We start from the raw sequence: 57671 nt of genomic DNA on the forward strand, positions 1-57671 counted from the left end.
GTGAATATGTCCGCATAAAACATAATCGTAGTGGTTTTCGATGGCTAATTCGGTAGCAGTTTCTTCAAAATCCGAAATGTGTTTGACTGCTTTTTTAACACTGGCTTTAATTTTTTTAGAAAAAGAATACGGTTCTTTGCCCATTTTATTTAAACACCAATTAAAGAATCGATTAATCAGAATCAAATAATCATAACCCAAACCGCCTAGTTTAGCAATCCATTTGGCATGATTGACCGAAGCATCAAAAACATCTCCGTGGAAAATCCAGGCTTTCTTGTCGTCTAATTCTAAAACTACTTTATCAACCAGAATAAAATTGCCCATATTCATTTCGGTAAATTTTCGAAGCATTTCGTCGTGATTTCCGGTAATGTAATAGACTTTAGTGCCTTTAGAAGCAAAACTGATAATTTTTTGGATTACTTTTAAATGAGACTTCGGGAAGTAAGATTTTCTGAATTGCCAAATGTCAATAATATCGCCGTTTAATACTAAAATTTCAGGTTTTATTGACGATAGATAGTTGTATAATTCTTTGGCATGACTTCCGTAAGTTCCCAGGTGAACATCGGAGATTACAACTACTTCAACTTTTCTTTTTTTCAATTGTTCTTTTCATTTGTTCTCATGCAAATTAACGCCCTAAGTGTGAATTTATCTTAAAGTTAAGGTTAATAAATATGTCGTCATTTGCAAATTAAAGAGGCAATTTTAGGTCTGAGATTAAAATCTTTAATTCTTTAATTTTTAAAGCTAAAACTAAAATAGTATTTTTGTTCAAAATTATTTATAATGGCAGGAAATAGCTACGGAACACTATTTAGAATAACAACTTTTGGAGAATCACACGGAGAAGCTTTAGGAGGAATCATTGATGGTTGCCCATCGGGAATTGCATTAGATTTTGATGCTATTCAACTGGAAATGTCAAGAAGAAAACCGGGACAATCAGCTATTGTTACCCAGAGAAAAGAACCGGATGATGTGCAGTTTTTATCCGGAATTTTTGAAGGAAAAACAACTGGAACTCCTATTGGTTTTATTATTCCAAATACCAACCAGAAATCAGACGATTATTCACATATAAAAGATAATTATCGACCAAGTCATGCCGATTATGTGTATGATCAAAAATACGGTTTCAGGGATTATCGTGGAGGCGGAAGAAGTTCGGCCCGTGAAACAGCCAGCAGAGTAGTGGCGGGAGCTATTGCTAAGCAAATGTTATCTGATATTAAGATTAACGCTTATGTTTCGGCTGTAGGACCTCTTGCTTTAGAGACACCTTATCAGGAATTGGATTTTTCTAAAATAGAAAGTAATCCGGTGCGTTGTCCTGATGAAGCTATGGCAGCTACTATGGAAGATTATATCAAGCAAATTCGTAAAGAAGGAGATACTGTAGGAGGTGTTGTAACTTGTGTAATTCAAAATGTGCCTATCGGACTTGGCGAACCAGTTTTTGATAAATTACATGCCGAATTAGGAAAAGCCATGCTTTCGATAAATGCAGTAAAAGGTTTTGAATTTGGAAGCGGATTTGAAGGTTCAAAAATGAAAGGTAGCCAGCACAATGATTTGTATAATGCTGATGGAACGACTAAAACCAATCTTTCAGGAGGAATTCAGGGAGGAATAAGCAACGGAATGGATATTTATTTCAAAGTAGCTTTTAAACCTGTGGCTACTATTATGCAAAAACAGGATTCGTTAGATAATAAAGGTAATATTACTGAGATGACCGGTAAAGGACGTCATGATCCTTGTGTAGTTCCGCGTGCAGTGCCTATTGTTGAAGCTATGGCAGCAATTGTTTTGGCTGATTTTTATTTGATAAATAAAACTTATTAAAAAACGATATTGTCGAAATAATTATATCGTTTTTTAATAATATAATAATTATAAAAAGGTGAAGTATTAATTTTTATTATACTCACCTTTTTTTTGTACATTTTGTCCAGATTTTAACTTTAAAGCCAGATAAAATGACGCAAAATGAAACCCCAAAACAATCACTTTTAGGAAATCTTACTTTCCAGATTCTTATTGCGATGCTATTTGGAGCTACTGTAGGAATTGTTATCCATACTAATTGTGATGTAGTTTTTGCAAAAGAATTTAGTGATACCATTAAAATTTTAGCAACCGTTTTCATTCGTTTGGTACAAATGATTATTTCGCCCTTGGTATTTACAACCTTGGTGGTAGGAATTGCAAAATTGGGTGATATTAAGACTGTGGGAAGAATAGGAGGTAAGGCTTTAGCATGGTTTTTTAGTGCTTCTTTTATTTCACTGTTGATAGGAATGTTTTGGATTAACGTTTTAAAGCCGGGAGTTGGATTGAATTTGTCCCATGTAGATGTAACTTCTGCTTCTGAAGTAACCGAAAAAACACAGCATTTCTCTGCTCAAAATTTTATTGAACATATTGTTCCCAAAAGTATTTTTGAAGCTATGGGAAGTAATGAAATCTTGCAAATTGTTGTTTTTTCAATCTTTTTTGGATTGGCAGCTGCTTCCATAGGCAATTATGCTAAACCGGTTATTAGTTCATTGGATAAAACTTCACATATCATTTTGAAAATGGTAAACTACGTGATGAAATTTGCTCCGCTTGGTGTTTTTGGAGCCATTGCAGGAGTTTTTGCTATAAAGGATCTGAATGATTTGATTATTACTTATGTAAAATACTTCAGTTCATTCTTGGTGGGTATTGCATCATTATGGACTTTTCTATTATTAATAGGTTTTATTTTTCTTCAAAAAAGGATGAAAGTACTGTTGAAACATATTATTAGTCCTTTGATTATTGCATTTGGTACCACCAGTAGTGAAGCCGTATTTCCTAAATTAACGGAAGAACTGGAACGATTTGGGGTAAAAAATAAAATAGTTGCTTTTATGTTGCCGTTGGGATATTCTTTTAATCTCGACGGAAGTATGATGTATATGACTTTTGCCAGTTTGTTTATAGCCCAAGCTTATGGAATCCATTTGGATTTAGGAACACAAATGCTAATGCTTTTGGTTTTGATGCTTACCAGTAAAGGAATTGCCGGTGTTCCCAGAGCGAGTTTGGTTATTGTGGCAGCAACCTGCGGAATGTTTGATATTCCTGTTGAAGGAATAGCATTGATTCTTCCAATCGATCATTTTTGTGATATGTTTAGAACGGCAACCAATGTTTTAGGTAATGCTTTGGCCACCTCTGTAGTAGGAAAATGGGAAGCTGAAGAAGCTGTTTAGAAAATTGAGCTCTAAAATCTGTTTTCTTCTCGCTTGTTCATGCTAATGACTAGTTATTCAGTGGTTTCACTTTTTAGGATGAGATGAATATTGTTGCTTTTTTATGAAATTATTCATTTGGATTGTATTTTAAGTGATTGGTTTTTTCTATATTTGGTAAGAATATTATGAATATGCTTTATCTGCGGATTATTTTTGTATTAATATCCTTATCGCTTTTTAGTCAGGTTACTGTTGAAGATAGTAATGAGACTAAAAACGAAACTTTGTTATTATCTCAACAAACAGCCAAGAATATAATTTCGAAACATAAAATTAGTGTCGAAAAGCAGAATACTGTTCCATTATCTACCGCTGATATTACTAATGTAAGTTCAGAAATAGACGCTTACAAAAGGAAAATAAGCGAAATTGAGTTTGAAAATAATCTTCAGGCTCAGGTTTTGGAAAAAACAAAAATGATTTCTTTTTTATTGATTATCAGTTTAGTAATACTATTGCTTTTAATCTATTCCTTGTATCGAAATTACAATCTTAAGAAAGAAAAAAATATTGAATTAGTCAATAAAAATAAAGAATTACAACTGGCTAAAGAGAAAGCAGAAGAAGGGTCTAAATTAAAATCTCAGTTTGTATCGACTATCACACATGAATTACGTACTCCTTTGTATGGCGTAATCGGAATAACAAACATGCTTGAAGATGAGCATAGAGAATTATCTGAAAGTCCTCATTTAAAATCGCTGAAGTTTTCGGCAAAATATTTATTAGCTTTAGTAAATGATGTTTTGCAAATAAATAAAATTGAAGAAAACAGAATTGTACTTGAAAAAAGAACTTTTAATATAGGCGACGAAATAGAATTTATCAAAAACTCCTTATCGTTTTTAGCTAAAAAACACAATAATTCTATTGATGTTGTAATAGACTCTGAAATTCCCGAATATTTAATAGGAGATAAATTGCGATTTTCTCAAATTATTATCAATTTAATGAGTAATGCTTTGAAGTTTACTCAGGATGGAGAAGTTAAAATCTCGGCACATTTAGCAGATGTTAAAGATAAAATCCATTTTATAGAATTTAAAATTGAGGACAATGGAGTAGGGATTGCTCAGGAAAATCAGGATCGAATATTTGATAAATTTGTACAGCTAGGAAGAAAAGAGATTGATTATCAAGGGACGGGCTTAGGGTTGTCTATAGTCAAACAACTTTTGCAACTGTTTGACAGTACTATTTATTTAAAAAGTGAATTAGGAAAAGGAACCACTTTTAATTTTACAATAGGTTTTGAAAGCGATATGGCTAAAACAAATGCCATAATCAATAACATTAATGTGGATTTGTCTTTGAGTCCCATTTTCAAAATTTTAATTGTTGACGATAATGTAATTAATCTTATTGTTACCAGAAAAACAATTGAAAAATTTAATTATAAATGTACCACCACAGTTTCAGGAAAAGAAGCTTTAGAATTGCTGGATAATGAGTTTTTTGATGCCGTTTTAATGGATATTAATATGCCGGAAATGAATGGTTTTGAAACCACTAAACTCATCCGAGAAAAGGGAATAAAAACGCCTATTATTGCTCTGACTGCCTTTGATAAGGAAGAAGTAACAGAAGAAGCTATTTCGGCAGGATTTGATGATATTATCAGTAAGCCTTTTGATTCTAAGCAACTCTACAAAATTATCAATGCGGTGGTTTTAAAAGAATCAGCAGAGGTATAAAAAAACCGTAAAATAGTATAAACTAGTTTACGGTTCTTTGAAAGTCGTGGAATTTAATACCAGCGTTTTTTATTTTGTTTAGAAGCACTTGATTTTCTCGATTTATGAGCTGCGCCACTTCTGTTTGAATTTTTAGGTTTTTCTTCTTTTGTATCAGGACTTCCGGCATGCCATGGATAAGGATGGTCAGAAATAGTTTTTACATCTACTTTAATTAGTTTTTGGATATCTTTCCAGTAACCGTGCTCGTCTTTGCTGCAAAAAGAAATCGCAATACCGCCATTACCGGCACGTCCGGTTCTTCCTATACGGTGTACGTAAGTTTCAGGAATATTTGGTAAATCAAAATTGATAACATAAGGCAATTGGTCAATATCAATGCCACGTGCAGCAATATCAGTAGCAACCAGAACCCCAACTTCCTTGTTTTTAAAAGCATCCAACACTCTTTGTCTGGCATTTTGTGATTTGTCTCCGTGAATGGCTTCGGCAGCAATATTTTTTTTACGCAACGCTTTTACCACGTTATCGGCACCGTGTTTGGTTCTTGAAAAAACCAATACATCGCTGAGATTTTCGTTTTGAAGTAAAGTGTATAAAAGATTTCTTTTTTCGCCCTTTTCTACAAAATAAATACGTTGTTCTACTTTTTCAGCTGTAGAAGAAACCGGGGAAACAGTTACTGTTTCAGGATCGGTCAAAAACATTTCGGCTAATTCTCGGATGGCAATTGGCATCGTAGCCGAGAAGAATAAAGTCTGTCTGTTTTTAGGAGTCAGTTTTACAATTTTCTTGACATCATTCACAAATCCCATGTCCAGCATTTGATCGGCTTCGTCAAGGACTAAGGTGTGTAAATGATCTAAGTTAACAAATCCTTGTTTGTGTAAATCCAATAATCTTCCAGGAGTGGCAATCAAAATATCAACACCATGTTTAAGCGTGTCAACTTGAGGATTTTGCGAAACGCCGCCAAAGATGGTCAATTGGGTAAGATTAGTATATTTAGCATAGGTGTCAAAACTTTGACCTATTTGTACCGCCAATTCTCTTGTAGGAGTAACAACTAAAGCACGAATTTGTTTTGGTTTTTTTGACGAACCAACAATGCGATGCAATTGATGGATAATTGGAATAGCAAAAGCGGCCGTTTTTCCGGTTCCGGTTTGTGCACAACCTATTAAATCATTTCCTGCTAATATTAGCGGAATGGCTTGTTCCTGAATAGGAGTGGGATTAGTATAGCCTTGTTCAAATACGGCTTTTTGGATACTTTTTGAAAGTGATAAATCTTCGAATAACATAAGTTTGGTATTAATTACCCTGTAATCGTTACAGCGATAAGTGCTGCAAAGATAGTATTATTATTCTTGATGCTGATTTATTGCATGTATTCGGTGAATATAAATGAGGAACTTAATGTTTTAAAGATTTTTGTTAGCGTTTGATTTTATAAAATCGGTAACGAGATAACCAATTAATTTTCCGATCAGGTGGTTGTTTTTATCGACGTCCAAATCAGGTGCGCCTTCGCAAATGTGTAAATAACTCGCATTTTTATTTTTTGCAAAAAAGGAAACAAACTGACGTAATTCTTCTACCGAAAAACCGCTTAAAGTCATGGCACTGCTGGCAATATTAGGAATGGCATCTAAATCCACTTCAATCCCAAAAGACTCTGATTTGATAAATTCTAAGGCATACATCATTTCCTGACTGAAATTTTTTTCTTTCCGAATATTGATGCTGTCGTAGGTATTAAAACGAACCCGGTCGTCAATTTTTTTGATAATATCGAGTACGTTTTTTGAAGTGTAGTTTTCGTGTAGTCCAAAAACGAAATATTTTTTCAAAAAACCTTCTTCATAAGCATACGAAAAGCCATTACCGCTGTGGCGTCCTTCAAGAATTCGAAAATCAGAATGGGCGTCAAAATTAATAGCGTTGATGGGTTTTCCTTTGGCAAGTGCCGTACCTTTTATATTTCCGTAGGCATTGTTGTGTCCGCCACCAATGATAATGGGGATTTTACCTAATTTAACAATGCTGAAAATAATATGTGAAACGTCTTTGTCTATTTTTTGTACTAATTGACTTAACTTAACCCGGTCGTCAATATTGTGAAAGTCCAGGTTTTCAACTTCTTTCATTTCTTCCGTAACATTGATTTGCCCTAAAACAATGATTTGGTTTCCTTTACAAAAACGATTATGCTGAATGTTAGCGATACTTTTAATAGCTTCGTTCCATGCCGAAGCTGCTCCGGGCCGTCCAAAATTAGCTCTGATTCCAATATCTTCTGGAATTCCCAGCAATACATATTTGGCATCAGTATTTTTTATAAAGGATATAGGGTTGGCTCCATGAGGAACCGTAAGCATTTTTTCTCCAAATTTTATTTCTCCACTTCTATGGTTAGTAACCTTAGCCAGATCATTTATTGTAAATGGTAGAAATTTATCCATACAAAAGAAATTTTTTCCCAAAAATAATATAATTTCCTTAGCAACGTTATATGTTAAATATATATTGTTAAATTTGATATTATTAAAATCGAAAAAACGTTAAAAAAATGGAAAACAAACAAAGTAGCACAAGTCTAAAAGCAGTAATTGCTGTGTTGGCAGTTTTATTAGTGGGAAGTTTAGTTTATATTTTCAAATTATCTTCGGATACAGATAAGGTTCAAACTGTTTTAAAAACAACTGAAACAGAAAAAGAATCTGTATTGAAAGACTTGGAACAATTAAAAACTACTTATGACGCCGCCATTGCCGAAAACACTTCAATGTCTGACGAGTTGATTCAGGAAAGAGATAAGGTGGTAAGTTTAATGGCTGAAGTAAAAAAATCAAAAGGTGATGTTTCGGCTTTTAAAACACAGCTTAATTTTTTACAGAATAAAATGAAAGCCATGATGGCTGAAAATGAAGGTCTGAAAAAGCAAAATACAGTCCTTACAAGTCAGCGTGATAGTACGGCAGTAGTTTTGACCGAATCTAAAAAATTCAATGAAGCTTTAGTAGGACAAAACAGTGAATTAGCTAAAGTGGTTGAAAAAGGATCTAAATTAACGGTTTTAAATATTCAAAGTTCAGCTTATAAAGTAAGAAGTTCAGGTAAAGAAATTGAAACTGAGAAAGCTAGAAGAACTAATATGCTTAAAATTAGTTTTACTATTGCCGGTAACGAAATTGCACAATCTGGAGATAAGACTTATTATGTACAGGTTATTGATAGTAAAAACAATGTTTTAGGAGAAAAGAAAAGCACAAGTTTTGATGGTAAAGATTTGACTTACAGCTTTACCAGTACAGTAAAATATGAAAACAAAACGGTTCAGGTTTCAGAAAATCTACCGGGTAAAGATTTTGTTGCAGGAACTTATTTTATCAATGTTTTTGATAAAGGGGAATTGGTTTCTAAATCAAGTTTTACTTTAAAATAAAATTCCAAGATTTTATATTATAAAAAAGGAGCAAATTGCTCCTTTTTTTTTATGTTTTATAAGATGTGATTTATTCAGAAACTGTAATCTCAAACATTTTATCCCAGTTTTTTCCGGTAACAAAAATAGTTTTGGTTTTTGGGTTGTAAGCAATTCCGTTTAAAACTTCAGCGGTTGCACTTTTAAGTTGTTTGCGTAATTTAGATAAATCCAAAATTCCTTCCACGGCACCGTTTGCAGGATTTACAATTGCAATAGCGTCTTTTTGCCAAATATTAGCGTAGAATTTTCCATCAATCAATTCTAATTCGTTCACCGCTTTAATTTTAGAACTTCCTGAATAAACATTAATGTAATCGATCATTTTTTGCGTTTCAGGATCCATTTTCCAAATTTTCTCCGTACCGTCTGACTGATAGATGTATTTGCCATCATTAGTCATTCCCCAGCCTTCAATATCTTTGTCATAAGTGAATGTTTTTTCTAGTTTCCAAGTGTCAGCGTTATAGATAAACCCTGTTTTTTCTTGATAAGTTATTTGGTAAATTTTGTTGTTTAAAACAGTCATTCCTTCGCCAAAATATTTAGTATCTAAGTCAACTTGTTTAAATACTTTTCCTGTTTTGTAATCGTATTTTCTTAAAAAAGATTTGTATTTCTCTCCAGATGCTTTGGTTCCTGAACCAGTACTTTCATGCAAAGTATCTTTATAAAATTCAAAACCTTCAGTAAAAGCATTTGCATCGTGAGGATAGGTGTTTACAATTTTGTATTTTAATAATTTAGGAGTCACATTGGAAACTACTTCAATTCTTGTGGTAGTTTCAGCATTTTCACTTTCAAAATAGACTAAAGCTTTGATGTTTTGGTAACCTAATTTTTGGTTTTTTAATTCAAAAGAAAGTTTTTCAAGACCTTTCACGGTTTTAATTTTAGTATCGTTAATGTAGTAAACAATACTGTCAACTGTTTTTGATTTTGGATTCAAAATAGTTAAATCGAGTGTCTCCTGAGGCTGATATTGTGCCGAAATTTTGGAAGAATCAAAATTAAATATACTATTTTCTCTATTTTTTGTATCTCCACAGTTAGAAAGTAGTGTTCCTAATAAAATGAAAGATAGTAAGTTATGTTTTTTCATGTTCTAAATTTTAAAAGTCCTAATATACAATGTTATTTTAAGCATGCAAAAGGGCTTGCAAAAATATAAAAAGATTGTATATTTGCACCGGCAAGTCCTACACGACCAGCTCCTGCAGACTCCCCCAGGATGGGAACATAGCAAGGGTAAGCGGTTGAGCGGTGCGATGTAGGTCGCTTGCCATTTTTTATTTAATCTGTTCTGTTCGCTAAGGCATACCAGATTCTTTTCTAAATTTTACCAAAAGTAGTCTTCCTTCGGGAGGATTTTTTTATTTTTGGCCCTTTGGAAAGTTATAGGTTAAGAGTTAAGTGTTTTAGGGGATAACTCAAATTTAAAATAAACTCGCACCTCATAACCCATAACCCATAACTTAAAAATATGAGTAAAGTAGTATTGATTACCGGAGGTTCTTCGGGAATAGGGAAATCTATCGGAGAATTTTTACACCACAAAGGCTTTATTGTTTATGGAACCAGCAGGAATCCTGAGCGGGTTGAAAATTCTGTTTTTCCATTAGTAGCTTTAGATGTTAGGGATACGGCAACTATTCATGATGCTGTTGCAAAAGTTATTGCCAATACAGGAAGATTGGATGTGGTGATTAATAATGCAGGAGTTGGTATCACAGGACCTTTAGAAGAAATTCCAACAGCTGAAATCAAGAATAATTTTGAGACTAATTTTTTTGGTCCTATCGAAGTGATGAAAGCAGTGTTGCCACAAATGCGCCAACAAAAATCCGGATTAATTATCAATGTGACTTCCATAGCCGCTTATATGGGATTGCCATACAGAAGTGTGTATTCGGCATCTAAAGGGGCTTTGGAGTTAATCACAGAAGCTTTGCGTATGGAAGTGAAAGATTTTGGGATTCATATTACTAATGTAGCTCCGGGTGATTTTGCAACTAATATTGCTTCAGGGCGTTTTCATGCGCCTTTAATAGAAGGTTCTGCTTATGAAATTCCGTATGGTAATACGTTGAAAATGATGGACGAACATGTGGATAGCGGAAGTAATCCTAATGATATGGCTGTTGCTGTTTATAATATCATACAGACGAAGGATCCGAAAATCCATTATAAGGTTGGGGTTTTCATGCAGAAATTCTCCATTGTATTAAAACGTTTGTTACCAGATAAAATTTATGAAAAAATGCTGATGAATCATTATAAATTGTAAATTTGCAGACGTTGAATATTTTTAAGTGTATAAAAAACACTTTTGTATAAAAGAATCTAAAAACAATTAAATATAATAAATTATGAAATTTTTTATTGACACGGCTAATTTAGCTCAAATTAAAGAAGCACAATCTTTAGGTGTATTAGATGGTGTAACTACAAACCCGTCTTTGATGGCTAAAGAAGGAATTACTGGAAAAGACAACATCTTGAAGCACTATGTTGATATTTGCAACTTGGTTGACGGTGATGTAAGTGCAGAGGTAAATGCTTTGGATTTTGAAGGAATGGTAAGAGAAGGTGAAGAATTAGCTGAATTACACGAACAAATCGTAGTGAAATTGCCTATGACTAAAGAAGGAGTTCAGGCTGCTAAATATTTTTCTGACAAAGGAATTAAAACAAATGTAACTTTAGTATTCTCTGCAGGACAAGCTTTGTTAGCTGCTAAAGCAGGAGCTACTTATGTTTCTCCATTCTTAGGAAGATTAGATGATGTTTCAACTGACGGATTGAATTTGATTCAGGAAATTAGAGATATTTATGATAACTATGGTTATGAGACTCAAATTTTAGCGGCTTCTGTACGTCACACAATGCACGTTGTTAACTGTGCTAAAATTGGTGCTGATGTAATGACAGGACCTCTTTCTTCAATTTATGGTTTGTTGAAACACCCATTGACTGATATTGGATTGGCTCAGTTTGTTGCTGATTTCGAAAAAGGAAACAAGTAATATGTTGCTTTAAATTAATAAAAAAGTCCCATTTGAATTTCAGATGGGACTTTTTGTTTGTTGTATTGTTGAGTTTTATTTTCTCACAAACGGAGGAAGTAATTTGCTTGAAACTTCTCCAAAACCAATGCGTACCTGGCTGTTTTCGCAAAAACCTTTGATAATAACGGTATCGTTGTCATTGATAAATTTACGTTCGCTGCCATCGTTAAGTTGAAGTGGTTTTTCGCCACCCCAGGTTAGTTCTAGCATAGAACCGTAACTATCTTTTGTTGGTCCCGAAATAGCTCCTGATCCCATCATATCACCTGAATTAATACGGCAACCATTAGAAGTATGGTGTGTTAATTGTTGATTCATGGTCCAATACATGTATTTGAAATTGGATTTTGAAACTATGGTAGCTTCTGCTTTTTCAGGTTGGATAGCTACTTCCAGATTAATATCAAAAGAATGTCTTCCTTTTTGTTGTAAATAGGGTAATGGACTCGGATTTTGTTTAGGACTGGCTACTCTAAAGGGTTCTAAAGCGTCCATGGTTACAATCCATGGCGAAATAGATGTAGCAAAGTTTTTGGACAACAAAGGCCCTAAAGGCATGTATTCCCATTTTTGAATGTCACGCGCTGTCCAGTCATTTAATAAAACCATTCCGAAAATATAATCTTCCGCTTCGCTGATAGGAATCATTTCACCCATAATGTTAGCATCGGTAGTGATGAATGCTGTTTCTAATTCGAAATCAACAGAACGGGAAGCTCCAAAAACCGGAGTGGTTGCATCAGGTGGCAAGGTTTGTCCCAAAGGACGGTGTACCGGAATTCCCGATGGAATTATTGTGGAACTTCTGCCATGATAAGCAATAGGCATCTGTGGCCAGTTAGGTAACAAAGCATTTTCTTCGTTGCGAATCATTTTACCTACATTGGAAGCATGGATTTTACTGGAATAAAAATCAGTGTAATCGCCTATAAGGACAGGTAATTGCATTTCAACTTCATGGATATTGAATATGATAATACCTCTGTGTTCAGTATTGTCACGTAAACGAGGATTGTTTTCGTCAAAAATATCAGCAATACGATTGCGAACCAGTCGCCAGGTTTTTTTTCCGTCAGAAATAAAATCGTTTAAGGTATCCTGAATAAACATATCATCGGTTAATTCAATACCTGAAAAGTACCCCAGTTGTTGTAAAGCACCTAAGTCAATAGCCGAATCACCAATACGGGTTCCTACTGTCACCACATTTTCTTTGGTTAAGAATACACCAAAAGGAATGTTTTGGATTGGGAAATCACTATTTTCAGGGACTTCAATCCATGATTTTCTTTTAGTATCGTTGGCTGATAATGGCATGTTTTGTTAATTTTTTGTTGAAAATTATATATCAAATATATTATAATCTAACTGTTTAACAAACGTTTTTTTGTATTTTTGCGCTAAATTATTTAAAATCTAAAAAATGCAACGCGACAAACAAATTTTTGAACTTATTCTTGAAGAACAAGACAGACAAATACACGGCTTAGAACTTATTGCATCTGAGAACTTTGTGAGTGACGAAGTAATTGAGGCTGCTGGTTCAGTTTTAACCAATAAATATGCAGAAGGATATCCTGGTAAAAGATATTATGGAGGTTGTGAAGTAGTAGATGTTATTGAGCAAATTGCAATTGACAGAGCTAAAGAATTGTTTGGAGCAGAGTATGCTAACGTTCAGCCGCATTCTGGTTCTCAGGCTAACGCATCGGTATTTCACGCTTGTTTGAAACCAGGTGATACAATTTTAGGTTTTGATTTATCTCACGGTGGTCACTTGACTCACGGTTCTCCGGTAAACTTCTCAGGACGTGTTTACAACCCTGTTTTTTATGGTGTTGATAAAGAAACAGGTCGTTTAGATTATGATAAAATTCAGGAAATTGCAACTAAAGAGCAGCCAAAATTAATCATCGCAGGAGCTTCGGCTTATTCTCGTGATATGGATTTTGCCCGTTTCAGAGAAATCGCTGACAGCGTAGGTGCAATTTTAATGGCCGATATCTCTCACCCGGCAGGTTTAATTGCTAAAGGTTTATTGAATGACCCAATTCCTCACTGTCATATCGTAACTACAACTACTCACAAGACTTTACGTGGACCTAGAGGTGGTTTAATCTTAATGGGTAAAGATTTCCCAAATCCATGGGGATTAACTACTCCAAAAGGAGAAATCAGAATGATGTCAGCTTTATTAGACTTAGCTGTTTTCCCTGGAAACCAAGGTGGGCCTTTAATGCACATTATCGCTGCTAAAGCGGTTGCTTTTGGTGAGGCTTTACAAGATGAGTTCTTTACTTATGCACGTCAGTTACAAAAGAATGCTAATGCAATGGCTGATGCTTTCGTAAAAAGAGGATACAATATTATCTCTGGAGGTACTGATAACCACATGATGTTAATTGACTTAAGAAACAAAGGGATTTCTGGTAAAGAGGCTGAAAATGCTTTGGTAAAAGCCGAAATCACTGTAAATAAAAACATGGTTCCATTTGATGACAAATCTCCGTTTGTTACTTCTGGTATTCGTGTAGGAACTGCTGCAATCACAACTCGCGGTTTGGTAGAAGAAGATATGGAAACTATCGTTGCTATGATTGACAAAGTATTGACTAATCATACTAACGAAGATGTTATCGAAGAAGTTGCTGAAGAAGTAAACGAAATGATGAGCGAAAGAGCTATTTTCGTTTTCTAAGAATAACTGATTCTAAATTTTTAAAGTCGAAAGTCGAAAATCTAATTTTGACTTTCGATTTTTGCTTTTATAACTCATAACTTTTAACTCATAACTTTTTAGACATGGGCGTATTACGATTACAATTGCCAACCGACCCAAGATGGGTAAATATTGTAGAGAAAAATATAGAAGAAATCCTGACCGATCATGCCTGGTGCGAGCAAAAAGCGGCTACCAATGCAATTACTATTATCACAAATAATTCGGAGCATCAGGATTTGGTAAAAGATTTATTGGCTTTAGCCAAAGAAGAAATTGATCATTTTGAACAGGTACACAATCTAATCATCAAACGCGGATTGAAATTAGGTCGTGAGCGTAAAGATGATTATGTGAATGAATTGTACCAATACATGAAAAGAAGTGCCGATGGAAGTCGTGTTTCGGGTTTAGTTGAAAGATTGCTTTTTTCTGCAATGATTGAAGCCAGAAGCTGCGAACGTTTCAAAGTACTTTCCGAAAATATTCAGGATGAAGAACTGGCTGTTTTTTACAGAGAATTGATGGAAAGCGAAGCAGGACATTACACGACTTTTATCACTTATGCCCGAAAATACGGTGAAGGAATAGATGTAGAAAAACGTTGGAGAGAATGGTTGGAATTTGAAGAATCTATCATCTCTAATTACGGAAAGAACGAAACCATTCACGGTTAGTATTTTAGATTTCAGAACATAGACAGTTTGTAATCCTAGGTAAAGTTAAATATGACTATCCGATTTATAGTCCAAGCTCCATTTTTAGCCACGAATTCACGAATTGCTCTTTTATAAATTATTTTTAGATTACACTAATATTGACAAATTCAATTAGAATTTGTGAAATTTCATAAGATTTAATACATCCACAATTAGTGAATTCGTGGCTAAAAAGAGATTAATACAAATAGCGGACAGTCATAAAGTTTAAAATTGTCAAATTAAAAATCTTGGCGTATCTCTGTGGAGTCTTAGTGAACCTTTGCGTAATTCTTGGTTAATATGTAGTTGATAAAACTAATTTTTGTTTGAATAATTCTCGCATAAAATTCATTACTTTTAGGAATAACAAAAGTTATTTTCCAATAACCAACTAAAAAGTGATAATTATGCGAATAGAAACCGATTTGAAATTAGGCTTTAAAGATGTAATGATTCGACCTAAACGTTCTACGTTAAAAAGTAGATCAGAGGTTTCTTTAGACAGGGAATTTAAGTTTTTGCATAGTACAGCCAAGTGGAACGGGATTCCAATTATGGCTGCTAATATGGATACTGTGGGGACTTTTGAAATGGCAAAAGAATTAGCCAGACATAAGTTGTTTACAGCTATTCATAAGCATTATTCGGTTGCAGAATGGAATGATTTTTTAAAAGAGATTCCTATAGAATATTATGATTATATCGCTGTCAGTACAGGAACAGGAAAAGAAGATTTCAAAAAAGTAATCGAAATTATTTCCGCTAATCCTTTATTGAAATTCATTTGTATTGATGTGGCTAATGGTTATTCGGAGCAATTTGTGAACTTTTTAAAACAAACCCGAAAACAATTTCCCGATAAGGTAATTATTGCCGGAAACGTTGTAACAGGCGAAATGGTCGAAGAATTACTTCTGGCCGGAGCCGATATTATAAAAGTAGGAATTGGACCCGGTTCGGTTTGCACCACCCGAATAAAAACAGGCGTGGGTTATCCACAACTTTCGGCAATTATTGAATGTGCCGATGCTGCTCACGGTTTGGGCGGACATATCATCAGTGATGGCGGCTGTACGACTCCGGGCGATATAGCCAAAGCATTTGGTGCTGGTTCCGATTTTGTTATGTTAGGCGGAATGCTTGCCGGACATAGTGAAAGTGGAGGAGAACTACTGGAAATGAACGGCAAAAAATACAAGCAGTTTTACGGGATGAGTTCTGCCACGGCTATGAATAAACACGTTGGCGGAGTTGCCGAATACAGAGCCAGCGAAGGAAAAACAGTCAAAATTCCTTTTAAAGGAGATGTGGTGGATACGGTTTTGGATATTTTAGGCGGTTTGCGCAGCAGTTGTACTTATGTGGGTGCTTCGCGATTGAAAGAACTGACAAAAAGAACCACTTTTATCCGCGTGAGCGAACAGGAAAACAGAATTTTTACCGAATAATTTAATAATGATACATATAGTTAAAGCTATCAAAGCCGATTTAAAAACAATTACCGAAATAGCCCATAAAACCTGGCCGATTACCTATGGCGAAATTTTATCTCCGGCTCAATTGGATTATATGCTCGATGCTTTCTGTTCGGAATCTGCCTTGCTGAAGAATATAGAAAGTGGACATGAATTTATTTTAGCTAAAGAAGCCAATACCGTTTTAGGTTTTGCTTCTTTCGAGTATCATTACCAAAATAATCATACTACCAAAATCCATAAAATTTACATTCTTCCTGAAACACAAGGTAAAGGAATAGGCAAATTGTTGATTGACTCCATTGCTGAATTTGCGAAAGAAAATAATTCTGACAGGCTTTTACTAAATGTCAACCGTTTCAATAAAGCCCTGACTTTCTATCAAAAACTAGGCTTTGAAATAGTTGAAGAAATTAATATTGAATTAGATCATGGTTATTTAATGGAAGATTATATAATGGAGAAAGGGATTTGATGTTTTAAAAATCTATCTTTAAACAAAGTGAAGGTGGTGCTTTAAAAGTGACATTATAGTTTTGAGAGAGAAGGCTGTTTTGATTTTCAATGGTTATGGCTACAGCTAATTTTTTGTTTTTTGCGGCACTCACAAAGCAAGGAATACTTGCCAGTGACACAACACCTCCTCCAATAGCAATATAGGCTCCGGTAAAATCAAAATCAAAGCCGGAACCATAAGACGTTTGGTTCGAATGGGTTAATTGAACAAGGCCACCAATAGCAGCTAATCCTAAACCGGTTCCTAGTATTATCCATGCTGTCTTTTTTTGTTTTTTACTTTTTTCTAAATAATAATCTTTTGTAAGTGGAGTAGTTGGTATTTGACCAAATGAATTTAGAATGAAAAACACCATCGATAGCGAAAGTAGCATTTTTTTCATGACCTAAATAATTAATGCCTACTCTTTCAATATGCAGTTTTCGGCTACTCTGATGTATTCGTTTTCGATTTTCAAAAAAAAATAAGGACTTGAATACAAGTATTAAATTAATGAAAAAAACGATACGGAACTGTTTTTGAGTTGATTAAGTTTTTGATTAATAGCTGTTTTTGTTTGTCGGTTTTTATGGATTTATACACAGCGCCACAAACTTGTCATCCTGATGGAGGGAGGATTTTCGCAAGTTGTTTGCTCATCTTTGTGGGTACGGATTTAAGGTGAAAACGAGCGCAAGTGTAGTGTTATAACGCCAAACTGTTTAATAATTCAATAAGTTTGGGATCAGATGGTTTGGGAGCTTGTGCAGTTACAATATTGCCATTTGAATCAATTAAGATAAATCTGGGGATTGCTTTGATGTTATATTCTTTTATAAATTTCGAATCAAATTCTTTGTCTGCTAATAACTGAATTCCACTCATTTTTTTCTCGGTTATAAGCTTACTCCATCTTTCACGGTCTTTACTATTGTCAACAGAAATACTTACAAAAACAATGTTTTTACCTTTAAATTGTTCTTCCACTTTTTCAAGAGAAGGGATTTCCTGGCGGCAAGGACCACACCAAGTTGCCCAAATATCAATATAAACATATTTTCCTTTCATACTTTCTAAAGAAGTTTCTCCTCCTTTGTGGTTTTCATAATTAAAAGAGGGAGACGGTTTGCCTGGTTCTACCGCTATGGTTTTATTATAGTTAGTCGTTAGGATTTCCTTAGTTTTTGGGTCATTTGTAATAGAAATGAACTCATTATATGTTTTTTTATAGTATGAATTTTCAATGTTAATATCATTGATGCCATTTAGAATTAATCGATTCTTAATACTTTGACTTTTTAGAGCCTTAATTTCAGGGATGGCATTTTTTGCCGAAACAAAAAAACTTCCTTCATCGCCTTTAATATTTTCGAAAAATTTTGTCATTACAATGTCTTGATAATCTATAGAAAACAAAAAATCAGCTTCATTGTCTAAATCAATTTTTTTGTCATACTTCGGAAAATTTTCAGAAACCACATAATCATTTGTGGCGTTATTATGTAATCTATTATAATACAATACATTTTTTTGCTCTAAATAATGAAGATTTAAAGATTCTTTTTGTTTAAAGTAGTCATCCGAAAATTGAGTTGTTTCAAATAATCTTTTAACAGAGTTTATTGTTTTTTCAAGTTTTTTTAAAAAATCGGTTTCATTTAATTTATAATCTTCAAATGAAATTTCAGAAGTAATTATTGTTTTCTCAGCAATATACTGATTTTCGATACTTCCTTTACCGGTATATTTTAAAGTAGCACTAAAGTTCGAATCATCGGCAGTTATGCTCATTTTAGAATCTTTAGAAAAATAGATGGGCATCCTATTCTTAGAGGTTTCAAGCGCATAAATTCCCTCGTAATTAATTGATAAGTTTTCAGAAAATGTTCCGTCGGGTTTTAAGTTGATTTCTTTTTCGAAGGATTCTCCTTTTATCCAGATTTTTTCATCTTCCGTATTTGTGATTTTACCTGAAATAGTGATTGTTGCTTGTGGAGTTGTGTAAGAACAAAGTATTACAATTAATAATAGAAGACTATATTTTTTCATAGTATTTTTTATCAAATATATTAATTTGTAAGTAATTGTGGTGTTTTTTTAAAATTATAGTGAACTTTGGAACTGTAGATTTTCGACTAAGATAAAACTTCTTGTGAACCGTAAACGTGAATTTACCACAAAATTCGCAATTGCATGCTCTCTCTGGTGCTTGCCTGAGGCGAGTACCTAATTTAAATTATGAAGACAAAAATAGCGTTTGCAACGCGGGTATTTTGTAACAATAATGTTTTTAACCGCGTTGCAAACGCTTCTATTTGTTTATTGAAGTAGGTAGGCACTCGTTGCAAACGAGCGCCAGCGGGAGTTTGGGTTTATATTGCTCTGAACCTTTCCATTAAGACTTAAGCCAAATATACAAAAAGATCATTCCATTAAACACTCTCGCCCAAATTTCGCAAAACCGCTGTTATGAGCAATTATTGATTTTTTAATCTATCGTACAGACAAACTAGTTTCATGTAATACGATTTATTATTCTGGTCAGTGGTTAAATTCCAGTTTTCACGTAAAAATTTCTCTAATTCTTCCAGATTTAATTTTGCAGGTTCTATTAGAAGCATAATTTTTATTGCTTTATCTGGAGTATTTTGCTCAATAATTTCAGCAATTGAATTATATGTTTCTTGAATAGTTTTTGCTTTATATGAATATGGATTTGCGTCTTTCCATAATGTAACATCTTTTGTTGCTGCAGCAACAATTTTCGCATCAATCTTAGATTTATTTTCAATTTGCTTGTAATATTTACAAACAGGCATCCAACCATTAGCTTTTACTAATTTAGGAAGTGATTTGTCTATAAGTTCTTGTGCATCAAATCCTTTGTTGTCAAATACTACATCTTCAGCAACGTCAAATCTCGAAAATGTTTCGTAGGATTTTTCAGTAGATTTACCAGAAACTCCAACTCCAATAACAACATCAACTTTATCTAAATCGGTGTCTGTATTAAAGTCGACAACTGCAATTTTTCCTGAAGGGTCGTTAGTACTAACTAGTTCATAAATATGTTCTTTAATTTTCCTCAATAATGAAGCAGGAAACTTTTGATTTAATGATGCAAGAACTTGTAATATCTCTAAATATTCCTTTGTTCTTATTCTAGTTAATGGTAAAATAGAACCACCAATTTCAAATTCATATTTGTCAATTAACGGCTCACCTTTATGGTCATGAACGTATTCTATAAAAAACAAACGACTTGAAAGTTCGTTGACTTGTCCTTGGTCTAAGCATCTAATTATTGATGCTAAAATACCTCTAACGTTAGTGTCAGAAATCGAATATCCCATGAAAATAGTTGGATGTTCTAGAAAAACGGTTAGTAACTTTGCGGCTAAATATGCGTTTTTTTCTTCAAACTCATGATAATCTTCAGCAGTGATTATTAGAGAATTTGGCTCACTACAGCAACCATGGATTTTATAAATTTCTCCAATTTCTTGAAGAGATGAAAAAATTAATTCTTGTTGAGATTTATAAACTTTAAAATCTGGATAAATTGATTCACATAGCAAATCATAATTTGTAGTAATGATACCATTTATTTTTGCAGCCTTTAGTAGTTCAATGTCGGTTTTATGTCGGAGATCAATTTCTTTTTTTGAAACCTCTTTCAAATATTCAGAAATAGATACTTTTAGTGGACTCGAAAAATCGACCATTTCGTGAAGATTTTTTTCTCGCTCAGTTTTAATAGCATCTGCATCAAACCAATAACCGTGATAATCATTTGCAATTAAAGTACCAACTTTTGGCCAGTTTCCACTTGCAAGAGAACGATATTTTTCGAATGGTATATTCATCATACCAGAGTATTTTCTTAGAAGGCCTTCCCATGTTTCAGTATTAATATATTTGAATGAAAATCCAGAACCTATAAATAAGAAAGGTGATGAGGAAAATCCATCTAGTCTTTCGAAAAAATCTTCTTTAAAACTCATGTTATACGGTTTGTTGTTTATAATTACTCATAACTAGTATATATGCTCATAAATTGAACTAGTTATATCCTTTATCGGCATGTTATGCGCATTATTTTTTTAATGTGCTTTACAAAAATAAAATTATTTCTTACATATCAAAAGAATAGATAAATAAAAAAACGGCTAAGGATTCCTTAGCCGTTTTTTTATTATTTTTTGAAAGTTTATCCTAAAAACGCTTTCAATTCATCATACGTTTTAATTTTAGTGCTTACTTTTTCTTTGTTTAATACGCTTTCTATTTGTGCAGGAATTGGTAAAGTAACTCCTAAAGCAGGTTCTACCACGTCTAAGAACTTGATAGGGTGAGCGGTTTCTAAGAAAACCCCAATAGCATTTGGATAATTTTCCAGTTCTTTTTTCAATCCTAAATAACCTACTGCTCCGTGTGGTTCGGCAATGTAACCATCGGTGTTGTAAATGGTTTTCATAGCTGCCAGCGTTTCTGCGTCAGTATAGGTATAAGAAGAAAAGTCTTTTTTGAACTGCGCCAAATCATTTCCATACATTTCCTGAATACGGATAAAGTTACTTGGATTTCCTACGTCCATAGCATTCGAAATCGTAGCAATAGACGGTTTTGGATCGTAGATTCCGTTAACTAAGAATCTTGGTACCGTATCATTAACATTGGTAGCCGCTACAAAATGTTCGATAGGCAAGCCCATTTTCTTAGCGATAATACCCGCACAAATATTTCCAAAATTCCCACTTGGACAAGAAAACACTAATGGTTTGTTTTGTCCTTTCAATGCTTTGTAAGCAAAAAGGAAGTAAAACATTTGTGGCAACCAACGCGCAATATTAATTGAGTTAGCCGAAGTCAGGTTTTTATGAGCCAAAGTTTCATCTAAGAACGCTTTTTTAACCATGTCCTGGCAATCGTCAAAAACACCGTCCACTTCCAAAGCTTTGATGTTTTGTCCCAACGTAGTCAATTGTCTTTCCTGAATGTCACTTACTTTTCCGGAAGGATATAAAATTACGACTTCAACTCCTTGAACTCCAAGAAAACCGCTAGCCACAGCTCCTCCTGTATCTCCGGAAGTAGCCACTAAAACGGTATTGGTATTGTCTTTTTTGTCTTTATTGAAATAACCCAGACAACGCGACATAAAACGTGCTCCAACGTCCTTAAACGCCATCGTAGGGCCGTGGAATAATTCCAGAGAATAGATTCCGTTTTCAACAGGAACCACAGGAAAGTCAAAACACAAGGTTTCGGCAATGATTTGTTTTAGGGTTTCTGCTGGGATTTCGTCTCCTACAAATTGTTGAATGGCTGTAAAAGCAATTTCCTCGTTGCTTAAGTTCTCAATAGTATCAAAAAAAGATTGCGGAAGCGCAGTGATGCTTTCCGGAAAATACAATCCTTTATCGGCTGCTAATCCTTGTATTACGGCTTCCTGAAAAGAAACTTTTGGTGCGTTATGATTTAAACTGTAATATTTCATTTGATTGATGATTGCTTTTTTATTTAAACACAAAGTTCACAAAGGTTTTACTCTATTAATACATTAATAAAACACAAAGTTCACAAAGTTTTTTCTGCTTTCTGTATCTGCCTTCTAATTTCTAAATCACTTTCATTCCTGTATCGTTCACTTTACACACATGGATTTCATAAGGTAAATTCATCTTATCGTAAACGGCACTCATGCCTTTGGCAATTTTTTCGGCGGTTTCTTTTCCTCTGCTTAAAGCAAAAATAGAAGGGCCTGAACCTGAAATTCCTGAGCCTAAAGCACCGTTTTCGTAAGCCGATTGTTTGATTAAATCAAAGCCCGGAATCAATACGCTGCGTAACGGTTCTACGATTTCGTCATGCAAAGAACGCCCGATTAAATCGTAATCCTGAGTGTACAATCCCGCTACTAATCCGCCCACATTTCCCCATTGCGTAATAGCGCTTTTTAGGGAAACGGTTTGTTTTAGTACCGAACGTGCATCGGATGTTTTTAGTTCAATTTGTGGGTGAATTACCGTAGCAAATAATTCGTTCGGACTATCAATTTTGATGATATCCAAAGGATTCGAACTTCTTACCAATGTAAATCCCCCTAAAAGGGCAGGGGCAACGTTATCGGCATGGGCATTTCCCGAAGCCAGTTTTTCACCCTGCATGGCAAATTTTACCAATTCTTTTCGGCTAAACGGATTGCCTAATAATTCGTTTGCACCAAAAACCGCTCCAGCAGAACTTGCCGCCGAACTACCAATTCCACTTCCGGCCTTGATGTGTTTGTATATTTCGATTTCGAATCCGATAGCTATCGGATCAAAATCGGCATTTGATTCTAGTTCTTCGAGCATTGCCAGTAAAGCAACACCTGCTACGTTTTTTTCGGCTTCCAAAGGTAAATTAGCACCCTCGATTTTAGTAATGCGAACTCCTTTTTCGGCTGATTTTCGAACAATCATTTCGTCACCTACATTGTCTAAACACAATCCCAAGACGTCAAATCCGCAGGAAAGGTTCGCAATGGTTGCAGGACAAAATACTTTTACTTCATTCATAAATTTATGTTGTTGGTTGTCAGTTGTTGGTTGTCGGTTGATTTTAGCTATCAACCATCAACTAATAACTTTCAACTAAATTATACATTTCCAATTCTAATTACATCGGCAAAAATTCCCGAAGCGGTAACCGCCGCACCGGCACCGGCACCTTTAATCAATAAAGGCTGGTCCACATAACGATCGGTATAGAATAAAACAATATTGTCTTTTCCTTCTAAGTTGTAGAAAGGATGGTCTTTCGGGATGAATTGCAAACCTACGCTCGCTTTTCCGTTTTCAAATTGAGCGACAAATTTCAATCGGCTGTCTTTTTGTTTGGCTTCCGCTAAAATACCTTCGAAATGGCTGTTGTATTCAATCAAAGATTTGAAGAAATCTTCGTTGTTAGTCGTTGCCATACATGCAGAAGGCAGGAACGAATTGTTTTCAATATCTTCAATTTCCATTTTGTAACCGCTTTCGCGAATTAAAATCAGAATTTTTCTGGCAACGTCAATTCCGCTTAAGTCAATTTTTGGATCCGGCTCCGTAAATCCTTGCACTCCCGCTTCTTTAACCACATCGTGGAACGAATTGTTTTCGTCAAAATTGTTAAAGATAAAGTTCAAACTTCCCGATAAAACCGCCTGAATTTTGTGTACTTTATCACCTGAAGCGATTAAGTTTTTTACCGTATCGATAATTGGCAATCCCGCACCTACATTGGTTTCAAATAAGAAAGGAGCGTTGTATTGTCTTGATAATTTTTTCAGGTTTTTGTAATTGTCATAAGCCGAAGCACAGGCAATTTTGTTACAGGTTACCACGCCCACACTTTGTTTTAAGAAACGCTCGTAAATAGCTGCAACATCGGCATTGGCAGTGATGTCAACAAAAATGGAGTTACGTAGGTTTAAAGCTGCTACTTTTTCGATAAATAATTCTTTGTTAGCTGTTTCTCCATTTTCAAGAGCCGCTTGCCATGAATTTAAATCGATAGCATCTTCGTCAAAAAGCATTTTTCTTGAATTTGATAATGCAATGACACGAACATTAATTTTTAGATTTTCTTTTAAGAATTTCTTTTGTTGGTGGATTTGCTCGATGAATTTTTCACCTACATTACCCACACCCATTACAAATAAATTCAATTGTTTTGTGTTTTCTTCAAAGAAGTTTTCGTGCAAAGTGTTCAAGGCTTTTTTAACGTCTCTTTCGTTAATTACAGCCGAGATATTTCTTTCGGAAGCACCTTGAGCAATCGCTCGGATGTTTACGTTATTTTTACCTAGAGTGCTAAACATTCTTCCGCTTAGACCCTGGTGATTTTTCATGTTTTCACCAACCAATGCAATGATACAAAGGTTTTGCTCCACAATGCAAGGATCGATTTTGTTTTGAGCAATTTCGATTTCGAATGCTTTGTTGATGGCGTTTTCAGCAACTTCAGCATCTGAATTTAAAATTCCGATACAGATAGAATGCTCAGAAGAAGCCTGAGTAATAAAGATTACATTGATTCCTTCATTCGACAATACTTCGAAAAGTCTTTTTGAAGAACCTGAAACTCCAATCATTCCCGGACCTTCCAGTGTAATCAAAGTAATATTGTCAATATGGCTGATTCCTCTGGCCGGATTTCCATTGGATGTAGAAACATTAGAAATGTAAGTTCCTTCGGCTTCCGGTTCGAAAGTGTTTTTGATATGAATTGGAATATTTTTTCTTAAAACAGGCTGGATTGTTGGTGGGTATAAAACTTTGGCACCAAAATGTGACAATTCCATCGCTTCCTGATAAGAGATTGAGGCAATTGGTTGGGCTTGTTTTACAATTTTAGGATTAGCAGTAAACATTCCGTTTACGTCAGTCCAGATTTCTAATTCGCTGGCATTTAAAGCTCCGGCTATAATTGCTGCAGTATAATCAGATCCACCGCGACCTAAAGTAGTATTGATTTCGTCTAAAGATGAAGCAATAAAGCCCGGCATAACTACTACCTGAGAATCATTTGCACTGAAAAAGGCAGTAGTCAATAAGTTAGTAACTTCAAAGTTTACAGCTGCTTTTCCGTAATTATTGTTAGTTTTAATCAACTCACGGCTGTCTTTGTAACTGCTGTTTTTAAGGTTTTGTTTTAAAGCTTCGGCAATGATGTATGATGAAAGTAATTCGCCAAAACTTAAAATAGTGTCAGATGTTCTTGCAGATAATTCGCCTAAAAGGAAACAACCGTCTAAAATAGTTTCCAGGTGGTTGATGATTCTTTTAATATGGCTCAATAAGCTGCTTTGTTCGCTTACAGGAATTAATTCTTTTAAAGCATCCAAGTGTTTTTTCTCGATTTCAGCAACGATTTCTTTGTAACTTTCGTCGTTAGCTGCCGCTTTTGAAGCCGCTAATTGCAATAAATCGGTTACTTTGCTAAGAGCAGAAACCACTACAATTAGTTTGTCTTTTTTAGCTTTGTTGAGAACGATATCTAAAACCAGTTTTATATTTTTTGCATTGGCTACCGAAGTTCCGCCAAATTTTAATACTTTCATTTTGTTTGTTTTATTTTAAAAATGCAATATTTTATATACACCCAACACCTTTCTTCTAATAAAAAAGTATGTATCAATCAGGATTATATGTAATGATGAATACCCCTAAGGGGTAGTAGTAGTTGTAACAGAAATTGAACCCCAAATTGGAGTTTTTATCGAAGAATGATATGTAGTTCTGTTGTTTGTCATAATAGTTCCCAAAAATACAGTTTTTTATAAAAAGCAAAAACCTTTATGGGGTTTTTGTGAATAATTTTAAAAAAAGAGCAAATATATGTTTTTACCGTCTTTAATTATAGTGATTCTTCTTTAAATTTTTTAAAACAGGCTGTTTTTTGTGAAAAATAATTGATGCCGAATGTGTTTTAGAACTTTGGATTTAATTCCTTGAATGATTGAAATGAAGTCACGGGTTTGATTTAATGCTGTTGAGTTAAGCTGTTAATGAAAATTTTAAAAGGGTTCTCGATACAAATTTTCAGAATAAGCTGTTCGCATTTTCTGAAAATTCACTCGAACTGACGTTTTGGATAATTTCAGTTTAAGCATTTTACCGTCACTTCGAGTGATTTTAAATGATAATGCGATAGCTTTATCATTTAAAATTGTATCGAGAAGCTTTCCTGAAAAAAGTTATTGTTATCAACTGATTAAAATTGTCAGATTCGAACTATCAGAGAATAAAAAATACAATTTAGCAGGATTAATTTTTGAAATAACTTTAACATGAAATAAAAAAAAGTATTTTTGCTATCTAAAAAATAAAGTAAAAAATGTCAATAAACAGTATTTTCCAATTTTTAGTACCAAAGGATAAAAAATTCTTTCCACTTTTTGAAGAAGCTTCAAGTAATTTGATTGAGTTGGCTTCTAATTTGCACGAAGCAGTAAACCTTCCTTTAAAAGAAAGAGAAGTTCTTTTTCATAAAATTGATGAATTAGAGCAAAGAGGAGAGGATATTACACGTCAGACAAATTTAGAATTGAGTAAAAACTTTATTACTCCGTTTGACCGTGAAGATATTCACTCATTGGTAACTTCTATTGATAATGTTGCTGATCGTTTGCACGGTGCTTCGAGTATCATGCGTTTGTATCAGGTGGACAAGATTACTAAATCAATCAGAAAATTGACAGAGATAAACCTTGAAGCTTGTCAGCATATTGAAATTGCAGTAAAAGAATTGAGAGATTTTAAAAACGCACATAAAATTAAAGCGGCTTGTGCTAAGATTTCTAAGTTAGAAAACAAATCTGACAATGTTTATAACAAAGCTGTTTTTGAAATTTTTGAAAACGAAACAGACGCTAAGAGCATCATTAAATACAAAGAAGTATTATCTATTCTGGAATCGGCTACTGATAAATGTAAGAGTGTAGCGAGTGTTTTAGAATCTATTGCGGTTAAACATTCTTAAATTTAATTATTCTTTTGAAGTAATAACGTATGACTTTACTTATCACAATTATAGTTTTAGCACTTGTTTTTGATTACATAAACGGTTTTCATGATGCTGCTAATGCTATTGCAACAGTGGTTGCTACAAAAGTATTGACTCCAGTTCAGGCGGTTGTTTGGGCTGCTTTTTTTAATTTTCTGGCCTATTGGGTTTTTGGTTTGGGAGTGGCTAATACAGTTGCAAAAACTGCTGATGCCAGCCAAATTAATTTAACTGTAATTCTTGCCGGGGTTATTGCTGCCATTGTCTGGAATTTAATTACCTGGTGGCAGGGAATTCCTTCGAGTTCATCACACACTTTAATTGGAGGTTTTGCAGGAGCAGCGATTGCTCATGCGATCGCGATACACGGATTTTCAGATTATACTATTATTGAAGATGGAGTAGAGCATACTAAACATTGGTATGATATTGTAAGCTGGTACAAAGCAGGGAAAGATGGAGGGATGCCTTCTGGGGTTGTTATCATCATTGCTTTTATTGTTTTAGCACCTTTATTAGGGGTTTTGGCTTCTTATTTTTTATCGATTTGGTTGTTAAATGCTTCACGCAAAAAAATTGGACCAAAGTTATTTACAGTAGCTTTGATGATTGCAACTATCTGGTTTGTTAATGGTGAGTTAGTTTCTTTTGCTGATATCGAAAAACCTCGTTTCGAGTCACATTTTTGGAGTGTGGTATTTGAATCACACAATATAAAATGGTTTTTGGTAGCCTTTATTATATTGTCAATTTCAGCATTTGCTTTAGTTTTTAGTAGTTTAAATTTGCACAAATCTGAAGCCGTTTTGAAAAAAATGCAATTATTGTCTTCGGCAGCATTTAGTTTAGGTCACGGAGGTAATGATTCGCAAAAAGTAATGGGTATTATTGCTGCTGCAGTTGCGGTTTATATCAAAACCAGTGGTGTTGATATTGTGACGCTACCGGATTGGTTACAAGTGGTGCTTCCGGATGACGATAAAGGAATAAAAGGAACAATGCCGGAATGGATTCCGCTAGCCTGTTATACGGCTATTGCTGTTGGTACCTTAAGTGGTGGTTGGAAAATTGTAAAAACAATGGGTTCTAAAATTACCAAAGTAACTTCTTTTGAAGGGGTTGCGGCTGAAACTGCAGGGGCTTTGACACTTTATTTTACTGAACATTTTAAAGTACCCGTAAGTACAACACATACCATTACAGGATCGATTATCGGAGTTGGTTTGACCAAACGTGTTTCGGCTGTAAGATGGGGAGTTACCGTGAGTTTGTTATGGGCTTGGGTGTTAACTATTCCTGTATCAGCACTTTTAGCAGCAATCTGTTATTATATATTAAATATTTTCCTGTAAAATAGGAGTAGATTATAAGTATAGAAAGCCATCCGACGCGTCGGATGGCTTTTGTTTTTTAGTTGATTAAAGTTGGTTTTATGTTGTCTTTGATATTGAGTGTTATTTGTAGTGTGGCTGTAGGGGTAATTTTTAAAATAGCCCGAAAAACTACTGCCAATGCAAAGCAAATAGTATTGTTTAATTACTTTTTTGCATTATTACTCTGTTATGTTATTTTTTCTCCTGATGTACAAACAATCACTGCGGGAGCTCCAGTTTTGCTGTATGTAAGTTTGGGGATTTTATTGCCTGTGGTCTTTTTGTTTTTAATTGCTTCCATCAAAAATATCGGAATTGTAAAGACGGATGCAGCTCAAAGATTGTCGTTATTCGTTTCGATTGTAGCGGCCTGGTTGTTCTTTAATGAAGTGTTTTCGGTTAATAAGCTAATCGGAATTACTATTGGATTTTTAGCTTTGTTTTGTGTTTTGAATAAAACCGCTGATTCAGATAAGTCTAATTTTAAATACCCGGTTTTGGTGTTTTTGGGCTTTGGAATTATTGATGTTTTATTCAAAAAAGTAGCTGCTTTTACAACAGTTCCTTATACTACTTCGTTGTTTGTTATTTTTTGTATTGCTTTCTTTCTTATGTTTTTGGTTGTGTTGTATGAAGTAATAATCCAAAAGAAAGGATTTGAAATTAAAAATATGACTTTCGGTTTCTTGGTGGGCTGTTTTAATTTTGGAAATATCTTATTTTATTTAAAAGCACACCAGGCTTTCTCCGCAAATCCATCCACTGTTTTTGCAGGTATGAACATGGGAGTTATTCTGTTGGGAAGTATAGTAGGTGTGATTGTCTTCAAAGAAAAACTATCGAAATTGAATTATACAGGATTGGTTTTAGCCCTTTTTTCGATATTGTTTATTGTTCTTTCTGTTTAGATGTTCCATCTAATTTGAAATTCTTTTCAATAGCTTTAATCATTTCTCCGGCGATGTCTTTATTGGTTGCAGTTTCGATTCCTTCCAGTCCGGGAGAAGAGTTTACTTCGAGTAATAAAGGTCCTTTTGTGGAACGGATAATGTCTACTCCGGCTACTTTTAAATCCATTGCTTTTGCTGCTTTGATGGCAATTTTTTTCTCCTCAGAAGTTGCTTTTATAATCGAAGCTGTTCCGCCAAGATGAATGTTAGCTCTAAATTCGCCGGGCATCGCCTCACGCTGAATGGTGGCTACTACTTTTCCATCAACTACAAACAGACGCAGGTCTTTTCCGTTGGCTTCTTTGATAAATTCCTGAACCAGAATATTTGCATTTAAACTTTTGAAAGCGTTAATAACACTTTCGGCAGCTTTTTTTGTTTCGGCTAATACGACTCCTTTTCCCTGAGTTCCTTCTAATAATTTTACAACCAATGGAGGACCGCCTACCATTTTGATTAAATCATCAGTATCTAGCGGCGAATTGGCAAAACCGGTTGTTGGGATTCCAATTCCGCTATGAAGCAGTAATTGTAAAGAAAAGAGTTTGTCTCTGGATTGGGTAATAGCGGTTGAAGAGTTTAGACAAAATACATTCAAAGCCTCAAATTGACGTGTTAAAGCACAACCATAAAAGGTAACGCTTGGACGGATTCTGGGAATGATAGCGTCAAATTCATTCAGGATTTTTCCGCCGCGATAATGAATTTCGGGTTTTTTAGCGTCTAATTTAATGTAACATTCTTTGATGTTTAAGAAGTGCATTTCGTGACCACGCATTTCTCCGGCTTCCATGATTCTTTTGTTACTGTATAATTCAGGATTGCTTGCTAATAGACCAATGCGTAATCCGCTAGGTGCTTTTTCTGAATTTTTGTAGATTTCTTTTAGATTGTCATTGCTTGGTTGTCCCAGTAAGAATTGCTGTTCGGGATCAACTAAAAGTCTTCCGCTCATGGCTTCGCGACCCAGCAACATTCTAAACCCCATAGTGTCTCTATTGGTTAGTGTTACTTCAATAGGCCAGATAGTATCTCCAATTTTAAGGTTAGTTTGAACAACATAACGTTGCTCTCTAAAACCGCTGGAACTTTTTACTATTCGCTTGTCTATCAAAGGAGCTTCACAATGAATAATTGTTTTGGAGTTGTTTTGGATAGGATTAATATCAAATTTGACCCAATTCGTTTCGTTTTTGATAAATGGAGCGATATTGATAGCATGCAGGGCAGAGGTTTTTGCCCCCGAATCTACTCTGGCTTTTATTGTTGGAATTCCTAATTCAGGAAAAGAACACCATTCTTCGCTACCTACGACAACTTTATTCATTGTTATTTTTTATTGAAATTTAGACTGATTTGTTAAACGCCAAAAGTAGTTATTTGTTATTTAAAAAAAAGGAAATCGTGTTAAAAGAATAAACCCGTTAGGTTATGAAAACGTAACGGGTTTTATTAAAAAATTTATTATTCAGGTTTTTTTAGGGTTTCTAAAACTTCATTTAAATCATCAATTAACGGTATATGTGTGTTTAAAAAGAAAGGATATATTGTTTCGTTAATTGTTTCAAGTTCGGGAGTGTCATTTTTTAAGAATCCTAAAAAACCTTCTGAAAAACTATTATTTAGATAGCTTTTATTTTCGATTAAATTAATAATCTCTGGAAAGAGTTGTAAATTACCAGCCGGTATTGTATTGATTTCTCTAAAATAATATTTCTTTCTAAACAGTGTTACTTCGTTTAAATTTGAGATTGTGTATTTTGCGTAATTTGAAAAAGGTTTTTCGGTTTTTCCGTTAAAAACATCATCGATGTCTCTATCATAAATGAATTTAAGTAGTCCAATAGCACGTTTACAATAAGGATTACCTCCTGCAATTTTTGCTACATTGTTTTCTAAATAACATTTATTACCTTCAAAACCATATTTGCTTCCCATTTCATTTACTTTGTAAGCATTTGAGAAGCTGAAATTAGCTGAAAAATAATCTTCTTTTTTATCTTTATTTCTGATGAACTTGTATCTCATACCAGAAGATATGACAGAACGACAACCGGGCATGTGTATTTGTGATTCTTTATCATTAATATAATTATGAATTCTAGATACTATACCAATAAATTGACATAATTCAAAAGATAAATTTGAAAAGTGATTCTCGATTTCTTCTGATGATTTAGATTTTTTGGTGAGTAATCTATTTAGTGGTCCAAATGTTTGTCCTTGGTCTGGTTTTCCGATTGCTGGTAAAAAATCAGATTCAATGTCCATTCCTAGAATTAATGCGTCATTAAATCTGGAAATACGAAAAGATTTAGAGAAAAATTGTGGGTTTTTAGATTGAGCAGTTTCAGTTAAATCTAATGCTTCTTCTAATATTTTTAATCTTTCAATTGCTTCTTTTCCAATTTTAGTTCTAACATCATAGCTTGAAATTTCTAAGTGACTAGAAAATCCTAATAAATCAATAAAAGCAGATATAGAGTAGATGTTATTCTTGTCTTCCATGTTTTTTAATATTAATCATAAATAAACCCGTTAGGTTATGAAAACGTAACGGGTTTTTGTTGTATTATGAGGGCTTTCGATTATAAATTGGTAGCCTCTCCGGTTTTGTGAATCTTTACTGTTAATTCTTGAGAACCGTCTTCGATATCCATGAAAATTTCATCTCCGGTGCCTATTTTTGAAGTGATGATTTCTTCGGCAAGTGCGTCTTCAACATATTTTTGAATCGCTCTTTTTAGAGGTCTTGCTCCAAATTGTTTGTCAAAACCTTTCTCTGCAATAAATGCTTTGGCTTTATCAGAAAGATTCAAATTGTATCCTAATTCAGCAATTCGGGCATATAGTTTTTTCAATTCGATTTCGATAATCAAATCGATATCGCTTTTTTCTAAAGCATTGAAAACAATTACATCGTCAATTCTGTTTAAGAATTCAGGAGCAAATGTTTTCTTCAAAGCGTTTTCGATAATACTTTTCGAATTATCATCTGCCTGAGCTACTTTGGCTGCAGTTCCAAATCCTACTCCTTGTCCAAAATCTTTTAATTGTCTGGCTCCAACATTTGAAGTCATGATAATTATAGTGTTTTTGAAGTCAATTTTGCGACCTAAACTGTCAGTTAAGAAACCATCGTCTAGCACTTGTAATAACATGTTGAAAACATCCGGATGTGCTTTTTCAATCTCATCTAAAAGTACAACTGCGTATGGTTTTCTGCGTACTTTTTCGGTTAATTGTCCGCCTTCTTCGTATCCGACATATCCCGGAGGAGCACCAATTAAACGGGAAATAGCAAATTTTTCCATGTATTCACTCATGTCAATACGTACTAAGGCATCTTCAGAATCAAATAATTCTTTCGCTAAAACTTTCGCTAATTGTGTTTTTCCAACTCCTGTTTGACCTAAGAAAATAAACGAACCAATTGGTCGGTTTGGATCTTTCAATCCGGCACGGTTTCTTTGGATAGAACGGGCAATTTTAACAACAGCCTCTTTTTGACCAATAACTTTACTTTCGATAAGTTCCGGTAGTTTAGCTAATTTGTTGCTTTCTGTTTGTGCAATACGGTTCACTGGAATTCCTGTCATCATCGAAACTACATCGGCAACATTGTCTTCAGTTACCTGAATTCTATTGCTTTTAGCATCTTCTTCCCATTGTTCCTGAGCAACGGCTAAGTCTTTTTCGATACGTTTTTCGTCATCGCGAAGTTTAGCAGCTTCCTCGTATTTTTGTTTTTTAACTACGGCATTTTTTAGTTCTCTGATTTCTTCTAATTGACGTTCCAGGTCAAGAATCTTTTTAGGAACTTCAATGTTAGTAATATGTACACGTGAACCTGCTTCGTCCATTGCATCAATAGCTTTGTCCGGTAAAAAACGCTCCGACATATATCGATTAGTTAATTTTACACAAGCCTCAATAGCTTCAGGAGTGTAAGTAACATTGTGGTGGTCTTCGTATTTGTTTTTAACATTATTCAAAATGGTAATTGTTTCTTCTACCGAAGTAGGTTCTACAATAATTTTTTGAAAACGTCTTTCAAGAGCACCGTCTTTTTCAATATACTGTCTGTATTCATCTAAGGTTGTAGCACCAATACATTGGATTTCACCTCTTGCTAAAGCCGGTTTGAACATGTTGGAAGCGTCAAGTGAACCTGTGGCTCCACCTGCACCTACAATAGTGTGGATTTCGTCAATGAAAAGAATGATGTCATCATTTTTTTCTAATTCGTTCATCACGGCTTTCATACGTTCTTCAAATTGTCCACGGTATTTTGTGCCGGCAACTAAACTGGCTAAATCTAAGGTAACAACACGTTTGTTGAATAAGATTCGGGAAACTTTCTTTTGGATAATTCGCAAAGCCAAACCTTCGGCAATAGCAGATTTTCCAACTCCGGGTTCACCAATTAATAATGGGTTGTTTTTTTTGCGACGACTTAAAATTTGACAAACACGTTCAATTTCTTTTTCGCGTCCTACAACAGGATCCAGTTTGCCTTCTTCGGCCATGTCTGTTAAATCTCTACCAAAGTTATCTAAAACAGGGGTTTTTGATTTTTTGTTAGACTTATTAGCAGGATTGTTGAAATTGCCTTCTTTTAAACTGTCATCTTGTCCTAAATCGTCATTGTAAGAGTCTGTAGCTCTTGGTAAGTTTTCTAAGAATTCTTCTTCGCTTGGTGTCATATTTAGATATTGTTCTTTGGCTACGTCGTAATCTATTTTAAGTTTATTCAATAGCTTGGTTGTAGGGTCATTTTCGTTTCTTAAAATACATAGTAATAGGTGTGCAGTACTGACTGACGGACTTTGGAAAACTTTGGCTTCCAGAAAAGTTGTCTTCAGTGCACGCTCGGCCTGGCGGGTCAAATGCAGGTTTTTCTTTTCTAAATTACTATCTATTCCTGGGATTGCAGGGCTTAGGATTTCTACCTTTCGTCGTAAATGATCGAGGTCAATAGATAAACTGTTTAATATCTGTATCGCTTTACCATTACCATCTCTAAGGATACCAAGCATCAAGTGTTCTGTCCCAATGAAGTCATGACCTAGTCGTAAAGCTTCTTCTTTACTATAGGTAATAACATCTTTTACCCTTGGTGAAAAATTATCATCCATAATATTTGTTTCTAGTATGTGTAAATTTAGTGAATTACTAATTGAAAAACAAAAACCGTACCTAAGTACTTATGTCAGCTAATAGACAAAAAAAAAGACAAAAAAGCTTGATTTTGCCTTTAATTTATTAAACAAAAGCGAATGTTAATTTGTTAATAAATCATTGAAATTAGTGCTCTGAAAAGCTTTCTAAAATTTCAGAAATCCGTATATTGGCACGTTTTGAAACGAATATAATTTTTTAATATAACAACTTATGTCAGAAGGAGAAAAGTTAATTCCTATTAACATTGAAGATGAAATGAAATCAGCTTACATTGACTATTCAATGTCGGTTATTGTATCAAGAGCACTTCCGGATGTTAGAGATGGTTTGAAACCTGTACATCGAAGAGTACTTTATGGAATGTATGATTTAGGAGTAACTTCAAGATCTGCTCACAAAAAATCGGCGAGAATTGTCGGTGAAGTTTTAGGAAAGTACCACCCGCACGGAGATACCTCTGTTTATGATGCTATGGTTCGTATGGCTCAGGAATGGAGTATGCGTTATTTATTAGTTGATGGTCAGGGTAACTTTGGTTCTGTAGATGGTGATAGTCCGGCAGCGATGCGTTATACTGAGGCCAGAATGCGCAAAATTTCAGAAGAAATAATGGCAGATATCGAAAAAGAAACAGTTGATTTTCAATTGAATTTTGACGATACTTTGTATGAACCAAAAGTAATGCCAACGCGTGTTCCTACTTTATTAGTAAACGGAGCTACTGGTATTGCGGTAGGTATGGCAACTAATATGCCGCCACATAATTTAACAGAAGTAATTAATGGTACGTTAGCCTATATAGATAATAATGATATTGAGGTTGACGAATTAATGACGCATATCAAAGCACCTGATTTTCCAACCGGAGGTGTAATTTATGGTTATGAAGGAGTTCGTGAAGCTTTCAAAACGGGTAGAGGACGTGTAGTAATGCGTGCCAAAGTTAATTTTGAAGAAGTAGAAGGCAGAGAGTGTATTGTAGTTAGCGAAATTCCGTATCAGGTAAACAAAGCTGATATGATTAAGCGTACCGCTGATTTAGTGAACGAGAAAAAGATAGAGGGTATTGTTAATATTCGTGACGAATCGGATAGAAATGGTATGCGTATCGTTTATATTTTGAAACGAGATGCAACGCCAAATGTGGTGTTGAATACTTTGTATAAATTCACCCAATTGCAATCTTCTTTCAGTGTTAATAATATCGCATTGGTTAATGGTCGCCCACAAATGTTAAATCTAAAAGATTTGATTCATTATTTTGTAGAACACCGTCACGATGTAGTTATCCGCAGAACGCGATTTGAATTGCGTAAAGCCGAAGAAAGAGCGCATATTTTAGAAGGTTTAATTATTGCTTCGGATAATATTGACGAAGTAATTGCTTTAATCCGTGGTTCGAAAAATACTGAAGAAGCCCGTGAGAAATTAATCGAGAGATTCAATTTGTCTGATATTCAGGCCAGAGCTATTGTTGAGATGCGTTTACGTCAGTTAACAGGTCTGGAGCAGGATAAATTGAGAGCGGAATATGAAGAATTAATGAAGTTAATTGAGCATTTGAAAGCTTTATTAGAAGACGTTAATTTGAGAACTAATTTAATTAAAGAAGAATTAGAAGAAATTCGCGATAAATATGGTGACGAACGTCGTTCTACTATTGAATATTCAGGTGGTGATGTAAGTATTGAAGATTTAATTGCTGATGAAAATGTGGTAATTACGATTTCGCATGCAGGTTATATTAAACGTACTAATTTATCCGAATACAAAACGCAAAACAGAGGAGGAGTAGGACAAAAAAGTGCAGGAACCAGAGATCAGGATTTCTTAGAGCACATGTTTGTGGCAACCAATCATCAGTATATGATGTTCTTTACTCAAAAAGGAAAATGTTTCTGGATGCGTGTTTATGAAATTCCGGAAGGAAGCAAAACGGCTAAAGGAAGAGCTATTCAGAATTTGATTAATATCGAAAATGATGATAAGGTAAAAGCATTTATCTGTACTCAGGATTTAAAAGATCAGGATTACATTAAAACGCACAACCTGGTTATGGTAACTAAACAAGGTCAGGTGAAGAAAACATCTTTAGAAAAATATTCTAAACCTCGTGTAAATGGTGTTGCTGCAATTACAATTAAAGATGGTGACGAATTATTAGGCGCTGAATTAACTAATGGTGAAAGCCAAATTATCCTGGCAGTTAAATCCGGTAAATTAGTTCGTTTTGAAGAAACTAAAACCCGTCCGATGGGAAGAACAGCTTCCGGAGTTCGCGGAATTACTTTGAAAGATGATACTGATGAAGTAATTGGAATGGTTACTGTTGATAAGAATGATATTAGCGATTCGCAAATTTTAGTGGTAACCGAAAACGGATACGGAAAACGTACCAAGTTAGTTGATGAAGATGGCGAAGATGTGTACAGAATTACAAACCGTGGAGGAAAAGGAGTTAAAACTCTTAATATCACAGAGAAAACTGGTAAACTAATTTCGATAAGTGCTGTTACTGATGCTGACGACTTGATGATTATCAATAAATCAGGATTAACTATCAGAATGGCAATTGAAGATTTACGTGTAATGGGACGTGCTACTCAAGGTGTTAAATTAATTAACCTGAAAGGAAACGATTCTATTGCTGCTGTTGCCAAAGTAATGAAAGACGATGAAGAGCAAGTGGTTGTTGATGAAGATGGTAATGTTATCGAAGACGCAACAATCGAAAGAGTAAAACCGGTTTTGGAAGTTCTCGAAGATGAAGGAGTTGTAGAAGACGATGACGATGATGAAGAAGAAGCACCTGAAGATGACGAGGATGATTCAGAAGATGATGATGAAGCATAAATTGTAATTAAAGAGTATTTAAAAATTAAAAAAATAAATTTTATGAAAGGTAAATATGTAATGTTAGCATCGGCCTTAATGCTGTCACTAGCGGCTTTTGCTCAGAAAAAAGAACTTAAAGCTGCTGAGAAAGCTGTAAAAGCTGGAGATGCAAAAGAGGTATTAACTCTTTTAAAAGCCGTTGAACCTGTATTAGCTAATGCTACTGATGAAGAAAAAGCACAGTATTATTTTTTAAAAGCTAATGCTTACTTGGATTTGGTAGATAAAAAAGTAGATACAGATGCCAATATGGCAATAGCAGCTGATACTTACAAAGAGTTAATTGCTGCCGAAAAAGCATCAGGAAAATTAAAGTATTCTGCACAAGCGGCTACTTCGATTACTAAAATTAAAGGTTTATTAATCAACAGTGGAGTTGCAGCTACAAAAGAAAATAATAATTTGGAAGGTGCTAAAAAATTATACGAAGCTTATCAATTGGATAAAAAAGATACTATCTATTTGTATTATGCTGCTTCAACTTATGTAAGTGCTAAAGATTATGACAAAGCGATGGAGCTGTATAATGAGTTGAAAAAAATAAACTATTCAGGAAAGGGAACCGAGTATTTAGCTACCAGTAAAGTTAACGGTCAGGAAGTTGGATTTGCTTCAGCTGCTGAAAGAGACAGAGCGGTAAAATTAGGGACTCATGAAAAACCAAGAACTGAAGAAATTCCATCTAAAAGAGGAGAAATTTATAAAAATATGGCTCTGATTTTAGTAGATCAGGGAAAAATAGCTGAAGCAAAAAAAGCTGTTGCCGATGCCAGAACAACTAATCCCGATGATTCTTCTTTGATGTTGACTGAGGCTAATTTGTATTTACAAACTAAAGATTTTGACAAATACAAACAAATTATTACTGAAGTATTGGCGAAAAACCCTAATGATGCGGCATTGGTTTATAATTTAGGAGTAATTTCTGCTAATGCAAATGATAATGTGGAAGCTGAGAAATATTATAAAAGAGCAGTTGAAATTAAACCGGATTATACAAATGCTTACATTAACCTGGCGGTTTTAAAATTACAAAATGAAAAAGCACTTATCGAAGAAATGAACAAATTAGGTACTTCTGATAAGGATATGAAACGTTATGATGTTTTGAAGAAGAAAAGAGAAGATTTATTTAGAAGCACATTGCCTTATTTACAAAAAGCTTATGAGTTAGATCCTGAAAACACTGATATTGTTAAAACTCTTTCAGGTGTTTATGGTGCTTTAGAAATGACTGCCGAGAAAAATGCTTTAAAAGCTAAAATGAAAAAATAGCGCTGTCAAAAGTTTTTATCCTAAAAAATAATTTAGGATTCATATAAAGCTGTTATTGTATCAGCGATGTTAAAAAGTTATTTCCGATTTTTTCGGAAATAACTTTTTTTATTATCCATTTGTTTTTCAGTATGAGATAAAATTGGGACTTAGAGATGTTATTTGATAAGTCCGGTAGAACCTTCACTGGAAGGAATTAATTCAAAAACAGAATTGGGTGCTAAATTAGGTTCGATTCGGTGTGAGACATATACAATTGTCATATTGGATTCCTGCTTGAGCAAATTGATGAGTTGGCACACCATGGCTACGTTTTCATCATCTAAACCTTCAACGGGCTCGTCTAAAATAACCAGAGGAGGATGTTTTAAAACTGAACGCACGATCATTGCCAGTCGCTGCTGACCAACCGAAAGACGCTTGAACATTTTGTTTTTAAGGTGTTTCATCCCGATTAAGTCCAGCCATTCATCGGCAATTTTCTTGTGTAGCGTAGTAGGTAGATCATACAAACCTATCGAATCGAAAAAACCGGAAAGAATCATTTGTTCCAAAGTGTGATTTCTTGTAAACAAACTGGTCATATTGGTAGCAAAATAACCGATATTCTTTTTGATATCCCAAACGCTTTCTCCGCTTCCTTTTTTTCGACCAAAGAGGTGTAAATCCTGTCCGTAACCCTTAGGGCTGTCACCGTTGATTAACGATAAAAGTGTACTTTTTCCGGAACCATTAGGGCCAATCAATTGCCAGAATTCGCCTTGTTGAATCGTCCAGTTGATGTTTTTTACAATAGGACGTTCTTCGTAGCTAACACATACATTATTCATCTGAACCAGTATTTTTTGATTGTATTCGATGGCATGTGCCGCATGCGGAATTCCCTGTTGGTTTATAATTTTTGTTTCGTGAGTTTCGTGCGAGATGTTTTCCAATACAAAATCATCTGAATTGATTTGTCTGTTATTCGAAATAAAAGGCAGCAAATCGGCATGGCGGTTGATAAGCTGTATAATTTTGATTTCAGAAGCCATTGCTTCCATTGATTTTGCCAGCTCTATTCGGGAAGCCTGGTCTAAATGATCCATTGGATTGTCAAAAATGATAAAATCAGGTTTTTGGTCGATACAATAGTGAAGAAATTTCTTTTTCCGTTGTCCGGAAGAAAAAGTACTTAGTTTTCTGTTTGAATCTACCGCTGTTAATTCGAGGTATTGAAATTCTTTTTGGATAAAATGGTCTATAGCTAAATCGGAAAAAAGGATGCCTTTTAATTCATTAAAAGAAGCTAATTCGCCAATGGCATTTCCGGAAAGAATTTTATCTATAAAGTCTTTTTTATTGATTTGATTGGATAATAAAATGTTCCAATGTGAAGCAGTAGTCATGAAAAAGGTTCTGTTTTTTATTGGCTGTAAAGATAAGAAAAGAAGTTGGGTGTTAGAAGTTGGAAGTTGGAAGTTCGTTAACTGTAGAAAATTATAAGTCTTAAAACTGAATATCGAGTGCTTTGATTTGGTCTTCTAAAGTTAGTGCGTGTTGATAACTGTATTCGAAAATCTCGTCGGCATTTTTTAAGTTGTAAAGACTGTACTGGCTCATGTTAGGTGGTTCGAAGTACAGGTTACAACTATGGGTTTTTATCTCGACCGAACTTTTCATCGCCAAATGAAAACAACGGTCAAGAATGTTATTCATGCTTACTTTTTCGACTTCTTTTTTGATAGAATTGACATAACTGCCAATGATGATGTCGCATTGTCCCATAAGGGGTTCGATAGGGAAATTGTTAATTACTCCGCCATCAACATATAAGGTGTTATTGTAATTTACCGGCTGGAACAACAGCGGCATGCAAGAGGAAGCCATTAAAACCTGAGATAAATTTCCGGATGAAAAATAAACTAATTCACCTTTTAGGATGTCAGTAGTGGCTACATAAAGCGGAATTTTTAAATCTTCAAAGGAGTTGGTTGGGAAACATTCGAGATAAATATCATGAAATCCTTTCATGGCAAATAAACCTTGTCTTTTGATTAAAAGATTAGAAAAACTAAAGATTTGTCCTTTTTTAAGAATTTTTAAAATATCTGTTACCGAATAGCCTGCGGCATAAAAAGCTCCAGCTATAGCTCCGGCGCTGGTTCCTGAAATATGTGTAGGTTTGATACCAAATTCCTCCAGGGCTTTTAGCATACCTAAGTGTCCAATTCCTCGTGCGCCTCCACCAGACAATACAATTCCAATTTTAGTTTGCATCTTGTTGTTTTGGTTTGTAGTTTAGGGTTTTCAGTTTAAGATTCTATAAAATCATCGCTTTTTGGAATACTCGCTAAAGCCTTTATTGCTACTTCAGGAACCGGATCGGTTAATTTGCGCAATTTGGTGTCCATCCAGGCACCATCAACGGTTAAAGTGGCACAAAGTAAATTGTCTTCGGTACGAAATTCATGGGCTATTGACCATCGGGAGGCATCGGCTCTCATTTTAGCTACAGTAGTATGAATGTAAACCGAATCGCCTTGCGTGATTTCTTTTCTAAACACACATTCTTCTCTGAAAAGTACCGGACCAAAATGCTGTTTTTGGAAAACTTTTAAGTTTAAACCCAAGCTGTCTAAGATTTCCATTCGGTGTTGCGCGGCACAATCATAATAGACACTATGTCGGACATGGAAATTAGGGTCTAAATCAGCCCAGCGAAAAGTGAGGTGTTTGCTAAAAGAGGTCATGTTGTAGTATTAAAATGTTGTAGTTGTAAATTTAACAAAAATAAGCCAAAAAGAAAGAAAAGGACTCTTTATAGTTTTTTGATAAGTTTGGTTGTGTTTTCTTTCTAGTTAAGAATTGATATCTTTACAAAATGAGATTTAAAGTAAGCAGTTTTTTGTCCTATGAAGTTTTTGCTACAACGACCTTTATTTTTAATATTCAGGTTGCCCAATCGGCGAGTCAAGTAATTATTTCGGAGTCTCTTGCTATTACTCCCGAGATTAAGTACGAAGAATTTGTATTGCAAAATTCAACAACCCGTTTTATTAAAATGGTGGTAGCACAAGGAACTAATTTTACACTTAGTTATGAAGCCGAAGTTGATGTTTTATATGAAATCATCGCTCCTGAACACTTGCCGCAATCTGTTTCTATTATTGATTTAGAAAACGAAACGTTGCCTTATATTTCTCCCAGCAGGTATTGTGAATCGGATAAATTATTGGATTTTGCACATGAGCTATTTGGGCATTTGCCTAATGAATTTACTAAAGTCAAAGCAATAAACGAATGGGTTTTTAAAACCATAGCTTATAAAGCGGGAACTAGTGATTCCAATAGATCAGCCTGTGACGTTCTCAATTTAAAAGAAGGTGTTTGTAAAGATTTTGCTCATCTCGCTATTGCTTTGTGTCGCGCCTTAGATATACCGGCACGTTATTTTACGGGTTACGCTTATGCGTTGAATCCGCCTGATTTTCATGCTTGTTTTGAGGCTTATGTAGGAGGGAAGTGGTTGTTTTTTGACCCGACTAAATTAAGTATTGCTAATGGTTTAGTCAAAATTGCCAATGGTAAAGATACCAGCGAAGTAGCTGTGGCCAGTTTTTTTGGTGAAGTGAATTGTAATTATATGAAAGTAGATTGTAATCCTGTTTCAACTGATTTTCTTCCTTTTGATAAAGAAAAAAACACAGCTGTTTCTTATGGTTGAAACCGCTGTGTTTTTTGATGCAGATTAATCATCAATGGCTTGTTCTGCCAAAAGTTGAAATTTCCAGCCTGTATTATCGCTTGTTTTTTGTGTTTGTTTGAGGATAATTCCGATGAGTTCTTCTTTAGGATCGGCAAAATATTGGGTATTGAAATAGCCTCCCCAGTTAAAAGTTCCTGCGCTTCCTTGTCCGCCCAAATCTTCGCCCATTTGGTTTAAAACTCTAAAACCTAATCCGTGACCGGCATCGGTTTTGCCCCAGGTTTCACCAATTTGGTTTGCCAACATAAACTGTACTGTCGTTCTGCTTAACAATCTTATACCGTTTAGTTCTCCTTTGTTTAAGAACATTTGCAGGAAAGTCGCATAATCTTTAGCGGTACTGGAAAGTCCGGCACCTCCTGAGAAAAAGCTTTTAGTACCTTTTATTGGATAATTGGTATCATAGAACGTATTTGGAAACGGAATCCATTTACCGTTTTCTTTTGTTTGCACCGTAACTAATCGGTTTGATTTTGATTCCGGTAAATAGAAATAAGTGTCAGTCATTTCTAATGGTTCGAAAATACGGGTTCTGTAAAATTCGTCCATCGGCATTCCTGAGATAACTTCGATAAAATACCCAATAACATCCAATCCTTCGCTATAAGTAAATTTCTCTCCCGGATTATGATGCAAAGGTAGTTTTGCCAGTTTTTTGACACTTTCGGAAATGGTGATTTTATCGGTTGTAAATAAATCGGTTACGCCGGCGTCTTTGTAGATTTTTTTAAAACGCGGGTCGCTATCAATTTGACCATAGCCAATCCCGGAAGTATGGGTAATTAAATCACGAATGGTAATTTCTCTTTTGGCGGCTTTAGTAGTATATTTTCCATCAGGATAAACAGAATCTAAAACCTGTGCGTTTTTAAATTCGGGGATGTATTTCGCAATAGGGTCGTCCAGTTTGAATTTTCCTTCTTCCCAAAGCATCATGACAGCAGTAGTGGTAATGGCTTTGGTTTGGGATGCAATCCTAAAAATAGCATCGGTTTTTAATGTTTTTGAAGTAGTGTTATCTGCCATTCCGAAAGCTTTGAAATACACGATTTTTCCCTTGCGGGCTACAAGAGCTATGGCTCCCGGAATTTCCGAATCGGCAACTGCTTTATTGAGCATATTGTCAATTCGTGCCAGTCTTTCGTTGGACATGCCTACACTGGAAGGAGTGTCTTCGCTGAGTTTAGGAGAGTTTTTTATAGATTTAGTTTGGGCGTAATTGCCCAAACTGGAAATCGTAAAAAGTAAAATAAAAAGGTTTTTCATGGTTGGTTTTTTTTAGATTTAATCTGTGTTAAATCTGTTTGGTTGGTTTTATTAAAAGTAAAAAAACGTTTTAAAACTTTTCTTTTTTGCTTGATCAAAAAAGAAACAAAAAAAATCAAGTCTTAAGCTTCCTCCTCGGTCAAATTAGTTTTCGAATACTAAAAGAAAAGAACTCGCTGCGCTCAAACAGCTTTTCTTTTTAAGTATTCTTCAAACATTTGACACTCGACTGCGGAAGCTAAGGACACTCGAATAGCAACGGTTAATTTTAATCTGTCGTAATCTGTCAGATCAGTTTTATCAGTGTTCCAAATATATTTTTACTCTGGAATTTTTTCAATCAGAATAGGATTTTCTGTGCTGTCATAATAAGTACAGGTCATTTCGATGATATCTACACGCCATTTGGCAATACCACATTGGGCTGCATGTTGGCAAAAAGTAAAATAGTCTGTCTGTCCGTCTTGGTGCATGACCAGATATTCAATAAAGCGTTCTTTATTTGCTGAAGATGCGATAGTGATTGCGTCGTATTTTTTGTCGGTGCTGGCAGCAAAATCATTGTCACCATAATAGGAAACACTACCATCGGTCACGATGGTGTCATAGCCTTTTACGCCCAGTTGGATAAGGTCTTGAATGTAATTAGGGAAATCAGCACCTGATTTTACTTTTTCATGTGCTGCTTTAATCTGGTCTATTGAAAACATATTTTAATTTTTTAGGTTTTCAAATATAGGTTAAAAATTAAATGTGGTTTCTGTTTTTTGCCTTTTTTAGTGTTTGTATTTGCGGTTTAATAAAATCAATTTTAGTTTGATATTGTCATAAATCAAGCCGATAATTAGTGTCACAGCAGCAATAAACAATAGCTGTAGTTTTAGTTTGGTGTACAAAATGCCTGCTAAAATTCCTCCAATGAAAAAGAAACTTATTATGGTTAATCGCAGTTTGATGGAAGCAAATAGTTTTGTTCTCTTTTCTGTTTCTTTGTAGAAAAATAACTGTGAAAGTTCAATTCCTAAATCGGTAAAAAGACCTGTTAAGTGAGTTGTTCGTACAGTTGCATTAGAAATTTTTGTCACCAACGAATTTTGTAATCCCATGGCAAATAATAAAGTGTAAGCAATAATATTTGGATTTTTAGTTATTAAATTTTGACCAGATAATCCAATCATGAACAATAACAGGATTTCTATTGATGTGGGAAAAACATAAATGTTTCTTTCTGTTTTTCTGGAAAAGAGCTCAATTAAAAAGCCAGAAGTAAACGAACCCATGAAAAAGAAAAAGATGTATAAAAAATAGACAAATCCGTTGTTAAAATTCAATTTAAAAAGTTCGTCCAGAAAGTAGGCAAAATGTCCGGTGACGTTGGTGGTTAATTTTTGAACCGCTAAAAATCCGGATACATTTACTATTCCTGCTACAAAGGATAATAAAGAAGCAATTTGTAAATTATGACTTAAAGTTCTATGTTTTCCCTGATGTCGAAACATATTTTAATTTTTTAGGTTTTTAATTATAGGTTATAATGGAATAAATTAGATGTCTATCTTTTGTATGACAGCTATGTTTTAAATTTTAGCAAGCTGTCAGTTAGTGTAAAATGTCATCTTGTCAGCTAATTTATTATAATTTTATTAAATACTGACAATTTATAAAACCCTTTTATATTGGCACAAAGATTGACTTATGCACGATGAGTTATTAAATAAGTATATTAAAAACTAAATATAAATAAAAATGGGTAAAATAATCGGAATTGATTTAGGTACGACCAACTCTTGTGTTTCTGTAATGGAAGGTAGCGAAGCAGTTGTTATTCCTAACGCAGAAGGAAAAAGAACAACGCCATCTATCATCGCTTTTGTAGAAGGTGGAGAAATTAAAGTGGGTGATCCTGCAAAAAGACAAGCAGTAACTAATCCAACTAAGACTATTGCTTCTATCAAACGTTTTATGGGACATTCTTTTGCTGAAATTACAGAAGAAGCAAAAAGAGTTCCTTACAGTGTAGTAAAAGGTGACAACAATACGCCACGTGTGGATATTGACGGTCGTTTATACACTGCTCAGGAATTGTCAGCTATGACACTTCAAAAAATGAAAAAAACTGCTGAAGACTATTTAGGTCAAACAGTAACTGAGGCAGTTATCACTGTTCCTGCTTACTTTAACGATGCACAACGTCAGGCTACTAAAGAGGCTGGTGAAATCGCTGGTTTAAAAGTAATGCGTATCATCAATGAGCCAACTGCTGCTGCACTTGCTTACGGATTAGATAAAAAAGGAACTGATCAAAAAATTGCTGTTTACGATTTAGGTGGAGGTACTTTTGATATCTCTGTTCTTGAATTAGGTGACGGAGTTTTCGAAGTATTATCTACTGATGGAGATACTCACTTAGGAGGAGACGATTTTGACCACGAAATTATTGACTGGTTAGCTAATGAATTCTTAGCTGAAGAAGGAGTTGACTTGCGTTTAGACCCAATGTCTTTACAACGTATTAAAGAAGCTGCTGAGAAAGCTAAAATTGAATTATCTGCTTCTGCTGAAACTGAAATCAACTTACCATACGTAACTGCTACGGCTTCAGGACCAAAACACTTAGTTAAAAAATTATCTCGTTCTAAATTTGAGCAATTAACTGATTCATTAGTTAAACGTTCTATGGCACCAGTTGCTAAAGCGTTGAAAAATGCTGGTTTATCAGTTTCTGATATCGACGAAGTGATCTTGGTAGGAGGTTCTACTCGTATCCCAAGAATCGTTGAAGAAGTTGAGAAATTCTTTGGTAAAAAAGCTTCTAAAGGAGTTAATCCTGATGAGGTTGTAGCTATTGGAGCTGCTATCCAAGGTGGTGTACTTTCTGGAGATGTAAAAGACGTATTGTTACTTGACGTTACTCCATTATCTTTAGGTATCGAAACTATGGGTGGTGTAATGACTGTTCTTATCGAAGCTAACACTACTATCCCAACTAAAAAATCTCAGGTATTCTCTACTGCTGCTGATTCTCAACCATCTGTTGAAATCCACGTATTGCAAGGAGCCAGAGCAATGGCTGCAGATAACAAAACTATTGGTCGTTTCCACTTAGACGGTATTCCACCAGCACCAAGAGGAGTTCCTCAAATCGAAGTTTCTTTCGATATTGATGCTAATGGTATTATCAAAGTTTCTGCTACTGATAAAGGAACTGGAAAATCTCACGATATCCGTATCGAAGCTTCTTCTGGTTTAACAGCTGAAGAAATCGAACAAATGAAAAAAGATGCTGAAGCAAATGCTGATGCTGACAGACAAGCTAAAGAAAGAGCTGAAAAATTAAACGAAGCTGATAGTACTATCTTCCAAACTGAATCTCAATTGAAAGAGTTAGGAGATAAAATCTCTGCTGAGCACAAAACAGCTATTGAATATGCTTTAACTGAATTAAGAATGGCTCACCAATCTCAGGATATTGCTGCTATTCAAAAAGGTTTAGATAATGTAAACGCTGCTTGGAAAACTGCTACTGAAGCTATGTATGCTCAAGGTGAGCAAGGTCAGGCTGCTGCTGAGCCACAAGCTGAAGGTGATAACGTTCAAGACGTAGATTACGAAGAAGTAAAATAAGTATTAAGTAATTAGTATTAAGTATTAAGAAAACCGCTCCTGAAAAGGAGCGGTTTTTTTGTTTTATATCAATAAATTAAACCCGACAGGTTTTTAAAGTGTTCGGAAGACCTTAAAAATTTATTGTTTAAACAATCTATTAATCTCAAAGTATGTCATTCCGACGAAGGAGGAATGACAATATTCTGTAAAAATCAGCTGAATATTGTCTTGCTTGACTCTTCCGGACACTTGTGTTTTAGAAACCTGTCGGGTTTGTTTTTAATTGAAATTATTTTCAAAACATGATTTTTCTCATGAAAATTTATGGAGTTTCCAATTACTTTTGTCAGAGTTAATCTGTGTTTTTAAATTGTTAAGTTGTACTTTTTTGCCAAAAGTTTTTTGTAATATTACTGTTAAATGATTTTTGCATGAGAAAAATAAAATATAAAAAGGCTAGAAAAGTCCATCCTAATCAATTAGTTTATACCGGAAAACACAAAAATCTGGAGTCAAAAATGCAGTTGTTTGTATATGACGACTTGGAGTTTACTGAATACCAGGATTTAGCAATTTCAGATTTTAAAGAATGTATTGATACTGTAAAAACAAACTGGCTTAATTTACATGGTTTAAGTGATATTGAAACGGTAGAAGGAATTGGGGCTTTTTTTGATATTGATAATTTTCTGCTTTCGGATATTTTAAATACAGCGAGAAGAACGAAAATGGAAGAGTCCAGCAGTAGTTTGTTTTTTAATATAAAATCAATTTTGCCAACGGAAGACTCGGATAATATTAGTGTTGAGCAAATCAGTTTTCTAATTAAAGATGAAATTTTAATATCATTTCAGGAAAAAAGCAGTGATTTTTTTACGCATATCAGGGAAAGAATACGGACTCATTCGGGAGTGGTGCGAACTAAAAAGGCAGATTATTTACTGTCGCTTCTTTTAGATGCTGTGATGGAAAATTTTTACATTACCATTGAAAATGAGGAAGAAAATGTAGAAGAGTTAATTAATTTATCAAAAACAAGTACCGATCCGGATATTTTAGTGCGAATAGAGAAGCACCGTGATAATTTTAGTTTTTTAAAACGCTCCATTATTCCACTCAGGGATTCGTTATATGGTATTAAAACATTGAAAGACGATGTGGTTTGTAATGTAATTCAAATGGATTCCTATGTCTATTTTTCCCGGTTACATCAAAAAAGTTTAGAACTTTTAGAACAAATTGAATCTGATTTAGGAATGTTGGAAGGTGCTTCTAATTTCTTTTTTTCCTCTCAATCTCATAAGATGAATGAGATTATGAAAACGCTAACAATAGTGTCGTCAATATTTATTCCGTTGACGTTTATTGTTGGTGTTTACGGGATGAATTTTGAATACATGCCTGAATTAAAATATGAAAATGGTTATTATGCTGTCATTGCTGTAATGGTTTTGATAGGAATTCTGATGGTTTTTTATTTTAGAAGAAGAAGATGGTTTTAAGGATAAATAGCATTTCTAGTGTCGGCAGTATTTTAGAAAAAAATGAAATAATAAAATCAAAATATAATGAATAAAGCCATTTATATCGCAACTTCAGAGAGTAATAGTGGAAAATCGATTATTACGCTTGGATTAATGAGTATGTTAATTGGTAAAACAGCTAAAGTAGGCTATTTCAGGCCTATTATTGAGGATTTTGAAGACGGAAAATTAGACAATCACATCGAAACAGTGATTTCTCATTTTGGGTTGGATATCCGCTTTGAAGATGCTTTTGCTATTACAAAAAGTCAGTTAATCAAGAAAAAGAACAAGGGAAAAATAGGTGATGTTTTGGATTTGATTATCGAAAAATTCAAGCATTTAGAAGAGCGTTTTGATTTTGTTTTGGTCGAAGGAACCAGTTTTAGCGGTGAGGGAACGGCTATCGAGCTGGATATGAATGTGCTTATCGCTAAAAATTTAGGGATTCCAACGATAATTGTTGGTTCGGGTGTTGGGAAAACCCTAGAAGAGTTTTTAGACGGTGAATACCTTGCCTATGATTCTTTCAAGAATAAAGAAGTGGAGGTAATCGCTTTTATCGCTAATAAAATCCAACCTGAGAATTTAAAATTAGCTGAGGATGGTTTACGAAGTGTTTTACCAAAAGAAGTTTTGGTGAGTGCTATTCCGGTGATTTCGAGTTTAAACAATCCTACTGTTAAGGAAATAGTGGAGGAATTAGACGCTAAGATTCTTTTTGGAAAGGAGTTTATTAATAACGAAGTAGGAAGTTATAGTGTGGGTGCCATGCAGCTGCGAAATTATTTATTACACCTTAAAGAAAATGCCTTGGTGATTACTCCAGGAGACAGAGCTGATATTATTTTAGGCGCTTTGCAGGCCAATGAGTCAGTTAATTACCCAACGGTTTCCGGAATTATTTTGACGGGAAATATACTTCCGGAAGACAGTATTTTGAAGCTAATTGAGGGATTGAACAGTGTTGTACCTATTATTTCGGTGGATGGTGGTACCTATCGAATAACCAATAAAATAGGTTCTATTCAATCTAAAATTTATGCGGAGAATAAACACAAAATTGAAACGTCGATAAGCACATTTGAAAAATATGTAAATTTAGATGAGCTTGCGGATAAATTAAGTGCATTCCATGCAGAAGGAATGACACCAAAAATGTTTCAGTATAATTTGGTAAAAAGAGCCAAACAACACCGAAAACACATTGTGTTACCGGAAGGAAATGACGACAGAATTATCATTGCGGCTTCTCGATTATTAGCCATGGATGTAGTTGATATTTCGATTATTGGGAACAAAAAACAGATTGAAAATAAAGTAGCCGAATTAGGAATAGCATTTGATTTTTCGAAAGTGACCATTGTTAATCCAATTGCTTCACCTAATTATGATGATTATGTAAATACCTATTATGAACTTCGTAAAAATAAGAACGTATCGATGGCTATGGCCAAAGATTTAATGGAAGATGTGTCTTATTTTGGAACGATGATGGTATATAAAGGTCACGCGGATGGTATGGTTTCCGGAGCAGCTCATACCACGCAACATACTATTTTGCCGGCTTTACAATTCATTAAAACCAAGCCGAATTCGAGTGTGGTTTCATCAATATTCTTTATGTGTTTGGAAGACAGAGTATCGATTTTTGGAGATTGTGCTATTAATCCGAATCCTACTGCGGAACAATTGGCTGAAATTGCTATTTCTTCCGCTGATTCGAGTTTGGCTTTCGGAATAGAGCCTAAAGTAGCTATGTTGTCTTATTCGTCTGGTTCATCAGGAAAAGGAGACGAAGTTGAGAAAGTGCGAACAGCAACTGAAATTGTAAAGAAAAGACGTCCCGACTTAAAAATAGAAGGTCCAATCCAGTATGATGCGGCTGTGGATATGGAAGTAGGACAAAGTAAAATGCCTAATTCGGAAGTGGCAGGGCAGGCGAGTGTACTTATTTTTCCGGATTTGAATACAGGAAACAATACGTATAAAGCGGTGCAGAGAGAAACTGGGGCATTGGCAATTGGTCCGATGTTGCAGGGATTAAATAAACCGGTAAACGATTTAAGTCGTGGTTGTACTGTAGATGACATTATTAACACAGTTGTGATTACAGCAATTCAGGCACAGGGATTGTAGATTGGTTATTAGAAGAAGTAATAGAAAAATATTCACAAAGTAAATCCCGTTTAGTCTCCCTCTCCTTTGGAGAGGGTTGGGGAGAGGAAAAAAGAAAATGAAAATAGTAATTATAAATTCAGGAAGTTCGTCTATAAAATACCAATTAATTGATATGCCGTCAAAAGAAGTAATTTGCAGCGGAATGATTGATCGAATAGGTCTGGAAACTTCAAATTTTAGTTATAAAACCAATAAAGATTCATTGGAGGAAATTTTGCCAATTCCCAATCATAAAATTGGATTGGAAAAGATTTCTCAATTATTACTGGATGAAACTGTTGGTGTAATTAAAAGTACTCAGGAAATTGAGGCAGTGGGACATAGAGTTGTTCATGGAGGAGCCAGTTTTTCGGATACGGTACTGATTAACGAAGAAGTAAAAGAAAAAATCAAACAACTTTTTGAACTCGCTCCCCTGCATAATCCGGCAAATTTAGAAGGAATCATTGTTGCTGAAGAAGTATTTCCTTCGGCTAAACAGGTGGCTGTTTTTGATACGGCTTTCCATCAAACGATGCCCGAAGTAGCTTATCGTTATGCAATACCAAATTACCTATTGACCGAAAACAAAATCAGGGCCTATGGTTTTCACGGTACTTCTCATAAATATGTATCGGAAAAAGCGATGGGGTTTTTAGAAAAAAGCAGTAAAATAATCACAGTTCATTTAGGAAATGGTTGTAGTATTACTGCGGTGAAAGATGGAAAAAGTATTGATCATAGTATGGGATTTGGTCCTATGAACGGATTGATAATGGGAACCCGAAGCGGAGATATCGATCAGTCGGTGATTTTTTATATGGTGAATACTTTGGGTTATCAATTAAGTGAAGTCAACACCGTTTTGCAAAAACAAAGTGGCATGCTGGGGCTTACAGGTCATAGCGATTTAAGGGATATTCAGGCGAATGCAGAAAAAGGCGATTTGAATTGCCAGTTGGCTCTGGATATGAATGTGTATCGCATTAAAAAATATATTGGTTCTTATGCTGCGGTTTTAAACGGAATTGATGCCGTTGTGTTTACAGCAGGAATTGGGGAGAACTCGGCTTATATCAGGAAATCGGTTTGTGAGAATATGGGATTTTTAGGAATCGAATTAGACGAAGCTAAAAACGCAATCCGTTCTTCGGAAATTCGGGAAATAAATACAGCGAATTCTCAAACTAAAATTTTGGTAGTACCAACTAACGAAGAATTAGAAATAGCCAATCAGGTCTATGATTTGATTTTAAATTAAAAAAAGAAAACCTTCTCGTAAGAGAAGGTTTTTAGTTTTATTCTTTATCGTTTTGTTTACCATCGTCCAAAAGGATTGAAATTGCTTTTAGGCTTTCTGTGCGGTCTGCTATAAGTTTAATGATACTTGTAAACGGTATAAATAGTATCATTCCTGCAGCTCCCCATAAAATCCCTCCTAAAGTAATCATGATAATGATAATAAGAGTATTGATTTTTAAACGATTTCCTACTACATAAGGAAATATAATGTAAGCTTCCAAAATTTGTACAATCGAGAAAACGGCTATCACTCCAATTGGATACCAAATAGAATTAAAAGTAATCCACGAAATTGCAATAGGCAAAAGTGATGATACCATGATTCCGATGTAGGGGATAAACGTTAGAATTGCGGCAACAAAACCAAACATAAAAGGATGAGGAATTCCAATAATTAAAAGTCCGATACTATTGAGTATTCCAACAATAAGATAAACCAAGAACATCCCTTTTATAAAATTATGGTAAGCATGTATGGTTTCTAAAAGAATTTCAAGAATTTTTTCTTTTTGGTTTATTGGAAAAAAATGGAGTAAAGCGTCCTTAAACATACTGCGATGAAAAAGTATAAGTGCCGAAAAAACAGGGATAATAATAATATAAAACAGGGTTTGCGAAAGAGAGTAAAACGTAGTTTTTAGTATAGACAGCGCTTGGTTTTCAGAATGACTGATTAGGTTTTTAAGAAAAATAGCCTGTTCATTATTGGTAATGTTGAAATACTGAAAAATAAAAAGACTCATTTGATTGATAGCTTCTATTATTTTTTCCTTAAAAGTATCCCATTCTAAAGCAAATTCTTTGATTTGAAAAACAAGTAAGGATAAGATACTTACTATTATCAAAAAAACAATTGTTAAAGAAACGGCTATGGCTATAATTTGATTGATTCCTTTTTTCTCTAACCATCGGCAAACAGGATAAAGTATAAAACTAATGAGAAGAGCAAATGAAAGCGGAATAAAAATTAGTCTTCCAAAATACAATACCACTGCTAATAAAACAAAATAGAGAAGGAATTCTACAGCTGAGATTTTTCTATTGGCATCAACAACTGTTGGGATTTTAGGAATAAGGCTCATCTTATAAAAATTAGAAAGTTAATTTTTATACATAGTTAAGTCTTTTTTCGTAAAATTAATTTTATTTAGGTGTTTTTTTTAAATTCAGACAAAAACTCTAAATAAATTTGGATTTTAATTCAGGGGAAGGAATCATGCAATGCTCTTTTTTTCCGTACCAACGGTAGCGGTTTTTGGCAATATAATCATAAAAGGCATCGTTGATTTTTTGAGGTAAAATTTTGAAAACAGTAAGTAAGCTATAAAAAGAACCTAATTCGGAAGCGATTTGTAAAGCAGCTTGAGATTTGTAATAATAAGCAATTCCGGGTTCGTACAGAATAATACTATCCGTTATTTTTGGGTTTACACCAATATAATGACAAATTTCTTTACCCAAATCAGATTGTAAAGCCACAAACCGAAAAACATCTTTTTTATCACGTTCAATTATAAACTGCACCGCCGAATCACAAAGATTGCAAACGCCATCAAAGAGAATGATTTTTTTGTTTTTGGGTAGGTTTTGCATTTAGTTAAGTTATTGCTTCGTTCCGATAGCTATCGGAACGAAGCAATCGCATTTTTCGGTTTTACATACTGTCATTTACTGATCTTAGTGTGATTGCTTCGTTCCTCGCAATGACACCGAACACTGATTACTACAAATTATTTCTTAACCGCTTCCACTAAATCCAATTCATCCAAACTTACCTTAGAAGTAAACAAACCATAGTTCACAGTAGCTTTGTTTTTCTCAATAGCATCAATACTTCCTACGGCTTTTCCGTCCAGCATTCGCACTCGGTCACCTACTTTTAGAATAGGTTTTGGTTTTTCTATGACAGGTTTTAGTTTTTTCTCTTTCTTTTCCTTTCTGATTTCTTCAACCTGAACCTGTACTTCTTCAATGATTTCTTTTTTCTTGGCTACAATAGCTTTAGCTTCTTTTGGAGTTGCTTTTTTACGTTTCGAATTTTCGATTTCTACAATTTTCAAAAATTCGCCAATAAGCTCTTTTTTATTTTTGTTGTTGAAGTATTTCTCCGCAATATCTTCTATTTTCTGACCAATATAAATCGTTTTCTGATTACTGTCATACAATTCCTGATAGCTTTCCAGTTTTTGTTTGATTTTGGAATTAATCGATTCCATTTTTTTGCTCTCTTCACGAGCTCGGGTTTCTTCTTCTTTTAAATTCAAAGAAGTTTTCTCCAGTTTAGAACGTTCTTTTTGAAGGTTGGCAATAGTTTTGTCAAAACGCACTTTCCCCACTTCAATTTTCTTTTTGGCGCGATTGATTAAGCCAAACGGAATTCCGTTTTTTTGTGCTACTTCAAAAGTAAACGAACTACCGGCTTGACCTAAAACCAATTTGTACATGGGTTCTAATGATTTTTCGTCAAATAACATATTGGCATTGGTGGCAAAAGGCAATTCGTTAGCCAGAATTTTCAAATTTGAATAGTGGGTTGTAATAATCCCAAAAGCTTCCCGATGGTAGAATTCTTCCAGGAAAATCTCTGCTAAAGCACCACCCAATTCAGGGTCAGAACCAGTACCGAATTCGTCAATTAAAAACATGGTTTTGCTGTTGCACTTCTTTAGAAAGTAGTTCATGTTTTTTAATCGGTAACTATAGGTGCTTAGGTGATTTTCAATAGATTGATTGTCTCCGATATCGGTTAATATCCTGTCAAATAAAAAAGTTTCTGAACGTTCGTGAACCGGAATCAACATTCCGGATTGCAGCATCAATTGCAGTAAACCAACGGTTTTTAACGAAATGGTTTTTCCTCCGGCATTAGGTCCTGAAATGACAATAATTCGGTTTTGTTGTTGCAATTCGATGGTTTGGGGATAAGTGATTTCCTTTTTTTGTTTATTAGTCAAATACAAAATAGGATGGTAGGCTTCTCTAAAATACAAACGACGTTCTTCAGTAATATTAGGTAAGATTCCGTTAATTCTGTCGGCGTATTTGGCTTTGGCAGCAATAACATCCACATCACTTAAAAAGTCCTGATATTCTTTCAGCAAAGATAAAAACGGACGAATAGCATTCGATAATTGCTTTAAAATACGAGTGATTTCTTCTTTTTCTTCATATTCTAAATTGCTTAATTCCCGTGAATATTTCAGTGTCATTTCGGGTTCGATATACGCAATGCTTCCGGTTTTCGAACTTCCTAAAATGGTTCCTCTTACTTTTCGTCTGTACATTGACAAAACGGCAAGAACACGACGATTTTGCACAAAACTTTCTTTGATATCGTCCAAATAACCTAATCCGTTGTATTGGGTTAAAGCAATTCCAAAACTCTGATTGACCTTACCGCGAACCAGATTCATATTTCTACGAATATCCGATAAAGTAGGTGAGGCATTGTCTTTTATTTCGCCATACTTATCAACTACAGCATCAATAAGTGTTATAATTTCTTTCGTGAGCTCTACTCTGGAAGCTCTGGCGTTGATATTAGGATAATAATCATCAAATTTTCTCAGGAAATTCAACAGAAAGTTTACCGTTGAAGACAGCGTAGCAATTTTTCTAAAACTGCCTACCTCCAGAAAACTGTCTTCAATAGCCAGAAATTTTATTTCGTTAGTTATTGCATCAAAACCGTGATTGGGAATCGCATTATTATTTTGAAAAGAAGAAACATACTCAGAGGTTTGCATCAAAGCCTGCATCAAACTTTCCTTGTCTCTAAACGGACTTATTTTCAATGCTTTTTCTTTTCCGATTTCGGTATTGCATATCTCTGAAATAGTTTCGAGAATCGTTGGAAATTGAAGATCTTGTAATGTTTTTTCGGTGATGGATATCATTCTGTGTGCGTGCTTCTTTTTATGCAAAAATAGACAATAGTAAAGATTCTTTCACGAAGATTTTTAAAGTTTTCACAGAGATTCGTAAAGATTTGACAATAGTAAAGGAAACTTAGTGTCTCTTTGTTTTTTCTCTGTGTATCTTTGTGGAATAAATTTATAGTCAAATATGCAAATCAATCTTAATCCGGAATGGCAGGCTGTTTTAGCTGACGAATTACAAAAAACATACTTTAATGATTTGATAACTACTGTAGAAAACGAATATCAAACCCATATTTGTTATCCACCAAAAGATTTGATTTTTTCAGCTTTTAATTATTGTGATTTTTCGAAATTAAAATTGGTAATCATCGGTCAGGATCCTTATCATGGGGAAGGAGAGGCTAATGGTTTGTGTTTTTCGGTTAATGACGGAGTCAAAATCCCACCTTCATTGCGGAATATTTATCGTGAAATTAACGATGATTTGGATAATTTGCTGATGCCGGCTTCGGGGAATTTAGAACATTGGGCAAAACAAGGTGTTTTGATGCTAAATGCTTCACTAACTGTTAGAAAAGACCAACCTAATAGTCACAAACATTTAAAATGGAATCTTTTTACTGATGCAGTCATTCAAAAAATATCTGATGAAAAAGAAAATCTGGTGTTTTTACTCTGGGGGTCTTTTGCACAAAAAAAAGGAAGCAAAATTGACCGAAATAAACATTTGGTTCTCGAATCCGGACATCCTTCACCAATGAGTGCTAATCAGGGAAAATGGTTTGGAAACAAGCATTTTAGTAAAGCAAATACTTATTTAAAATCAAAGAATTTAGAAGAAATAGATTGGGTTTTATGAAGAGGAATAATGTATTAAAACCGCAAATTCGCAAATTTAATTCAAATATTAATTTGCGAATTTGCGGTAATTTAAAATTGTTATTTCTTTATAATTTCTTCCAAAGTAGCTTTGCCTTCTTCGTTTTTTACTTTTAGAATAATTTCCTGACCTTTTAGCGTTTTGCCTTCAATGATGTAG

Annotated in this window: 45 protein-coding genes and 1 other RNA gene (2 of these 46 cut by a window edge); 22 read left to right on the forward strand and 24 right to left on the reverse strand. The window is 34.5% G+C overall.

Annotated elements, in window-relative coordinates; all coding sequences use genetic code 11:
* Positions 1–609: the 5' portion of a UDP-2,3-diacylglucosamine diphosphatase gene (locus IEV84_RS05310; protein ID WP_188493169.1), read on the reverse strand. Its footprint begins 216 nt before the window's first position; only the first 609 of its 825 coding nucleotides appear in the window; the start codon lies at positions 607–609; its stop codon lies off the left edge, out of view.
* 186 nt (positions 610–795) lie between these two features.
* Between IEV84_RS05310 and aroC the strand changes: the two genes are divergently transcribed.
* From aroC to IEV84_RS05325, 3 genes are all read left to right on the forward strand, one after another.
* A complete protein-coding gene (gene aroC, locus IEV84_RS05315; RefSeq protein ID WP_188493170.1) occupies positions 796–1854 on the forward strand; it encodes a chorismate synthase in 1059 nt (352 codons plus the stop codon).
* A 134-nt stretch (positions 1855–1988) separates the two neighbouring features.
* Complete coding sequence (locus IEV84_RS05320) at positions 1989–3251, forward strand: dicarboxylate/amino acid:cation symporter (RefSeq protein WP_188493171.1); 1263 nt, start codon at positions 1989–1991, stop codon at positions 3249–3251.
* 173 nt (positions 3252–3424) lie between these two features.
* A complete protein-coding gene (locus tag IEV84_RS05325; protein ID WP_229732615.1) occupies positions 3425–4987 on the forward strand; it encodes a response regulator in 1563 nt (520 codons plus the stop codon).
* A gap of 53 nt (positions 4988–5040) precedes the next feature.
* On the opposite strand, the gene IEV84_RS05330 is transcribed toward IEV84_RS05325, so the two are convergent.
* On the reverse strand, positions 5041–6291 hold the full coding sequence (locus tag IEV84_RS05330; protein WP_188493173.1) for a DEAD/DEAH box helicase: 1251 nt from the start codon (positions 6289–6291) through the stop codon (positions 5041–5043).
* Between the two features lie 120 nt (positions 6292–6411).
* Positions 6412–7452: a formimidoylglutamase gene (locus IEV84_RS05335; RefSeq protein WP_188493175.1), complete on the reverse strand. Its 1041-nt coding sequence runs from the start codon at positions 7450–7452 to the stop codon at positions 6412–6414.
* 107 nt (positions 7453–7559) lie between these two features.
* Between IEV84_RS05335 and IEV84_RS05340 the strand changes: the two genes are divergently transcribed.
* Positions 7560–8435, forward strand: coding sequence for a DUF8428 domain-containing protein (locus tag IEV84_RS05340; protein WP_188493177.1), 876 nt, complete (start codon positions 7560–7562; stop codon positions 8433–8435).
* Positions 8436–8505: 70 nt separating this feature from the next.
* Here IEV84_RS05340 and IEV84_RS05345 read toward each other — a convergent pair whose 3' ends face one another.
* The gene (locus tag IEV84_RS05345; protein WP_188493179.1) at positions 8506–9576 is read right to left on the reverse strand and encodes a glutaminyl-peptide cyclotransferase; all 1071 of its coding nucleotides are present in this window, start codon (positions 9574–9576) and stop codon (positions 8506–8508) included.
* An 88-nt stretch (positions 9577–9664) separates the two neighbouring features.
* On the opposite strand from IEV84_RS05345, the gene ffs reads away from it, so the two are divergent.
* The 3 genes from ffs to fsa all read left to right on the forward strand — a co-directional run bounded on the left by ffs (position 9665) and on the right by fsa (position 11500).
* An RNA gene (ffs, locus tag IEV84_RS05350) (signal recognition particle sRNA small type) lies at positions 9665–9762 on the forward strand.
* 195 nt (positions 9763–9957) lie between these two features.
* Complete coding sequence (locus IEV84_RS05355) at positions 9958–10761, forward strand: SDR family oxidoreductase (RefSeq protein ID WP_188493181.1); 804 nt, start codon at positions 9958–9960, stop codon at positions 10759–10761.
* A gap of 82 nt (positions 10762–10843) precedes the next feature.
* Entirely contained in the window at positions 10844–11500 is a 657-nt protein-coding gene (gene fsa / locus IEV84_RS05360; RefSeq protein WP_071185856.1) for a fructose-6-phosphate aldolase, read from the forward strand.
* Positions 11501–11575: 75 nt separating this feature from the next.
* Here the strand turns inward: fsa and fahA are convergent, their stop codons facing one another.
* Complete coding sequence (gene fahA, locus IEV84_RS05365) at positions 11576–12859, reverse strand: fumarylacetoacetase (protein WP_188493183.1); 1284 nt, start codon at positions 12857–12859, stop codon at positions 11576–11578.
* Between the two features lie 106 nt (positions 12860–12965).
* Here fahA and glyA point away from each other — a divergent pair, with 106 nt between their 5' ends.
* From glyA to IEV84_RS05385, 4 genes are all read left to right on the forward strand, one after another.
* Positions 12966–14240, forward strand: a complete 1275-nt coding sequence (gene glyA / locus IEV84_RS05370) for a serine hydroxymethyltransferase (RefSeq protein ID WP_188493185.1) — start codon at positions 12966–12968, stop codon at positions 14238–14240.
* Between the two features lie 104 nt (positions 14241–14344).
* The gene (locus IEV84_RS05375) at positions 14345–14938 is read left to right on the forward strand and encodes a MiaE family protein (protein ID WP_188493187.1); all 594 of its coding nucleotides are present in this window, start codon (positions 14345–14347) and stop codon (positions 14936–14938) included.
* 431 nt (positions 14939–15369) lie between these two features.
* On the forward strand, positions 15370–16410 hold the full coding sequence (locus tag IEV84_RS05380; RefSeq protein WP_188493189.1) for a GMP reductase: 1041 nt from the start codon (positions 15370–15372) through the stop codon (positions 16408–16410).
* 7 nt (positions 16411–16417) lie between these two features.
* Complete coding sequence (locus tag IEV84_RS05385; protein WP_188493191.1) at positions 16418–16912, forward strand: GNAT family N-acetyltransferase; 495 nt, start codon at positions 16418–16420, stop codon at positions 16910–16912.
* Between the two features lie 4 nt (positions 16913–16916).
* Here IEV84_RS05385 and IEV84_RS05390 read toward each other — a convergent pair whose 3' ends face one another.
* From IEV84_RS05390 to thrA, 6 genes are all read right to left on the reverse strand, one after another.
* Entirely contained in the window at positions 16917–17336 is a 420-nt protein-coding gene (locus tag IEV84_RS05390; protein WP_188493193.1) for a hypothetical protein, read from the reverse strand.
* A gap of 302 nt (positions 17337–17638) precedes the next feature.
* Positions 17639–18982, reverse strand: coding sequence for a TlpA family protein disulfide reductase (locus tag IEV84_RS05395; RefSeq protein WP_188493195.1), 1344 nt, complete (start codon positions 18980–18982; stop codon positions 17639–17641).
* A 428-nt stretch (positions 18983–19410) separates the two neighbouring features.
* Positions 19411–20937: an SIR2 family protein gene (locus tag IEV84_RS05400; protein ID WP_188493197.1), complete on the reverse strand. Its 1527-nt coding sequence runs from the start codon at positions 20935–20937 to the stop codon at positions 19411–19413.
* A gap of 206 nt (positions 20938–21143) precedes the next feature.
* Positions 21144–22433: a threonine synthase gene (gene thrC / locus IEV84_RS05405; protein WP_188493199.1), complete on the reverse strand. Its 1290-nt coding sequence runs from the start codon at positions 22431–22433 to the stop codon at positions 21144–21146.
* 121 nt (positions 22434–22554) lie between these two features.
* Positions 22555–23496, reverse strand: coding sequence for a homoserine kinase (locus IEV84_RS05410; protein ID WP_188493201.1), 942 nt, complete (start codon positions 23494–23496; stop codon positions 22555–22557).
* Between the two features lie 80 nt (positions 23497–23576).
* The gene (gene thrA, locus IEV84_RS05415) at positions 23577–26024 is read right to left on the reverse strand and encodes a bifunctional aspartate kinase/homoserine dehydrogenase I (RefSeq protein WP_188493203.1); all 2448 of its coding nucleotides are present in this window, start codon (positions 26022–26024) and stop codon (positions 23577–23579) included.
* Positions 26025–26800: 776 nt separating this feature from the next.
* On the opposite strand from thrA, the gene IEV84_RS05420 reads away from it, so the two are divergent.
* The 3 genes from IEV84_RS05420 to IEV84_RS05430 all read left to right on the forward strand — a co-directional run bounded on the left by IEV84_RS05420 (position 26801) and on the right by IEV84_RS05430 (position 29750).
* Positions 26801–27445, forward strand: coding sequence for a DUF47 domain-containing protein (locus IEV84_RS05420; RefSeq protein ID WP_188493205.1), 645 nt, complete (start codon positions 26801–26803; stop codon positions 27443–27445).
* A gap of 29 nt (positions 27446–27474) precedes the next feature.
* A complete protein-coding gene (locus IEV84_RS05425; RefSeq protein WP_188493207.1) occupies positions 27475–28821 on the forward strand; it encodes an inorganic phosphate transporter in 1347 nt (448 codons plus the stop codon).
* 80 nt (positions 28822–28901) lie between these two features.
* Positions 28902–29750, forward strand: a complete 849-nt coding sequence (locus tag IEV84_RS05430) for an EamA family transporter (RefSeq protein ID WP_188493209.1) — start codon at positions 28902–28904, stop codon at positions 29748–29750.
* Here IEV84_RS05430 and rimK read toward each other — a convergent pair.
* The 3 genes from rimK to IEV84_RS05445 form a co-directional block, all read right to left on the reverse strand.
* A complete protein-coding gene (gene rimK / locus IEV84_RS05435; RefSeq protein WP_188493580.1) occupies positions 29731–31125 on the reverse strand; it encodes a 30S ribosomal protein S6--L-glutamate ligase in 1395 nt (464 codons plus the stop codon). The two genes, IEV84_RS05430 and rimK, sit on opposite strands and share 20 nt — an antisense overlap.
* Positions 31126–31256: 131 nt before the next feature.
* Complete coding sequence (locus IEV84_RS05440) at positions 31257–32300, reverse strand: hypothetical protein (protein WP_188493211.1); 1044 nt, start codon at positions 32298–32300, stop codon at positions 31257–31259.
* Positions 32301–32380: 80 nt separating this feature from the next.
* On the reverse strand, positions 32381–34930 hold the full coding sequence (locus IEV84_RS05445; RefSeq protein WP_188493213.1) for an ATP-dependent Clp protease ATP-binding subunit: 2550 nt from the start codon (positions 34928–34930) through the stop codon (positions 32381–32383).
* 256 nt (positions 34931–35186) lie between these two features.
* Between IEV84_RS05445 and gyrA the strand changes: the two genes are divergently transcribed.
* A complete protein-coding gene (gene gyrA, locus IEV84_RS05450) occupies positions 35187–37829 on the forward strand; it encodes a DNA gyrase subunit A (RefSeq protein ID WP_188493215.1) in 2643 nt (880 codons plus the stop codon).
* Between the two features lie 42 nt (positions 37830–37871).
* On the forward strand, positions 37872–39146 hold the full coding sequence (locus tag IEV84_RS05455; RefSeq protein ID WP_188493217.1) for a tetratricopeptide repeat protein: 1275 nt from the start codon (positions 37872–37874) through the stop codon (positions 39144–39146).
* A gap of 158 nt (positions 39147–39304) precedes the next feature.
* On the opposite strand, the gene IEV84_RS05460 is transcribed toward IEV84_RS05455, so the two are convergent.
* From IEV84_RS05460 to IEV84_RS05470, 3 genes are all read right to left on the reverse strand, one after another.
* Positions 39305–40534 carry an ATP-binding cassette domain-containing protein gene (locus IEV84_RS05460; protein ID WP_188493219.1) on the reverse strand — a complete coding sequence of 410 codons (1230 nt, stop codon included), beginning with the start codon at positions 40532–40534 and terminating at the stop codon, positions 39305–39307.
* Positions 40535–40634: 100 nt separating this feature from the next.
* The gene (locus tag IEV84_RS05465) at positions 40635–41405 is read right to left on the reverse strand and encodes a patatin-like phospholipase family protein (RefSeq protein ID WP_188493221.1); all 771 of its coding nucleotides are present in this window, start codon (positions 41403–41405) and stop codon (positions 40635–40637) included.
* Positions 41406–41440: 35 nt separating this feature from the next.
* Positions 41441–41878, reverse strand: a complete 438-nt coding sequence (locus tag IEV84_RS05470) for an acyl-CoA thioesterase (RefSeq protein ID WP_188493223.1) — start codon at positions 41876–41878, stop codon at positions 41441–41443.
* A 131-nt stretch (positions 41879–42009) separates the two neighbouring features.
* Between IEV84_RS05470 and IEV84_RS05475 the strand changes: the two genes are divergently transcribed.
* Entirely contained in the window at positions 42010–42852 is an 843-nt protein-coding gene (locus tag IEV84_RS05475; protein ID WP_188493225.1) for a transglutaminase-like domain-containing protein, read from the forward strand.
* Positions 42853–42876: 24 nt separating this feature from the next.
* On the opposite strand, the gene IEV84_RS05480 is transcribed toward IEV84_RS05475, so the two are convergent.
* The 3 genes from IEV84_RS05480 to IEV84_RS05490 all read right to left on the reverse strand — a co-directional run bounded on the left by IEV84_RS05480 (position 42877) and on the right by IEV84_RS05490 (position 45659).
* A complete protein-coding gene (locus IEV84_RS05480; RefSeq protein ID WP_188493227.1) occupies positions 42877–44160 on the reverse strand; it encodes a serine hydrolase domain-containing protein in 1284 nt (427 codons plus the stop codon).
* Positions 44161–44480: 320 nt separating this feature from the next.
* Positions 44481–44870 (reverse strand): DUF1398 domain-containing protein, encoded by a 390-nt coding sequence (locus IEV84_RS05485; protein ID WP_188493229.1) that lies wholly within the window; start codon positions 44868–44870, stop codon positions 44481–44483.
* A gap of 66 nt (positions 44871–44936) precedes the next feature.
* Positions 44937–45659 (reverse strand): YoaK family protein, encoded by a 723-nt coding sequence (locus IEV84_RS05490; RefSeq protein WP_188493230.1) that lies wholly within the window; start codon positions 45657–45659, stop codon positions 44937–44939.
* A 247-nt stretch (positions 45660–45906) separates the two neighbouring features.
* Here IEV84_RS05490 and dnaK point away from each other — a divergent pair, with 247 nt between their 5' ends.
* From dnaK to IEV84_RS05510, 4 genes are all read left to right on the forward strand, one after another.
* Complete coding sequence (gene dnaK, locus IEV84_RS05495; RefSeq protein ID WP_188493232.1) at positions 45907–47784, forward strand: molecular chaperone DnaK; 1878 nt, start codon at positions 45907–45909, stop codon at positions 47782–47784.
* 413 nt (positions 47785–48197) lie between these two features.
* Positions 48198–49268: a magnesium/cobalt transporter CorA gene (gene corA, locus IEV84_RS05500; protein ID WP_188493234.1), complete on the forward strand. Its 1071-nt coding sequence runs from the start codon at positions 48198–48200 to the stop codon at positions 49266–49268.
* A gap of 66 nt (positions 49269–49334) precedes the next feature.
* Positions 49335–51428: a phosphate acetyltransferase gene (pta, locus tag IEV84_RS05505; protein WP_188493236.1), complete on the forward strand. Its 2094-nt coding sequence runs from the start codon at positions 49335–49337 to the stop codon at positions 51426–51428.
* Positions 51429–51525: 97 nt separating this feature from the next.
* Positions 51526–52710 carry an acetate/propionate family kinase gene (locus IEV84_RS05510; RefSeq protein WP_188493238.1) on the forward strand — a complete coding sequence of 395 codons (1185 nt, stop codon included), beginning with the start codon at positions 51526–51528 and terminating at the stop codon, positions 52708–52710.
* 37 nt (positions 52711–52747) lie between these two features.
* Here IEV84_RS05510 and IEV84_RS05515 read toward each other — a convergent pair whose 3' ends face one another.
* From IEV84_RS05515 to IEV84_RS05525, 3 genes are all read right to left on the reverse strand, one after another.
* Positions 52748–53833, reverse strand: coding sequence for an AI-2E family transporter (locus IEV84_RS05515; RefSeq protein ID WP_188493240.1), 1086 nt, complete (start codon positions 53831–53833; stop codon positions 52748–52750).
* A 97-nt stretch (positions 53834–53930) separates the two neighbouring features.
* Positions 53931–54344 (reverse strand): thiol-disulfide oxidoreductase DCC family protein, encoded by a 414-nt coding sequence (locus IEV84_RS05520; protein WP_188493242.1) that lies wholly within the window; start codon positions 54342–54344, stop codon positions 53931–53933.
* A 137-nt stretch (positions 54345–54481) separates the two neighbouring features.
* Entirely contained in the window at positions 54482–56647 is a 2166-nt protein-coding gene (locus tag IEV84_RS05525; RefSeq protein WP_188493244.1) for an endonuclease MutS2, read from the reverse strand.
* A 169-nt stretch (positions 56648–56816) separates the two neighbouring features.
* Here IEV84_RS05525 and ung point away from each other — a divergent pair, with 169 nt between their 5' ends.
* A complete protein-coding gene (ung, locus tag IEV84_RS05530) occupies positions 56817–57491 on the forward strand; it encodes a uracil-DNA glycosylase (RefSeq protein ID WP_188493246.1) in 675 nt (224 codons plus the stop codon).
* Between the two features lie 80 nt (positions 57492–57571).
* On the opposite strand, the gene IEV84_RS05535 is transcribed toward ung, so the two are convergent.
* Positions 57572–57671: the 3' portion of a DUF4258 domain-containing protein gene (locus tag IEV84_RS05535; protein ID WP_188493248.1), read on the reverse strand. Its footprint extends 278 nt past the window's final position; the window shows 100 of its 378 coding nt (coding positions 279–378); the start codon falls outside the window, past its right edge; it ends in the stop codon at positions 57572–57574.

This window comes from Flavobacterium palustre (assembly GCF_014639535.1).
GTDB classification, from domain to species: domain Bacteria; phylum Bacteroidota; class Bacteroidia; order Flavobacteriales; family Flavobacteriaceae; genus Flavobacterium; species Flavobacterium palustre.

What these genes read in the sequence shown, in the direction of transcription:
- thrC (WP_188493199.1), bottom strand. Translation starts at nt 22,433, where the DNA reads ATGAAATATTACAGTTTAAATCATAACGCACCAAAAGTTTCTTTTCAG.
- IEV84_RS05440 (WP_188493211.1), bottom strand. Translation starts at nt 32,300, where the DNA reads ATGGAAGACAAGAATAACATCTACTCTATATCTGCTTTTATTGATTTA.
- IEV84_RS05355 (WP_188493181.1), top strand. Translation starts at nt 9,958, where the DNA reads ATGAGTAAAGTAGTATTGATTACCGGAGGTTCTTCGGGAATAGGGAAA.
- IEV84_RS05345 (WP_188493179.1), bottom strand. Translation starts at nt 9,576, where the DNA reads ATGAAAAAACATAACTTACTATCTTTCATTTTATTAGGAACACTACTT.
- IEV84_RS05460 (WP_188493219.1), bottom strand. Translation starts at nt 40,534, where the DNA reads ATGACTACTGCTTCACATTGGAACATTTTATTATCCAATCAAATCAAT.
- IEV84_RS05330 (WP_188493173.1), bottom strand. Translation starts at nt 6,291, where the DNA reads ATGTTATTCGAAGATTTATCACTTTCAAAAAGTATCCAAAAAGCCGTA.
- IEV84_RS05320 (WP_188493171.1), top strand. Translation starts at nt 1,989, where the DNA reads ATGACGCAAAATGAAACCCCAAAACAATCACTTTTAGGAAATCTTACT.
- IEV84_RS05425 (WP_188493207.1), top strand. Translation starts at nt 27,475, where the DNA reads ATGACTTTACTTATCACAATTATAGTTTTAGCACTTGTTTTTGATTAC.
- IEV84_RS05420 (WP_188493205.1), top strand. Translation starts at nt 26,801, where the DNA reads ATGTCAATAAACAGTATTTTCCAATTTTTAGTACCAAAGGATAAAAAA.
- IEV84_RS05490 (WP_188493230.1), bottom strand. Translation starts at nt 45,659, where the DNA reads ATGTTTCGACATCAGGGAAAACATAGAACTTTAAGTCATAATTTACAA.
- gyrA (WP_188493215.1), top strand. Translation starts at nt 35,187, where the DNA reads ATGTCAGAAGGAGAAAAGTTAATTCCTATTAACATTGAAGATGAAATG.
- IEV84_RS05400 (WP_188493197.1), bottom strand. Translation starts at nt 20,937, where the DNA reads ATGAGTTTTAAAGAAGATTTTTTCGAAAGACTAGATGGATTTTCCTCA.
- IEV84_RS05515 (WP_188493240.1), bottom strand. Translation starts at nt 53,833, where the DNA reads ATGAGCCTTATTCCTAAAATCCCAACAGTTGTTGATGCCAATAGAAAA.
- IEV84_RS05410 (WP_188493201.1), bottom strand. Translation starts at nt 23,496, where the DNA reads ATGAATGAAGTAAAAGTATTTTGTCCTGCAACCATTGCGAACCTTTCC.
- IEV84_RS05380 (WP_188493189.1), top strand. Translation starts at nt 15,370, where the DNA reads ATGCGAATAGAAACCGATTTGAAATTAGGCTTTAAAGATGTAATGATT.
- IEV84_RS05395 (WP_188493195.1), bottom strand. Translation starts at nt 18,982, where the DNA reads ATGAAAAAATATAGTCTTCTATTATTAATTGTAATACTTTGTTCTTAC.
- IEV84_RS05375 (WP_188493187.1), top strand. Translation starts at nt 14,345, where the DNA reads ATGGGCGTATTACGATTACAATTGCCAACCGACCCAAGATGGGTAAAT.
- IEV84_RS05470 (WP_188493223.1), bottom strand. Translation starts at nt 41,878, where the DNA reads ATGACCTCTTTTAGCAAACACCTCACTTTTCGCTGGGCTGATTTAGAC.
- IEV84_RS05485 (WP_188493229.1), bottom strand. Translation starts at nt 44,870, where the DNA reads ATGTTTTCAATAGACCAGATTAAAGCAGCACATGAAAAAGTAAAATCA.
- IEV84_RS05390 (WP_188493193.1), bottom strand. Translation starts at nt 17,336, where the DNA reads ATGAAAAAAATGCTACTTTCGCTATCGATGGTGTTTTTCATTCTAAAT.
- IEV84_RS05480 (WP_188493227.1), bottom strand. Translation starts at nt 44,160, where the DNA reads ATGAAAAACCTTTTTATTTTACTTTTTACGATTTCCAGTTTGGGCAAT.
- fsa (WP_071185856.1), top strand. Translation starts at nt 10,844, where the DNA reads ATGAAATTTTTTATTGACACGGCTAATTTAGCTCAAATTAAAGAAGCA.
- aroC (WP_188493170.1), top strand. Translation starts at nt 796, where the DNA reads ATGGCAGGAAATAGCTACGGAACACTATTTAGAATAACAACTTTTGGA.
- IEV84_RS05525 (WP_188493244.1), bottom strand. Translation starts at nt 56,647, where the DNA reads ATGATATCCATCACCGAAAAAACATTACAAGATCTTCAATTTCCAACG.
- IEV84_RS05445 (WP_188493213.1), bottom strand. Translation starts at nt 34,930, where the DNA reads ATGGATGATAATTTTTCACCAAGGGTAAAAGATGTTATTACCTATAGT.
- corA (WP_188493234.1), top strand. Translation starts at nt 48,198, where the DNA reads ATGAGAAAAATAAAATATAAAAAGGCTAGAAAAGTCCATCCTAATCAA.
- IEV84_RS05430 (WP_188493209.1), top strand. Translation starts at nt 28,902, where the DNA reads ATGTTGTCTTTGATATTGAGTGTTATTTGTAGTGTGGCTGTAGGGGTA.
- IEV84_RS05475 (WP_188493225.1), top strand. Translation starts at nt 42,010, where the DNA reads ATGAGATTTAAAGTAAGCAGTTTTTTGTCCTATGAAGTTTTTGCTACA.
- IEV84_RS05335 (WP_188493175.1), bottom strand. Translation starts at nt 7,452, where the DNA reads ATGGATAAATTTCTACCATTTACAATAAATGATCTGGCTAAGGTTACT.
- IEV84_RS05325 (WP_229732615.1), top strand. Translation starts at nt 3,425, where the DNA reads ATGCTTTATCTGCGGATTATTTTTGTATTAATATCCTTATCGCTTTTT.
- pta (WP_188493236.1), top strand. Translation starts at nt 49,335, where the DNA reads ATGAATAAAGCCATTTATATCGCAACTTCAGAGAGTAATAGTGGAAAA.
- IEV84_RS05520 (WP_188493242.1), bottom strand. Translation starts at nt 54,344, where the DNA reads ATGCAAAACCTACCCAAAAACAAAAAAATCATTCTCTTTGATGGCGTT.
- thrA (WP_188493203.1), bottom strand. Translation starts at nt 26,024, where the DNA reads ATGAAAGTATTAAAATTTGGCGGAACTTCGGTAGCCAATGCAAAAAAT.
- IEV84_RS05455 (WP_188493217.1), top strand. Translation starts at nt 37,872, where the DNA reads ATGAAAGGTAAATATGTAATGTTAGCATCGGCCTTAATGCTGTCACTA.
- fahA (WP_188493183.1), bottom strand. Translation starts at nt 12,859, where the DNA reads ATGCCATTATCAGCCAACGATACTAAAAGAAAATCATGGATTGAAGTC.
- IEV84_RS05465 (WP_188493221.1), bottom strand. Translation starts at nt 41,405, where the DNA reads ATGCAAACTAAAATTGGAATTGTATTGTCTGGTGGAGGCGCACGAGGA.
- ung (WP_188493246.1), top strand. Translation starts at nt 56,817, where the DNA reads ATGCAAATCAATCTTAATCCGGAATGGCAGGCTGTTTTAGCTGACGAA.
- IEV84_RS05510 (WP_188493238.1), top strand. Translation starts at nt 51,526, where the DNA reads ATGAAAATAGTAATTATAAATTCAGGAAGTTCGTCTATAAAATACCAA.
- IEV84_RS05385 (WP_188493191.1), top strand. Translation starts at nt 16,418, where the DNA reads ATGATACATATAGTTAAAGCTATCAAAGCCGATTTAAAAACAATTACC.
- dnaK (WP_188493232.1), top strand. Translation starts at nt 45,907, where the DNA reads ATGGGTAAAATAATCGGAATTGATTTAGGTACGACCAACTCTTGTGTT.
- IEV84_RS05340 (WP_188493177.1), top strand. Translation starts at nt 7,560, where the DNA reads ATGGAAAACAAACAAAGTAGCACAAGTCTAAAAGCAGTAATTGCTGTG.
- glyA (WP_188493185.1), top strand. Translation starts at nt 12,966, where the DNA reads ATGCAACGCGACAAACAAATTTTTGAACTTATTCTTGAAGAACAAGAC.